The 57671-nt window shown below is 65.7% G+C and carries 1 protein-coding gene (only partly in view); it reads right to left on the bottom strand.

This entire window lies inside a single protein-coding gene on the bottom strand: locus AB0H00_RS15450, encoding an alpha/beta fold hydrolase (RefSeq protein ID WP_357266140.1). The 129225-nt coding sequence extends 13927 nt beyond the window's left edge and 57627 nt beyond its right edge, so the window shows coding positions 57628-115298 (codon 19210, complete, through codon 38433, partial); the first complete codon in reading order (the gene reads right to left) occupies window positions 57669-57671. The start codon and the stop codon both lie outside this window.

Below are 57671 nucleotides of genomic sequence, written 5' to 3'. Positions count from 1 at the left end.
CTCACCTTCGGGTCGTCGTTGAGCGCTCGCGAGACCGTGATCGGGTGCACCCCGAGTTCCCGAGCGACATCGGTGTGGGTCACCCGGCGCACCACGCCACTGTCGTAACGTCGGCGCAGCCGCGCGGGCAGCCGCTCGGCCAGCCGCTCGGCGATGCGATACAACCTCCGCCGAGCGGTCAGCGGAGTACAGCCGAACTGTTTCGCTATGGTCGGGATCCGCTGCTGCTGGACGAAGTACCGGTCGAAGTACTTCCGCTCCTCCTCGGACAGGGCCGCCAGCAGTGGCTTCAGCGCAGACAACTGGTGGGTGTGGACTGCCTCGATCATCTTCAAGGCGGCATTGCCCTCGGGCACATCGGGTCCGAGCATCAGTTCGGCCAACCGGACCGCGGTGCGATTCAACAACGCGGCAACCTCTTCCGGTGAAAGGTCCAGTTCCGCCGCGACATCGGTAAGCGCTGAGTCCTGCGCAATCAGCAGGTCGAAGCACCGCTGATGATCGGCTTCCAGCCTGCCGCGCCAATGCCGCAGCATCTCCGGGAAATCCCGCTGCAACCGCTGCACCAGCACCAGCGCGTCCATCGGATGGGCCACCACATCGGCCGCCGGATCGGTAACCGTGAGCAGTGCTCGGGGATTCGCCTCGGCCGCCAGTTCCTCGGCCAGGTGGCGGACCGCGCGGCGCTCGGCCTCGCGCACCGTGTCCTCGGCGACCTCCCATGCCTCCGCGATGTCGGTGATCGAGCGGTGTTTCTCGAATCGCAGCACGATGGTCAATTGCTCGTGGCGGTCGAGCCGCCCGAACGCCCGCCGCCACGTGTGCTGGCTCACCCCGACCAGCACCCGGGCATCCAGGCCGGACGGGGCAATACGCTCATGCAGCAGGAAGGCGATCAGCACATCCCGGCAGTGCCGCACAAACGTCCGCCGCCGAAATCCCATCCTGTTGGCTGTCGCCAACACCTGCTGCGCCAACGCTGGTCGCACATCCGGACCGCCACTGAGCGCGCGTTTGGCGATGTGCACGCTGGTCCCGGCCTGCTCGGCAACATCGGCTTCCATGATTTTTCGTTCGGCACCGGCATCCAGATAATCTGAAAGCTGTTGTGTAGACAGCTGTCTGGTCAGACTGCGCACCAGCCGATAGACCTGCGACTGGATCCGCCGCGGCGATTCACCGAGGACGGCGGCCGCTTCCGGCCAGGACCGGCCCGCCACCAGCACCAGATCGAAAACTGCCCGATACCGGGGCGACAGCCGCGCACGCCACAATGTCGCCAGATCCGAGTCCTGAAGCAGGATCTGCTGCGCCATCGCCACCGTCTGCTGCTCGGTGAGTGTCGGGTCCTCCATGCCGACGTTGTCCACCACCGGAATCCGCAGGGCCGGATCGGAATCGGCACGCTGCCCTCGTTCGACGACGAGACCGGGTCGATACGGCTGCCGTCGCAGTGGGAATCCGAGGCGATCGGCTGCCATCCGCACCTGACGTCGCGTTTTCCCGCTCACCTGGGCGGCGTCGTCGAGCACCATCGTCACCCTGTGCGGCTGCACCCCGACTGCACGAGCGACATCCGATCGGGTCACCCGCCGCACATCGCTGTCCCGGTAGAGCTGCCGAAGCTCCTCGGGCAGAGCTTCGACCAGCGGGGCGGCGACGCGATACAACCTCCGCGCCACCGCCATCGGATGACTGCCATACAGGTCGGCGATCGCCGACATCCGCCAGTGTTGCACGACGTACAGATCGGCCCACTCCCGATCCACACCGGACAGCGTCGCGATCAGTGGCTCCACCGCCGTCGGATCATGAGTGTGGATCGCCTCGATCATGGTCAATGCCGCCGTGCCGTCGGGGACAGTGGAGGCGAGCGCCAGGTCGGTCAACCGTACCGCCATGCGATTCAGCAGCGCCGCGACCGCTCCCGGCTGGCTGTCGAGTTCCGTCGCGGCATCGGCAAGCGACATGTCCTGGGCGATCAGCAAGTCGAAACACCGCTTCTGGCCGGGGCTGAGCCGGCCACGCCAATGCCGCAGCACCACTGGATAATCCCGCCACAGCCGCCGCACCAGGGCTACCGCAGCAACGGGATGGGCGACCAAGCCAGCAGCCGGATCCGTGACGTTTCGCAGTAGTCGAGGCTTCGTCTCGGCAGTGAGTTCTTCCACCAGCCGACGGATCGCGCACCGCTCCACCTGCCGAACAGCGCTCGCGTCGACGCACCATGCCTGGGTGATCTCGGTGATCGAGCGGTGTTCGGTGAAGCGCAGCGCGAGCACAAGTCGTTCGTCGTCATCGAGTCGAGCCAGCACCTTGTTCAGTGTCTTGTAACGCATATGGACCAAAACTCCTGCGTCCAAGCCGGTCGGGGCGATGCGCTCGTACAGCAGGAAGGTGATCAGCAGATCCCGCCGGTATCGGTCGAAAGGCGACCGCGGATATCCGAGTCGATCGGTTGCTGCCGTCACCCGGTGCGCGGTGTCGAAACCAAAAATGCCACCACGTCGCACAGAATAAACGGTTTGCAGACCCACCCCGGCCGCCTCGGCCACATCCGCCAGCGTGACACCACGGTGGGCGCCAGAATCGACATACTCCCAAAGCTGCGCTACGGAGAGCTTTCCGACCAGATAGTGCGCAATCCTGTTCGTCCGGTATATGATCGCCTTCATCCCGCGGGTCGTGTCGGCCATTTCGCCGACAGACCGCCCTTCGGCGAAATACCGATCGACAATGCCTCGCGCAGGCGGCGATAGCTCTGAAACCCACCGGGTCATCAGGTCCGGATCACGAATCTGAATCTGCCGCACCAATGCCATCTCCTGCAGATGATCCAAGTACGGACGGCCCTGCAACAGATTCGCCAATGACTCGGCGATCTCGTTCTGACGATTGGCGATGCGACTGCTGCTGTACCCCAATCGTTTCGCCGCTGCGGATATCGGAACTTCGTCAAGAAAGAAATATGCGGCGAGTTCCCGGTCTTTCTCGGGAAGACCGGGGATCGCCTCCCGCACATCGTGCTTGCGTGCCGCGCGAACAAATGCCAGCGCATCACCGGTATTCGAGGTCGGGAACAGGGCCTCGGCCGGATCCACCATCGGGATCGGCATGTCCGGTATTATGTCTCGGTTGTCGCTCCGGTCGGCGATAAGGCGGGGCCGAGACGGTTCCTGGTGTCGATAACCAAGACGGTCGGCCGCTTCCCGCACCCGCCGCTGCGTTTCCCGGCCCACTCTGCCATCCCGGTCGGCGAACGTCAGCGCCACGGTCTGCACGTGCACCCCGACTGCTCTGGCAACATCGGCTTGGGTCACTGGACGCAGTCCCACACCGCCCCCGTACCGCTGGTGCAGATCGGCGGGAACTCGCTCGGCCAGGACCACCGCCAGGCGGCGCAGCGTAGTGGTCACCGTGTTCAGCGCCGCGTCATACAGGTCCGCGATCTGCTGCACCCGCCAATGCTGCACGAAGTACAGGTCGACCCACTCGCTATCGCGTCCGGTGAGCAAATCCGTCACCAACGGCTTCAGCACCGTCGACTCGTGATCCTGGATCGCCTCGAGGAACCTCACCGCCACGGTCCCCGCGGTCAGCGCGCCGTCGGCCCGCGAGCGCCTGACGGACGGTTCTGGGAGCTGATCAGCGACCGCGCGGATCGTCTTGTGCAGCTGCAGACGGACGGGGTGCTCATCGGAATCCATCGCGGCCGCGATATCCCGCATTGACTGCCCCATGAACCACCGCACGACAACTTCCCGCGGATAGGATCCGAGCTGCTCGACAATTCCGGCCAAGTCCTGGAGACGAGCCCGCTTGGCGGCGCGGATCTTCGCCACCTCCGCTGCCACCGTGGGCAGTTCCACATACAGCCGACGCTGACCGCCCTCGGACAAGGCCGCGGCCAGTTCCTGACCATGTGCGGTCAGCGCCACCACCAACGCCGACCCCAAGCCACTTTCGCCGAGCACCGTCGCTTGTAACTCTCTGCGCGCCTCGACCGTACGCTCCCGGACCTGCTCAGGCGTGATGCCGAGCACCAGCGCCGACTCCTGCTCGGTCAACCCGTCGATGTCGTTGAGCTGCAGCACCGCACGCAGATTCGCCGGCAACGCACCAAAAGCCCGACCCACCGGTGAGTCGTCCGACAGCTCCTCGTCCGTGGTCTGCCCGGCCGACAGCTCACCCTCGGGCCGAGGATCACGGTGCGCCCGAGCGAGGTCCAGCTTTTCCGCATCGTCGGTGGTGTCCACCCGGTTGGCACGGCCGAGCTCGGTAATGACCGCATTACGCACTGCGACAGCGAGATAGCGGCGAAAGCTCCCGGCCAACAGCAGCTCGCCACGACTGAACTTCGAGTAGAAATCGGTGAAGGTCTCGGCGACGACGTCTTCGGCTACTTCCCGGTTCTTCGAGATTTTCCATGCCACCGTCACCGCGTACCGTTCGTGCCGCCGGTACAGCTCGTCGAATGCCGTGAGGTCGCCGTCGGTGATCCGGGCGAGCAGCTCGGCATCGCGCGCGTCCGCACCGTCACCTTCGCCACCGCCGGTCGTCTCGGTGGACGCGATCGGTTCGGAGCGATCCCCCGAGTCGGACCGAACCCCGACACGGACATTCTCGAAATCCCGGGCATGCTCCGGAAGTTCCGTAACGACCCGGTCCTCGGGACCTTCGGCAACCCGCATCCCCAGCACCGCAATCACCTTCGCAGGCAGCGACCAATCCTCGAACGGGATGTTCTCGCCGAACTCGTGTACCATCACCTCGCCATCGACCAACTTCACATTCACCGCATGGCCCCACTGCGGTCGCCGCCCGTCCACACCCTCGTACACCACCACCGCCACCATCGGCTTCCCGGTGGCCGCGACCCAATCACGCACCTGTTCCAACTCAGTGATCGCCGGATCCCAACCCGCCCCGACCACGTCCGGAACATCCTTCAACAACACACCGGCCGGATCCGCCTCAGCCGACCCCGCGGGCGGCTCCTGCCCCCGCGCCCTCCACATATCCCGCCGCGCCTTCGGCACGCAGTCCAGCTCGGCGTCTGGTACGTGCCCGGCGAGGGCGGCGCCCGGACGCTGGTATCGCCCGGACGCGTCCCCCTGCGCGTCCAGACGCCCTGCGTCCGAACTCTGCTGTGGCACGGTGACCCGTGGGTACACACGGTCTGCCGCGAAACCTGCCGCACCTCGTACCAACTGCCCCAGCCAACCGGCCACACCGCCGACGACAGGCTGCGCGATATCCAGCAGCTTCGTCCCGGATTCTCCGGGAAGAAGACCGGCGATTGCCTCGGTAATGTCTTTTCCGGTACCCAACCCCAGCTCCGCGCCCTCCCGGATGACGGTGCGGAGCAAGTACCTGTCGACGACCTTCATCATGTATTCCTCGGCCGCTCGATGGCCCATCCTCGACCAGATGAAGGCACTGAGATACCGCGCCCGCAGATACTCAGGACTCTGAGGTGTGAGCCCTCGGCAGCCCGGAAAGTGCAGCGCCGACCACAGGTCGTTCTTCGGGTGCCTGGTCCACAACGCGTACTCGTCGTCGGAGAGCAAAGGGGCTGCCACTCCCACTGGGCCGGGCCACAGCCCGCGCATCTTGGTGTGGTCGTCCTCCAGCATCGGCCTGCCCGAGAAATACTGCATCCTGCCGCGCCAAATCGACAACAGCTGCGGCAGCTCGTCGAAGGATGCGTCGCGCATGAAACTCGTCAATCGGGTGAGCAAGGCTTTTAGGTGCGGGCCGCTGGCTTTCTGCGGCGTACCCTCCGGAACGGTCCGGAATTTCCAGACGGTGATCGTCTTTCCGTCACTGGTTATCTTCTCCTGTTTGAAGAACAGTGAGTTCAAGTCGACCTTGCCCTGGTGCACCAGCTGATCGATCGACAAGCCGGCCGTGACGATCAAGCCGAGCGTCATATAGAGGGGAAAGCGCTTGTGAATCCGGCCGAGCTCGAGGAAATCTTTGTCCGTGAGCTCCACGTCGCGCAGTTTCTCGAAGTCGAACGAGCGCAACGCATCGAACCATTCCCCCCGATTGCTGACCCAGTCGGCACCGAACGGCTCCCCAGGCTCGGGCATCGGCAAGTTCCGCATGTACCAGAAGGCCTCGGGGTTGAGTGCGATCAACTCCTCGATGGCAGCCGCCACCGGCGCCCAGTAGTCGGGCTCGCTCAGCGCAAGGCGGTCGGCCCGCGGGTTCGAGAGCATGTTGTCCTCGGGCGGTGTGTCCCGCGTAGGCGCCGGTCCGGGGGGTGACTGTTTGTCGGCGGCTGCATCCTCGTGGACGGTCCATTGTTTGGCTCCGGGGTCGCATCCCGCGCCACCGAGGTCTGCGTCGACTTGCGCAATCCGTTCTATCTGCTTTTGTCCCCGTGCGGGCTCGGGGCCGCGGTCCCAGGGTTCGCCGTCACCGTCCCAGCGCCGTTCGGGGTTGGGGACGCCCATGGTTCCGATCGGGGTTGCCGACCGTGCAGCCTGTCGAGGTGCGGGATCGTTCGGGCGCTGGTAATACTCCCGCACCCCATTCGGCAGCGCGAATCCCTCCTCATCCGCTGCCGCTATCACCTTCATCGCAGTAGCCCTGCTCACCTTCGGGTTGCGGTTGAGCACGCTCGCCACCGTCGAATCGGCGACTCCGGCCGCCCGCGCTACCCCAGCCCACGGCGGTGGCTGCCGCTTCCGATCCATGAGCTCTTGGTAGAACTCCCGCACTCCCGGCGACTCGATCCCCAGCTTCTCGGCAGCCTTCACAATCCGCATTGCCTTGTCGAACCGCACCCGCGGATCACGTTGTAATACGCGGCTCGCTGTTTTCTTGGACACGCCGGCTTCCCGCGCCAACTCGGCTATCGTCCACGGCGAATCGGGAAGACTCGCGTAGAACTGCTTCGCCCCCGGCAGCTCGATCCCCGTTTCCTCGGCGACCGCAACGACCAACAGCGCCGTCTCCTTGCGTACCAGCGGGGAGAGGCCGGCTACGCGATCGACGGTCGTCACGCTCACTCCGGCATCACGCGCCAGCCGTTGATGCTCTTCGGACGTCTCCGTCGAAGGAGGTTGCGGCGGTGGGGCGGGCGCTGGCGTCGCCTTCTCACCTAGGGCATTCCGCATCCGCCGCGTCAACTCCGCGAGCACGTTATCGTCGAGCTCTACCAACGTGTCGGCACTGTAGGCAAACCGCAGTCCACGAGCGGTCGTCCAGTGTGACAGTGCCTGGGCCGCCTCCGACCGGGACCGACCCCGCGCGAACCGTTCCAGCAGCCACCGACGACGCAGCGGCGCCATTTCCCTCAGGCATCGCAGCAGCACATCCTGATCCGCGCCCGCCAACACCCGAAACGGCCGGGACCGCGAGGACAGGCCCATAGCGCGCAGTCCGACCAACAGCCGTGCCCGGAACCCCTCGACATTCAGTTTCCCCTCCGGCACCCCTTTGTCCAGACGTTGTGCCATCGCCGTCACCACGTCGTGCACGATCGACCTGGCCGATGCCCGATCCACCGGTGTTCGATCCGACGGCAGCATTTTCGACACCTCATCCGCCGTCGCCCGCAGGAACTGGTCCCGCACCTCGGCGAACATCACCGTCCGCGGCGGCACAGGAGCGAGAGAGTAGCCGTAGAATTCGGCGACCATCGGCGGCACGGTGATCCCCATCCGCTCGGCCTCGGCCAGCACCCGCAACGCTGTCTGCCTGCTGACCCTCGCCGTATCGCACGAGAAGACCAGCTGCACCGTGGTCGTATTCACTCCGACCTTCTCGGCCAGAGCCACAAGGGTGCCCGCGGAACGAACCGGCAGCACGACCCCGAGTTGATCCGCAACGGCGGATATCCGGTTCCACGTCTCGCGATGCATCCACCCCCGCTGCAGCAGGGCCGCCATCTTCGCCGGTACCACGGAAGCCCGCTTCATCCCGGCCGCCCGCGCAATGTCGGACAGTCGCGCAGGCAGCGCCAGGCCGAGCCCCTCGCCGGCCGGACCGAGGCCATACAGGACTCGACCTCCCCTCTTCTCGGCTGCGGCCACTATCAGCTGTCGGGTGACGGCCGGGATATTCGTGGCATCGACACCGTCGAACACCCGCCATACCGATTCTTTGCCCATCACGGTCGCCCGGGCCACGTCGATGAGCCGCAGCCCCGGCGCGGAGCGGCGCAGCCGAAAACCCAGTCGACGAGCGGCGACCAGCACACGCCACCCGATATCCGGATCGACCGACGGCTCGATCGGAAAACCGTCCACAACCTGGTAGACGGTCTGTTGATCCACCCCCGCCAGATTCGCGACATCCACTGTGGTCGCTCGCCGTACCGAACCCAACGCCGTGTGCACCGGGCCATGAGCATCATCCAGCAACTCCGCCACCACGGCCTCGGCCAGAGCGCCGACCACATTGCACTGCGGGCGCAGCGCATCGTCGGCAGTAAGAAGGTCGACGGCCGCATCACCGCCTGCCAACCAGGCCACCAGCCGATGTCTCTCGTCCGTGGTGAGCCGATCGGCGATGCGTCGCACCGCCTGGGCCAGCCCCGCAGAATCGTGCTGCTTCGCGGCGTCGACGATCGCCACCGCCTCGGCGACCGACCGCATATCGACCCCGACCACGTACTCCGCCAACCGCAACGTCGCCGCCTGCTCGTGCATTTCGACAGTCACCGCGTCGCAACCCAACTCGACAGCAGTTTCGGCGACAGTGTGCCCCTCGACAATTCGCTGCAAGGCCACGGCAATGTCCTCGGTGGAAATCAACCGCTGAGCACGTAGCCGCCGCAGCCCTCCCCGCAGCAACCCCGGATCGTCCCGCTGAGTCGCGTGCACCAGCGCTGTCGCCTTGCCGATCACCTCCGCCGTCACCACCGCGGGCTCGTGCGCCATCCGCAGCACCGCCGGGGGGCTGTCCGCGGGCAGGACATCGTTCGGCGCAAGCAGGTGCGCGCCGTCAATCCCGGTGTGCGCCGCCGACAGATTCTCCGGCGAGGAGTCCGGCGTCGATGTCCCGACACCAAAGTCACTGCCGCGCAACCGGACATCCGCACCGGGAGCGACCTCATGCGGGTCTACCGCGTTGCCCTGGTCGTCGAGGAACAGCGCCGAGACCCGTTGCCCGGCCGACTCCGGCGGCGGCACGAACTCGCGCTGGAAATCACCCATGCCGGGATCGCGCCGTTCGATCCGGACTATCCCGTCCTCGACCCGGCGCACCAGCCAGTACACGTGGCCGAGGTCGCCGTGCGCACCGGTCCCCCGCACCGTCGGGTCGAATACCACCACCGCAACCCCATTGCCACGGCCGGACTCGGGCTCGGCATCGTCGAGTTCCGCCCCCCACGCCTCCAGCCGGGCCACCGCCTCGGCAACATCGGTCAAGTCTTGCGACCGCTGCCCGCCCAACGCCCGCTCGACCTCGCTGACCAACACACCAGCCAACCCCGCCTGCGGCAGATCCCCCACCGGGCGTTGGTACTCGGCGGCAATATCCGCCACCACCATCGGACCACACTGATTCGACAAATGCAGCCACGCCCGGGTCGTCGCGGAATCATCCTCGGCCGGGGATATCCACAACGTCTCCGATGCATTGGGCAAACCGGCGTAACGTCCACGCGGATACCACCAACCGAGATCCGCGATGGCGCGGAGCACCTGGCGGCGGGTTTGCACACCCGCGCCGGCTCCTTTGAGGACATTTCTGAAGGTTGCCCAGGATACCCTGGCGGCCTCTGCCACCTCATTCTGCATGGGTTGCACGACGAACCGGCCTGGGATGAACCGACCAGCAACGAAGTGCCCTGGGGTGAATCGTGTTGCCGCGAAGACCGGATCGACGAGCTTACGAAGATGATCGGCAACCGGATATCCCAACCACAACGCCGCCACCAGAACCCGCTGCTCAGACTCGGTCGACGCCCACGTACGCCCGGACAGTACTTGTCCGGCCATATGGCGTTTCACCCCCGCCAACTTGGCCACATCGTTCACCATCGGGCGCTGAGTCGACGCCCGCTGATCCAAGCCGAGGAAACGCTGCGCCAGTTCAGCCATCCGGGCGTCCTCCGACGAACCCGTCCGGCCACCGATTCGCGCCAACGCGTCCACGACCAGGTGCCTATCCACCTGCTCCGGCACGACCCCCAACCACTGCGCCAACCCCATCCGCAATGCCCGGACCAGCTCTACATCAGCCTTCGGGTACCAGCAGCCCAACTCGTCAGCCGCCGCCAACACCCGACGGCGCGTCTCGTTGGGAATATCCCCAGTTCTCTCGAGCACCGCGCCAACCGTCGGTTCAGGGACACCCGCGCGCCCCGCGATCTGGGCATGAGTGGGCTGGACAACGAAACTGCCTGGAACGAACGCACCGTCGACCAACCGGCCCGCAGTGAACCGCGCTGCCGCGAACTCCGGATCCATCTGCGCCCGCAACTCGTCGGAGACCGGCCACCCCAACCACAACGCCGCCGCCAGAACCCGCTGCGCAGACTCAGTCAATGCCGACCTACGCCCGGACAGCACCTTGACAACCATATGGCGTTTCACCCCGGCCAACTTGGCCACATCGTCGGTTTCCGCACGCCACGCCAACGTCCGCTGGTCCAAACCCAGGAACCACTCAGCCAGTTCGGTGATCCGGACGTCGTCCGGCGAAGCCGCCCGACCCCCGACCCGCACCACCGCCGCCGCGACGAGCGCCCGATCCACCTGCGCCGGCTCCACCCCCAACAACTGCGCCAACTCGACCCGCAACACCTGAATCTGCTCGACACCGAACTTCGGATGCCAGTAACCGAGTTGCTCAGCCACCTCCAACACCCGACGCCGCGTCTCCTCGGGGACATCGGGAATCCCTGCAAGCGCATCACTGACCACGAAAGGAGATACACCCGCCCGGCGCGCAATCTGGGCTTGGGTGGGCTGGACAACGAAGGCGCCGGGAACAAACTCACCGTCGACGAACCGCCCTGCAGCGAACCGCGTCGCCGCGAACTCCGGATCAACCCACTTCCGGAGACGATCCGGAACCGGATACCCCAACCACAACGCCGCCGCCAGAACCCGCTGCGTCGGTTCGGTCAACACGGCTCCCCGGCCTGACCCCAGTTCCTGAACAGTGTTGACACTCACCCCGGCCAACTTGGCCACCTGATTCAATCCAGGCTGCTTGGACAATGCCCACTCGTCGAAGCCGAGGAACCGCTGCGCCAGTTCGGCCATCCGGGCGTCCTCCGGCGAAGCCGCCCGGCCACCGATCCGCAGCAGCGCCGCACCGACCTTCCGCCTGCTCACGTGCTCCGGTGTCACCCCCAGCAAGCGCGCCAACTCGACCCGCAACACCTGAATCTGCTCGACATCGACCTTCGGATACCAGTAACCGAGTCGCTCAGCCACCTCCGACACCCGACGCCGCGTCTCCTCGGAGATATCCCCCGTCTCCTCGAACACTCGGGCGACCGTTGACGGGGACACGCCAGCCCGGCGCGCGATCGCATCGTGGGTGGGTTGAACCCTGAATGTCCCGAGGACATACTCGCCGTCGACGAACCGGCCCACAGTGAGCCTCGTCGCAGCGAACTCTGGATCGACAAGCGGACGAACAGCACCCGCAACCGGATACCCCAACCACAACGCCGCCGCCAGAACCCGCTGCGCAGGCTCCGTCATCATCCGGCCTTCCCCGGACAGGACCCGGCGAACGATATTTTCACTTTCGCCCGACAGCTCGACCACGTCGGCAACCGTGGGAAGTTGGGCCAGTTCGTCCTCGTCCAAATCGAGGAACCATTCGGTGAGCTCGACGAGCCGGGCCAGCTCGGGCGGCGACCCTGCTTTCTCGTCCAGCTCCCGAAGCGCAGTCAACGCCGCACCGGGCCGCCAAATCACCCCCGGCCGATGTAGCTTATCGGCAGCAAGCAACCGCTTCAGTTCCATCATGTCCGGCTCTCCCGTGGAGAGGCCGCCACGCCCGCTCGGAAGCAGCTGACGTCCCAGCCACAGAGCAATCTGCGATCCTGCCCCCGCCTGCAGCGCTTGCTCCCAACGCGACTCATCGAGCCTCCGCAGCTGCGTCTGCACGACGGCGACCGCCCATCGCAGCCGTTTCTGGTGCAGCCGGCCGGGTTCCACCCCGAGCAGGCCCGCCAGCTCCACCCGCAACGCATGGAACTGCTCGAAGGTGTCGTAATTCTGCTGAAACGCCACCCTTTCCGGTATCTCGGGAACGTCCACGTCGGTAGCTTCTGCCACAGCGCGCAGCAACCGGCCGAAGGCAGCCCGGTCCAACTCGGCCAACGTCGCGTCGTCGTAGCCGTTGAACGGCGGAACCTTCGCGGCGTCGGCCTGCACCAGGCCCATCCAGAATCTGCGCCGCAACCACTGGCCGTGCGACGTGCCCGACAGCACCGCCATCGCCTTTTGAGCGGCAGCTGCCGGAATCGGTTCCACCAGAAGGTGATATGCCGGGTTCGACTTCGTCACCCCCCACTGCCGCAGCGCCGCGGCCGCACTCGCGCAGAATTGCCGCAACACCATGCGATCAACCGCGCTGCGCGCCTCCGCACGCAGCCACGCCGCGACATCGCGCACGGTAGGAGCGGGCCGGTCCGGATCGAAGGCACGGTCGAAAACCTCGCGCACAACCTGCTCGACCAGCGCCCGGCGATCGGGTCGGTCACCCATTGCCACCGTCAGCCACCCGCCGATCTCCGGGGCGAACCGCTGCCACAACTGCCTGCGCGCCGATCGGTCACCCGCACGCGCCGCCCGCAACAGCGCCACCGGGTCGTCCGACTCGGGCGTGCCCTTGTCTGCCTGATGTCCGGCGGCGTCCGGGTCGGCGGCGAACCACACCGCAGGGTCGCGTCGTCCGCCCCGGAACGGATCCGCTACCGGGTTGAGCTCCCGCTCCCGCTCCGGGACCCCCAACGCGTCCATCACCTCCGCCACATCCGGTGGCAGCCCAGCCAGCGGCCGGAACGCCCACGCACCCCGGTCAATTCCCGGCGTCACCGCCGCGAACGTCGCCGGATCCGACGGCGGCACGGGCTGCGTGGCCTGGGTATCCCCATACCTTCGCGCGCGGGAATCGTTGTCGCCGTCGTCGTATCGCCCACGTTTGGGATCGATGGGTGGCGAGCCGACGCGCTGCTCTTCGGGTGAGCTGGTTTCGCTTGTCGCCGAAACGTTTTCGACAAAGCGGGCGGGTGCAGCCGCCGCAGCATCGTCTCCCGTGGGATGCACGGGTCCTTCGGGCTTACTGAACCGCACATCGACCTCGGTGAATTCACCGTAGGAGCGAGTACCTTCTACTACGCGCTCACCATCCTGTCCTTTGAGAGTGACGAATCGAACCAGGGTGTAACCGTATTCGGCCGCCATCTTGGCGGTGAAGGTGTTCCGGACCGCCTCTTCGGGGGACAGGAACAGGTCCTGCATGAAGGCATTGAAAGATTCGAGGTCGTCCCCCAGCCATTCGTGCTCGTTCTCGGCGGTCACCTCATGTGGGCGAACCAATTCGTTTCCGCGACCGTAGAAACTCCAATGCCCACGGATCTCGTGCACCGGACGAGGAATGGAATTCATGAGCTCTCGAAACATCACATGCCCTGGCGGCGTTCCGGGACCGACCTTTATACGGACACTAAGGACACCGTCATCGATTTCCGCTATGACTCCGTAATGCTCTGTCTCATACGAGTTCCAGTAATCGGAGGCTTGCTGGTCCGGATAATCCGTCCACATATCATCCGGCGTGAGGGGCGGCATCGGTGCCGGCGGCTCGCCGTACTCCCGCAGGACTTCCAGCAAGAACGGGTGGTCGAGTGAGCCGGGGTCCGGAGCCGATTGGCGCGCCAGCTGGACAGTTTCCTCGAGCGCTTCGCTGAGCTCTGCGCTATATATGAGTCGGGCGGCTGCGGCCTCGCTCATTCGTTGCCCTTGCAGACCGTCCGGCAAAGTGCGATCGATGTCGGCGAGTTCGTCGCGTAGTAGGCGCATCTCGCGTGCGGCAGCGCGCGGTGCCCAGTGGCCGGGTATGCGGCGCTCGAGGTCGTCCAGCACGTCGGTTGCGTCTTCGAAGCACCCAAGCCCGGTTTGATACAAACTCGTTTGGATTGCGTAGTGCATTCCACCGAGAACCAGGCTCGAAAGGTAGGGCGCGGCCAGAGCGCCGGCATGCTCCTCGAACTGGTGCCGCGCAATCTCGTATGCCACCTGTTGGCCGGAGATTTTTCGGCAAAGCTCGACGAGCACTGGGCTGAACTGCGCTGCCGATCTCATTCGTAGATAGTTGTCGGCCGATGCGGACCGGGATTGGTACTGCCTTCGTCCCATATCCTCGAATCGCGACATCGCTTCTTCGATGCTGGCAATCAAGCGCTGTCGGCGCGGGTCATCCATGGTGTGGCCGCGGCCGGAGATGGCTTCTCGCGCCTCATCTGCTGCTTCGGCGACGCGCTCCAGGCTACGATGAATTTCCCAGAACGGCACCGGAAGCCCGTGCAGCGGATGAGGCGCAGCATAGGGGTCGCCGAGGCTGCCGATACTGTCGACCACCATCTGCGCGCTGACCCACATCTCATGGGCAACCGGTCGCCACCCTGCCAGGGTGAACACGATCTCCGACAATGTTTCGTTGTTGAGAATTCCCAAGTCGACCCGAAGTTCCCCGAGATAAAAGAGTAGGCCGTCGAGGTTGTATCCCAAGCGGGCGATCACCGCGTTCAGAATCCGTGCCGCGTCGGTCAGCTCGGTGACCGATCGCGGCTGGCCGCCGTAGAACGCCGCCAGGTTTTCGGCGACTTTGCCTCGCATCTCGGCCATGAGTGGCCGGGCTGCATGGAAGGGCAGGGCAGCGGCCCACTCATCGAGTTCCTGGTAGCCGGCGGTGGCGAGGTCCGGTATCTCGATTTCGTCGCGCACCGGCATGGCGCGATCGATATCCGCCGGCTCCTCGTTGGGGGGCGCCGGAGCACGGTCGCCAGAGCCGGTCCACTGCGCTGGTGGCGGACCCCAGACTCCGAGGGCTCGGAAGATCTGGTTACTGCTCAGATCCGCGCTCTCGCCCCAAGCCGGTCTCGCCGTTGCGAAGGCGCCACGCAATTCCTTGGTTACGAATTGTATCTGTTCCGGAGTAAGCAGTCCGGCATCGGTAGAACGCGCCAGGCGGATGATGTCGTGAACGATTCTCTGAATCTCCAGGAACAGGAAATACAGATCCCACACGTTCGGTGGCACCGACATTTTCTGTCGTAAGTGGTCGGTGGCGGGTCCGGATCCGGTGAGGTGATACATACGGACGAAGTCGAGAATCGGGTCTCCTGGCCTCGCCAGCTCCCAGTCCACTGCGGCTACCCCTGTCCGCGACGGGGCACGAAGGCGGAGCAGGTTCTTGAAATGCGCGTCGAAATGTATGAGGGCGAACGGCGCGCAGAATTCCGACTGCATAATGCCCGAATTGATCAACCGGACAACAGGCGCGAAGGGCTCTGCCGGAATTCCGAGCATGGCGAGACACTCACCGAGTTCGGGGAGAGCCGCCGCGAGGTTGGCCATCTCCTCGGCGACGAGTTCGTCGATGAACCTCCGGCGATCACCAATGCCCATGAACGTCTGCTCATGTAGCTCGGTGAACAGTTCCACCACCTCGTCGATGATGGTCCCCATGGTCTCCTGGTCGGCGGATTCCAGGAGGCCGGCGATCTGATCGCCCTCCAGGAACTCCATGAGGAGCACCTCATCGACCCGGCGGCCATCGGGCATCTCGACGTCGTAGTACACATGGTATATCCGCGGCACACCGCGCTGACCTTGCTCGGCAAGCTGCTTGTACACTCGCCATTCGACGATCTTATTTTTGTCCAGATTGTCGGCCGCAGGCGCTGGAAAGCGCACCAAATACCGCGGTTTCCCGTATACGTAGCCGACCGGAACATTCTGATTCTTACTCCCTGCCAGAGCTCTCGACAGACCGCGCTTACCTTCCTCGAGTAGCGACTCGGCCGCCCAGGCAGGCAAAGACCACCCCTCCGTTCCACCGAAATATTTGATTTGGCCCAACCGAGAGCGACGAGTTACAGGGCTTTCGAATTCCTCTCCGGGATGGTTCTCCGGACGGGAGTCACTGTCGTTGTCAGCGGCGGTAGCGGTAGCGGTAGCGGTAGCGGTAGCGGTAGCGGTAGCGGTAGCGGTAGCGGTAGCGGTAGCGGTAGCGGTAGCGGTAGCGGTAGCGGTAGCGGCCAATGTTGTCGCCAGCCGACGGAGTGCGCGGCGCTCGACCGTCCGTGGCAATTCCTCGAGATGCAGCCTGTGCGCGGCCTCCGGGCGCGTCAGCCCGTCCCAGAACCGCGCCATGAGGTAATCCCGCTCGGCGTCGGGAAGGGCGGCGATGGCGTTGTCCACTTCCTGCCTGGTTCGTCCGGGGGCCAGTGCTCGAGCCAGCGGATCGGACGCGTCGACCTTCACGAATTCGATCAAGGTCACCAGCATCGACTGCCGGAACCGTTCGTGCCTGACGTGTTCGACCGCGCGGTTCCGGGCATCCGCGATGAGTGTTTCCGGGTCGTGATCGCCTTCCTGCCCGAGCACTTCCCTGGTGATGTCGTCGGCAACCTGGGTGGAACCGCCGACTTCGCCTTGCACTATTCGCCGTATCGTCTGCTGCAACGACTCCGAGGATGTCTCACCCGCACCGGTGGCGTCGGCCTGGTCGGTGTCCTCGTCGGCGTCAGGCGAACCGTCCGGCGGCGGCGTATCGGGGCCCGGAGCTTCCAGGGGAGTATCGACAGCAGTGGTGCTGTCCTGCTCTCGTCGTCGGTCGAGGAATTCTGCCAGCTTCTTGGGGGTGAATGTCTCCCGGCTGTCGATCGTCGATGCGGTGGGCGCAGGTTCTCCGGGTGTCGCTTCCACCGGTTGCGAGGCGGGTGTCGCGGGTGTGGTGACGAGGATCTCGGGTATGGGGAAGTGGATCGGCGCGAACGAGTCCATGGCGCGCCATTCGTTATTCGGCCGTGGATTGAACCACCCACGCAAAGCGGGGTCGGTATCGCGCAACCCATCGGCGATCGGCCCCGACTCGGCGAGGAATTCCGCCAATTCGCTCGCCACCTGCCGGAGTCTCTCCGCGTTTCGGGGGTCTGGCGCCGCTGCGGCGAGTGCCTCCAGACGCTCTAGAGCAACGTAGTCCGCGGCAACGCTACGAACAGTTTCCGGATCGGCGCCGAGTGGAGATCCATATCGCCGGTACAGGAGGTACTCGGAGAGTGACAATTCGAATTTCTCCGGATATCCCGCAGTGTTGGTCACCTGCAGCGCTCCCAGTGTTGCCAGTGGCTCACCCCACGGCAGGAAGGTGGCGAATGCGTTCAGGAGCGGGGCAACTGCCGGGTCGGCGGCGATATCGGGAGGCATGAGGGATGCCCATTCCAGGTGAGTTGTCGCAGCACCGCTCGCTTGCGTCGGCCAGAAGAATTGATGGCGACGGTGTTTTTCGAACAACTGGTACATGCACAGCCATTTCACGGCGTGTACGGCGTCCGCATACGCAGCATTGAACTCGGCCGGCGTGATATCGACGGCAGTGGCGCTGTCGGCGGCCGCCTCTACATCTGGAGTGGAGGCGCTGGCTGGCGGCTCGGGAGGCCCGCTCCTGTGCGTGGGTGTCGGCCCCGGCACCGGTTGTGCCCTCGGCCGGATGTATCGGACTACACCGGGCTGGTCACCCAGATCGTCGCGGACTTCGATCACCCTGTTCGGGAAACGTGCGTGCAGAGCGGCATCAATCTTGCTCCGCAGGTTGTCGAGGTGTGGGATGTCGGCGTCCGGATGCTCGAGCACGATCCACGCGAAGGGCTGCCCGTGCGGATCGGCGCCGTACTCGATCCGGCAGTCCACTGGAGGAGCATCGGTGTCGATATCGATCGTGAACGGTGGAGAACCATACGGTTTCAGACTGGTGAGCTCTCCGACCATAGGAACCACAATCCGAGTTTCGTTGGCATGCAGTAACAGACGATCCGCCTGGAACTCCGCGCTGGTTACCACCCCCCAGACAGCAGAACCCTGTCCGTCCTGGCCCTCGACCACGGTCGAGTCGATGACTATCTCGACGGACATCGCGCCGTCGAAGCCGTTATGGGTGTCCAGTTCGTCATCGATCGGGTGATGCAGTTCGAACCATGTGGATTTCCGGGCGCCGTCGTCCAGGACGGTGGTGCCGTAATCATCCGCGAAGACTTTGAGCGCCATTGTCGGGCCCTGTTCCGTTTCGGTGCCGGAGCCGCCGCTCTGCGGGTCGACAGTGGTGTCGTTGATCACCTCGAAACGTGTCTTGCGTATGCCCTGCGTGTCCGTTGCCGTGATGACGGCTTCGATCATCCCGAGAGGTTGCGCCCGCGACTGCGCCACCAACTGCGTGAACAGTAGGTTCGCTTTGCCGATCTGCTCGTCGGCGAGCCAGGTGAACTCGCCCAGCAGCTCCAGCATTCGATCGCGTGCCGGATGGGCGGCAACAACTCGTTTGCCTACGTCTTCGGCTGTGCCATCAGCCTCATCGCCTTCGCGGACGACGAACTGTCTGCGGATATGGGGCGCGGCCGCTTCGGGTGTGTGATCGGCCTCCGGGGCGAGTTCGGTGTTCGTGTGCTCGGCGTCGGGCGCTTCGGCTACAAGGCCGGGACTGTCCGGCGACTCCTCCGGCACGGGACGGGCCGGGAAAGGTATGGAGGGGCCTTCGTCTTGGTTGCGGTCTTCGGGGTGGTGGAAGAAGGCTGCTTCGCCCAGTCCGGCGTATCCAGGCTCGCCGGCGAATCTGCCGCGGTGTACGTGTCGTGTGGGCGCGCTGGACATGTCGTTGTCGAAGGCGGTTGCCGGGCCCGGTGCAGACCCGTCGGCGCCCGGCATGGCCGGTGTTGTCGCGCTACCGCCGGCGGTGGCAGCTGTGCGTGTGGGCGACGAGTCGCTCCGAACATCGGCATCGGGCGCGAGCACAGGGCTCTCGACGGCCCCCTCGACGCGCTGTTCGTCGGCGGAGAGCCCACGCGCATCGTCGTCCAGGGAATCAGAGGCGGGGGCTTCGACTGAACGTTGTTCTGTCGTCGCGCGGCGGGTTTCGCGGTCGAAGTGTGCCTGCCACTCCTCATCGGACTCGCTGTCAGGCACCGGGTATTCCGCCGCCTCCAGGTCGGCGAGCCAGTGTGACAGGCTGTCCAGATACTCTTCGGTCGATCCCGGCCAGGTGCCGCCGAGCTCTTCGGCGCTTACTTGATTCATCTGTGCGCGCAGGTGAAGTGCGTTCAGCCTCTCGAGAGTATCGAGATAGTAATGCATCTCCGAATCGGAATCGTCGGGATACTGCTGTTTCAATTCTTCGATGGCCTGGCGCCAGTTCTGATGCGTCCAGGTATCACGAGGACTGTCGAGGCCGACGATGCCCGCCAGCTCGTCACGGAACTTTTCCAGAGTCCGCACAGCATCGTCCAGGGTCGGTGGCGCGATATTCTCCACCGCGTGTTCTTCGATCCTGGCGAGGATGGCCAGCTCGTCCAGGTACGCGGACTGTCCACCCAAACGGATGAATTCTGCTTCGGAGGCGATCGTTCGTTGCCGAATCGCCTGGATTTCCGCACGCGAGAAACGGTGCCGAACCCACTCCAGCCTACCGTCCCGAACTATTGAGAAGTGCGATGAGTAACCACCTGGCGGCCATGCATTCATGAACCCCCTACGGTTTCCGAAGGGTATCAAATGGAAGCTTCTATGGATCCTGAGGTTGCCATCCGCGTGTCGATCAGGCGTTCGAATAAGATTGTCAGCCAGACCTATACGCTGTGCTGCCGGAGTGTGGAAGTAGAGTGAATACTCAGGCGCGTCGGAGTACATGGCCGCTCCACGCGCGTATTCCATGAGGACGACGCGTTTATTGGCTCGCAGCCAGTCCGGGGTTCGCGTTCCGGCATTTCTGTGGGTCAGTAGAGACAGCTCGAGGGAATTAGCCTCTTCCGCATCCCGACATGTCTTCTCGATTGCCACGAAACCGTTGTTGTAGGTGTTGACATATACGCTTTCGAACGTCGTGTCATACCCCGAGACGCCAGGGATGAGCTCACGTTCGCGGATGCCCGAATCGATCGCCTCGATCAGCTTTTCCCGGAAGGGCCGGTCGTCGGCGAGTCTGTTGACCCATTCGATTTCGTCGCTGTTCGTGCAGAACCCGTACTCGGGCTCCTCCGTTCGCTCTTCGCGAATACCGGATATCGACTCGACGGTCACCTGCCCGTCCTCGCCGACCAGCACCTGCCGGTACCCGATCGGGATACCCGCACCGGCTGCGTGCTCCCGGAGCCCCGGCAACCTTCTGTCCAGCAGATCTTGTTGGCCGTGCAACGGCGATACAACCAGGATGCCCTCGCCCGGCACGACGCCGACTCCCTCGATCACGCGCCCGCGGTTGTCGAGAATCGGGTGCGCGCCCTTCCCCGCGAGCATTCGGCGGGCCATCACCATCGCCAATGCCGTGCGCACGTCGTGCACATATCGGCGGGCACTGTCGATGTGCGGTTTCAACCGCTGGAAATGTTCGAGGACCCCGGGAATCGCTTCCAGGTCGGCCAGCGTGCGGACCGCCTCATCATCGACCACCAGCCGGCGCAGCACGGCAGAGAACCGACTTCGTTGCCAATCCTGTAGACCTTGGATCGCCTCTTCGATGTCCGCGGCGGCCTTGTGGTGCAGACGCTCGGTTCCCAAGCCGAGATCCCGAATCGGCCGCAGTGCTTCGGCTGCCACCTCTTCGGCTTCACTCTCGGCGATCGCGAGTATGCGGCGCAGATTCGAGGGCAACTCACCGGCTACGCCGGTCGCTGTCTCCGGTTGGTTCGGCACCGGGGGATGCGCGGCGAAGGCGGCGACCACATCGGATATCGGATCGCTTGACGTGCCTGGTTCGGCAACGGATCCGTCCCGGGTACTCGCCTGCCCTGTGGACGCGCCTTCGGGCACTTCGGATCCGTCTGGTGTGGGGCCAATCGGCGATTCAGGCGGACCACTCGGGACGGGAGCACCGCTGGACCCAAGATTTTCCCGGGCGCCCCGCTGCTCGAAAGTCTGCGTACTCGCATCGTCCGCTGGCTCGTAAGCCTCGGTTACCCCAGATTCCCGCTGTTCGGGAGCATCCCCGTCCGGAAGACTCTCCGGGGCGGCCTCCGGCTGCGGCGCTCCGGGGGGCACGCGCCCGCGACTGGACTGTCCAGGGGGTGTGTCGTCCGGGTCGGACGCGCCGACACGGAAGTCGCGGTCGCTGGTCCGCACGACACCGTCGGCGTCGGCGACTTCCACCCGCTCACCGTCACTGTCGAGGAACATGCCGAACACCGGACGACCGGCCGACTCCGGGGACGGCACGAAATTGGGTTGGAACACCCCCTTACCGGGATCACGCACCTCGATTCGCACGGTTCCGTCCGCGTCCACCCGACGGACCAGCCAGTACGCGTGACCGAGATCTCCGTGCGCCCCGTCCTTTCCGGTGTGCGTCGGGTCGAACACGAGCAAGCCCACGTCACGGCCGCTGCCCAGGTTCTCCTTATCCAGCCGGGCGCCCCATTCCTTCAGCCTGGCCACGGCCTCACCGATACTCGTGAAAGCTTGTTTGCGCCCGCCCATCACGTTTTCGATGCGGCTGACCAGCAGACCGTCGAGACCGGCAGTGAAACCGCCGAGACCGTCCCTGCCCGTCACCGCGCCGATGTCCTGCATCGTCAACGGACCACACTGGTTGTACGCGTGCGGCCACGGCACATCCGGGCGCAGGGTCGATCCGTCGCCCTCGGCGGGGGGCGCCGTGTCGGGCAGTTCCGCCGACGACCGCAGCAGCCCAGCCAAGCTCTCCCGGTTGACCGTGTGCGCCTGCGTCCAGTCCGCCAGGGTCGTCGCGCACTGTTCCGCGTCCAAGCCATGCGACAACCCGTGCACTATCCGCGCCGGGTCGGTCAACGGCAACGACGTGTCCAGCGCCCCGGCCTTGCTACCCTCCGCCAGTGTCTCCTTGTCCTGCAACCCCTTTGCCGGGTCGCCGTCGATGAAGGCATAGCGCGGAAGCAGCTCCAACCAGGCGGCGAATTCGGTCTCCGCCGCCAGCAACCCACGACTGCGATAAACATCGAAGGCTTTGTGCAGGCTCTCTCGAATACCGCCACCGGACCTGGTGATTCCGCGAGACTGATCCACCACATGGCCGAACTCATGGCGCAGGACAGCGGAGACGAGGTCACCCGACGACCTGCCCCACCAGGAGGTCGCCTGTGAATTCTGCAATGTATCCGCAGACCATGCCGGGTCGGCTATCACTCTTCGATCGATCGCGATGCCCGCGTAGTAATTCCCGTGCGTCGCGGTGTAACTAGTCCCGCAGTAATACGTCACTGCCGCAGAATCCTCTGACAGCGTGTCGATGGCTCTCAACGCATACTTATCGAGAAAGCGCACTTCTCGAAGGTTGTGCTTGCCCCCATATTCCGCGATCAGTTCGCGCAACGTGCGGTCGGCGGACACCAAGGCGTCGATCAGGACATCCTCGTCCTTCCATCCGAGCAACCGGACATGGTGATCGTCGTACAGCTTCTCGACGACCCGTCGCTTGGCCTCGAAATCCCGCGCTGTCTGGTCCGGCGACTCAGCCACCTCGTCGCCGTCGACCGGCCCTCGGGTCGGCGCTTCCACAACACGCTGCTCGTCGAAACGCGCCCACACTTCACCATGCGTCTCAACCCCCGACCGAGTGGCAGCCTCGAGCGACCGGTACACCTCCGCACCTACCGCGTCTGCACTGTGGTGCGGAACGAGCTCTGCCAGGCCCCGACGGAGGTCTTCGTCCAACGGGCCCACCGGCCTGGGTTGATCGCATTCGACGGAGATGTGCAGCGATCGGACATCGGCTTCCGTCGACAATCTCATCGTCAATTGCACACGCGGTCGCAGCATCTTCCAGGTGAAGAGATGATCCAGATCCCCTCGGGGGCGAAAAACTGGCAACGCTTCGGGAAGCCCATTGATGTTTCCGAACTCATTCAGCTCCTCCAGCGCAGGGAAGTCCGCTACGAATCGCATCACGCCGAGCCCGGCGTGATGCACCACGTCCATCGCCCCGGTGATCTGATCCGGGTCGCCCCAACCCCATTCCCGCAGTTTGTCCCCCAACGCGGACGCGGCAGCTTCCACCGCCCCCGCTTCACCCCAGCCGAACCCGACGGTCACTTCTCGCTGCTCTGCTGAAAAGGCCCGAATGTCTCGCACCGCGAGAGACTTATCGGGATCGGTGGTGGCAACACGACTTTCCACAACGGCGTCATGTGCCGCGATAGCCCGCTCCAGCCGGCGAACCGATTCCGTGATGTCGAAATAGCTGCTCAGCAGCGAGGACAGCTGCCGATATGCCTCATCGGGAATCCGACCGCGCAACGTGTCCATCTCAGTCCTGACGCGCGCCGCCGACCGCAACGCCGCCAGGTCAGCACCCGCAAGGGCGGCAGCCTGCCGCAGTTCATGCAGCACTGCCCGCCGGGCCAGCACCGCAGCAGCATGCTTCGTCAACAGTCGGTACCGCGAGGGCGTCGCATCCTTCGACACGCCACCGAGTTCCTCGAGCCGACGAACCATGGTCGCGACCTCGCGGTAACGAACTGTCGCCGCCCGCAGGTCGGTGTCGTAGCGGTCCGCGGCGAGGACCCCCTGTTCATCCAGGCGTCGCCGGGAGGCCTCCAGCTCCTGTTCGAACCGATCCGACTGCACAATCTCCAGATCGGCGCCCGTCCTGGCAGCCGCCTTCGCCAGTTCCGCCGTTGCCTCTGCCCGTTCGGCGATCAAATCCTCGTGGGCCTGCTGAATTACTTCAGGATCCGCATTCGGCCCGCCGAATTCCCCGGACGGCCGTGTGCGCACCGATCCCAAGGCGCCGTCGTGGACCCACGGAGCCTCCTGCCCGCCCTGGAGCAACGTACTATCGCGCTGTGTCCGGCTGATTGGGGTCGCCCGCGTGTTCCGGCCCGCGATGCCGAACTCCGGCACAGCGCTGCCTTCGCCGAGTGGTGGAGTGCGTCCGTAGTCCGCGAGGCCGCGGCGCGACGAAAACCCCGCCGCGCCGGTGCCGGGCCACGGCACCGGCGGCTCCGCCGCACCGCGCCTGCTCCGCAGAGTCGGCGTCCGCCACCGCGCTCGCGGCTTTTTCGGCGGCGCGGCGGCATCGGGCTGTGGGGCCTCGCCGTCGGCCGACGGATGCCGGACGGCCACGATGGTGATGTCGTCGACTTCTCCTTCGGCATTCGCGCGGTCGACAACCGCGGCCGCGGTCGCGCCCAGGTCATCGGCGTTTCTGCCGACAGCATCGCCGAGCGCCTCGGCACCGGACATCGTCTTCACCGCACCGTCGGTAACCGTGAACACGACACCGCCCCGCGGCACCGTGATCGTGCCGTCCTCGGCTGTCACGGGCGCGTCGATGTCATCCGATACCAGAACGGTTTTGACGTATTCCCCCGGTACGACGTGGTCGTCCGGGCCCGCCGGGATCCGGCCCTCCCGGCCGAGGGCGTATTCGATGGCGTGCTGGTAATCCCGCAGCCACGGATTATTTTCGAGCGCCTCGCGCTCGGTTATTCCGCGCTCCGCCGCGAACATCCGGATGGAAGAGTGGTCGTCGGTCAACCAGATCGCATGCCGGCCGTCGGCAGACACCCAACCCACTCGGCTGTCCCCAACCCACCCGATGACCAGCCGATCCTGTTCCACGACCGCGGCCGCGACCGTGCACTGGGGAGGCCCGTCCGGGTGGTCGGCGTACTCGGGCCGCTGCCCCAATGCCTGCACCTTCAGCTGAACGTGGTGCAGCGCGTCCCGCAGTATCGCCTCCAGGGTGAGCCTGCGCCCGAACCGAGCCCGCGACCACTTCTCTTCCAGGTAGGTGCCGAGCTCTGCCGCCGCCTCCTGAGCTGCGCGGTGCCCATCCGGCGCCCCGCTCACCCCGTCGAATGCCGCGGCGGCCACAACCGGCTTCCCGGCGCGGGTGAACTCGACGACCACCATCGCGTCTTCGTTGCGGTGGTGGGTCGCGCCCTTCTGGCTGACCCCGGCGGCCGACCGTGTCTTCCCAGCCAGACGCTCGGCCAGCTCGGGTTCGCCGAGTTCCTCGACCGGCCGACCATCCTGGTCACGCAGCCCGTGTTTCGGCCCGAAGGCGGAGCCGGCGGAAATTCCGCCCCCATTGGGTGGCGGCGAAACCGCGGTCTCCATATTTTCCCGGGCACCCCGCTGCTCGAAAGTCTGCGTACTCGAATCGTCCGCTGGCTCGTAAGCCTCGGTTCCCCCAGATTCCCGCTGTTCGAGAGCATCCCCGTCCGGAACCGCACCGGCTCCACCTGTAGGACCGCTCGTGATCGGTCCCGGTTGTGGTACGACAGTACCGCCACTGCCGTCCTCGTCCTCGCCATCGTCGCGGTTCTCGTGATATCGCTCGAGCAACTCATCGATATCGGTGCGAACGGCCTCGGGCTCCGGTGTTCCAGCCGCGCCGTCACCGGCCGACGGCGAGTCGTCCGCAACGGTTTGGGGCGGCCATGGCGTCGATGTCGTGCTCGTGTGCTCGAGCCGGGTCAGGTACCTACCACCCGGACGATTGGTGCGATAGAACTCGTAACTCGAACCGTACATTCTTCCGACGAGTTCGCTTACCTCATTCCTGGTCACATTGAGAATGCCGTGTTTGGAATCCACATAGATACCGTCTGGAGTAACCAGAGAGACGACTGCCGAATGCGTTATGGCACCATCGCTTCGATATATCACAACATCTCCAGGCGCGATATCGCCCGTGTCATTCACTCGATAGAATTTGTTTTCCACCAAGATCAGCTCGACTGTAGCCGGGCTCAGGAACCCCGCTCCGCCATTGAGCGAGAATGTGTAGCCGTGACAGTTGAAATGCGGATTGATCGGCCCGAGCGACTCATATCGGTCCAGTCGGACGCCCCAATCGATATCTAATCTGAACCATTTCTCGATCCCGGCCCGACTCCGGTAAAAGGTTGAAAACGGCGGTGGAGCCGAGGCTTCGGAATCCACCCAGGTACGCGGCCTGATTTCTGTTCCTGCGTCGGTGACGTGTGTGTATAGGGTTATGGATTCGGTCGCGACTGCGTCCATGTGCGCCGCTATGACATCGGATCCCTGGTCGCCGTCGCTGTCGGCCGCGGTAGTACCGCCACTGCTGTCGTCACCATCGTCATCCACACCGTCGCGGTCCGTCTGATCGACAGCAGACCGCGCCGCGATCCACGAACGGAGCAATTCCTCGTCGGTAATCCACAGGTCGGCCAACACCGGATAGTGGTCGGTGTCGGTGACTTCGATGGTGCTGTCGATCGTCTGGAATTCAGCGGAGGCCAGCACCTGGTCCGGCGCACCGTCCCAACCGGGAACGGTCCAGGTCCCCCGATCGAGCGCGACACGCAGACCCAATTCGTCGATGGCCTGCTGGTACACCAGGCGCACATCATCGGTGTTGAAGTCGGCGCCGAACACGACCGGACCATTCGGAAGGGAGCGCAGCAGATGCTCGATGATCTCCCTGCCATGCGCCCCGCCTTCGGCATCTTCGTGCTCTTCGTAGCTGCGGCCGAAGAAACCCAGCGGCGTCGGGTGCAGAGTCACGAACCAGATGCCGCCGATCTTGACGGCCAGTGCGTACCGGTCGTACCGATCCTCCGGGGGCACCACCTCGCCCCAGAGTCTCAGCTCGAGCGTCGGAGTCGGCAGCAGTATCTCGCGGAATTCCTCGATCGGCCGTCTGCTGAGCACCGCAATGGCCAGATCCTTGGTGGTGTCCATATGCGACGGACACATCACGGTCTCACGTACGTACGGGTAGCCGGCCATGGCTGCTAATCGCCGCGCGGTCGAACCGTCCGGGCCCACCTCCGACTCCTGCACGAAGACGACATCCACGGGTGACTCGTCATCGAACCACCGCAGCTTATCGACGAAAGCCGGCAGATCGACGGCGCTGTAGTCGAGCGCCTCGAACGACCGCGAGTGGCGAGCGCCCGCCATATTCCAGGTGGCCGTTCGCACCAGCCGACTCGAATCGATCGCGTCACTGTCCGGCCGGTCATCGGGGGCGTTGCGCACGATCGCGGCAAGGTGATCGACCACAGCGACGCACCACTCCAGGTGGCGGCGCCGCCGGAATTCCTTTTCGTGGTCGATGACTCGCCTGCGGATCGCACGAACCTGTGACTTCGGCGCCTCGGGGTCGATCCAGGCTCGGGCTCGGGCGCGCTCCTGCTCGAGCCGCTGCTGCTCTTCATCGGATTCGGCCTGCTCCGGGTCCTCGCGCAGCGGCGTCGCCCGGATCTGGACGTCGCGCGGCGCCGGGGCAGGTTGCTGGAGCTCGGTGCGCACGTGATGTGTCCGGCCATCCGGTTCCGGCCGCACCTCCACCAAGAAGATCTGGTACGGCGGAGTCGGCGCCAACACGTCCTGGAAGCCCGGTCTGTTCGCCAGCTGTTCCAGGGCCGCACGATGCCTGCCGGCCATGGCGACGACATGCAGCTCACCAGGTCCGCCATCCGGGTCCGGGGAGTGCTTGACATGCACGGTCTCCCACTCGCCCGCCGACCGCAGCTGCGGCTGGTAACGCCGCGCCACCTCGTCGTCGAGCACCTCGGCAGCCTGGTCGAGTTCGGCGACCACATCGATGAGCCGGACGATATCCGCGGCGCGAGACATGATCTCGGCCCGTTTCTCGTCCACGCCCCAGAAGAATTGCGCGAGCGGCACCAGCGGATCACCGGTCGGAAGGTCGGCGGGATCGCCGAAGATATCCAGCGGCAGGTCGGCGAGGTCCGCCGGATCGACGTGCAGTGTCTCGGCCAACGCCGTCCAGTCGGCCTCGGCCGCCCGACGCCGTTGCACCAGCTGCGTCGACGTCGGCGCCAACTGGTCTTGGTCGGCGATTTCCAGCCGCTCGGCCAGGGCTTTCCGCTCCCGCTCCAGACCCGTCACCCGATGTTCGGCGGCCTCGAAGTCGAGCGTCGCGTCTTCATGGCGGTCTCGGTGCGGGATCGGCACCATCAACTCGGCGTTACTGCCGAGTTGATCGAGCCCATCCAGCACCTCCGACAACCGCGCCAGCAACGCACCCTCGCGCCGGATGCCGTCGCGGAAACCGTTCAATCGGTGCAACGAGTCGTAGTCCAAGGTGACCCGATCCGGTGCGGCGCCGAGCCACGCTGTCAATGCCGCGAGATCGCCGGCCAGCCGGTCGGTCATGGTCGCGATCGCGTCCCGAATCGGGAATGTAGGCAGCGAAAGACCGGCCGTGCTGTGCATCCCCAGCCGGTTGATCAGCTCGTCGCGTTCGCGTTCCAGCTTCGAAATCTGTTCAGCAGCACCATGATCCGACATTGCAGCCATCGAACCGGAATCTTCGCCGACCGGATCGGCGTCGACCTCGGCCCACCCGGAGTCGGTCCAGCGCACAACCCGCGGCACAGGGATTTCGTTTCGGAACAGCGGCGCGAACCGAGCCTTGGAGTTCAGCTGCGGCGAGTCCGGTGCCCCACCCCCGTGATCGGGTGCATTCGACAACTCATCGCCGTTGTTTTCAGCGGGGCGACCTTGGACTTTCCCTCTCTTGCGTGGGGTTCGTTGGTTGGGTTGAGTGGGGTGGAGGTTGGTGAGGTTGTTGTGGTCGTCTGTAGTGAGGTAGGCGACGTAGGCTTCGGACTTTTTGGTGACGCGGGTGAAGGACTGTTGCCATTCGTCGCGGGTGCGGACGCGGGGGATGCGGCCGGAGTCCTCGGGGTCGAGGGAGGGGTTGTCGGGATCGATGATGTTGGTGTCGAAGATGACGATGTGGCCGTTGGCTTTGGTGACGGTGTAGGAGTGCATCTTCTTGCCGTCGTCGATAAGGATGACGGCGGTGTCGATGTCCTTGTCCCGCTCGACGGTATCGATGATGTGGGCGAGGGGGTCGTCGGTGTCAGGGTCGAGGTGTGTTTCGACGAGTTGGGTAGCGATGGCGTCTCTGAGGTGGGTCCATTTGTTTTGTCCTGGCTTGGGTTTGATTCCTTTGTCGAGGCCGAGCGCCCACGTTGCTTCGGCTGTTTGGTTGATGCAGTCCAGAAGCTTCCGGGCAGCCGGATCATTCGACTTCTTGAGGCGTCGAAGGGCTTTCCGGACGACGGAGCCGGCCGCGATGGTGCTGAATGCCGCGGCGATAGACCAGGTCGCCGGTTCCATTCCCCATTGATCGAGCAGGACACCACCGGCCAAAGCGCCCACCGCGAACATACCCCTGTTCGTCATGGTCGAGATGGAGCCCGTTCGCCCGTACACTTCCGCCGGGATCACCTTGTCCCGGTAGGCACTGATAGCGACACCACCCGCCCCCAGAACTGCCCAGCCACCGGCAAGCCCTGCGGCGGCAACCCAGGGGTTGGTGGTGGTTGCCATCACCACACCGGCCCCGGCCAAGCCGACCAATCTGACGGTGAGCAGGCTTTCAATGCCGAGTTTGTCCAACCACTTACTGGGCATCGCGGTTCCGATCAAGCCCCCGGCAGATGGGATCACGACGGCTGCTCCCGCCTGCCACGACGTGATATCGGAGCCTGCGATTATTGACGCAAAGGAGAGCGACTCCATCCCGAGAAAGAGATTGGTGAGCGCAAGGTTAATGGTCGCACTTTGGATCAAGGGGTTTTCACGGGTTACACGGATGCCTTCGCCGAGCGACTTGCGCAGTTCCTTCAAAGCATTCGAGTCATCGGGTATGGGCGCGGTGGAGAACTTTCGCAACGGCGACAATGCCACCTGGTTCCAGCCGTATGATGCCGCATTTGCCAGGGCGGGCAGCCATGGGGCTGTGCCCAGCAGAATGGGTCCCAACCCATTTCCTGCCACTCGGACGATACTCTGATAAGAGGAATTGAAGCGGGCCAGTCCTTCTCGCATCGGTTTTGCGGGGCCGACCATTTCCTTGAGCGCCCGGGTGATACTGCTGGAGTAGAAGACGAAGGCGCCTGCCTCCAGGAATGTTGTACCGACGAGTATAGGGACGAGATTCGGAGTTCCCGTCGCCAGGGCGACGCTCGCTGTGCCCGCTGCTGCCAACCCCACGGCCTGACTGATCCGCAGGATCCGCCTGATGTCGTAGAAGTCGGTGAAATATCCCGCGATCGGCGCGCCGATGAGATGTGGCAGGTTGCCAGCCATGACAACGGCACCTGCCACCCCCGGTCCGGCGTTTTCCAGCAAGATCAGAGGCAGCGCCGATCCCCAGATCGTGTCTCCGATTCCTGAGCCGACCTTGCCGCTGAGCGCCAGGCGGAACTCGGTGTCGGTGCGAATCAGGCGCAGCAGCGGTCGCCTCTCATTGCCGCCTTCGGTGCCGTCTGGCTGTTCCGTTTTGTCGGGGTCCGCGGATCCGGTCGGCTCGACACTGGATTCGTTCTCCTCGGCCGACAGTTGGGCGGGCGGTGCCTCGATAGGCTCGGCGGGTCCGTTCGCTGTTCCCCGCGCCCACCGCCCACGGCGCCGCCAGAACGCCCGGCCCGCCAGCCGTGAACCGAACCCCTGCCCGGATTCCGTCGACTCGGAGCGCCCCGGACCCGGTGCGGTGCCATCGGGGTCCCCGTTCCGATCCGGTTCGGCGGCGAACCACACACCCGGATTACGGCGCTCCCGCGGCACTCCGATCGGACTCAGCACCCCCTCGACCCGGCCACCCATCATCCCCACCACGTCGGCTACATCCGCATCTGCCCGCGACGCACCCGCCAACGTCGGCCCACCGAACGCCCACGCCTCATGACCGGGATCGCCATAGCTCGTCGGCCGCGGCCGACGACTGTCCGGTCGGTGGTAAGCGACCGCGTCATCGACGGTGCCACGCTTGGATGCCATGATGCGGCGGACAACTTGCCCGACAGCAGGTTCCGGCGCCGACGGAGGTGGCAGCTCGTCCGGCACGAGCAGGTCGTCACCGAAGTAGTCGGCGATGACCGCGGCGGTCATTCTGTCCACCTGGGCGCGGATTGCGCCGTCGGCGGCGGGCGGTTGGTAACCGAGCCTGGCGAACACCCGATTGGTCAATCGGATCGCGATCGTTCGGGTTCCCCACACTCCGCTCCGAATTCGCTCGTAGACGCGCTGTTCATGCTCGGGTCGGACCGTCGCGACCCAGGTCGTGCGGTAGCCGAATTCATCGAGGGCTTCGCGGACTCGACCGTCGGCTTCCTCGTCGTCCAGGCGACCACCGTGCACGACTTTGTGGACGCTGGTCCGCCCCACCTCGGCGGCCTCGGCGATATCGGTCAGGTCGACCGCATCCAACAGGCCGCGCCGATCGTAACTATCCCGCAAATCGGCGGGAATGACGTCACAGAGCAGGTGCGCGACCCGATGCATCCGGGAATACAGGGCGCGCTCCTTGCCACCGATCTCGGCCACCGCCGCAGAAACGGACATACCTTGGCCGAAAACCTTTTCGTAGCAGACCTGTTGGTCCTCGTCGAAGCCGGCGACGGCCTTGCGCAGCAGCGCCGAGTCGTGGTCGACGGCGACTTTGGCCAGGATCATCGCGGCAGCGACGCTGCGCGGCGCACCCGTCTCGAGTACCTGCGCCAATCCTTTCGCGATTCGGGTGCGATGGATATTGACCGCATTGACCGAGCGGCCTTGCCTGCCCGCCACCTTCTCGGGCTCGATCTCGTCGACGAACAGCAACCACGCGGTTGGCCGATCGGTCTCCGGAAGGTATGGGATCGCGTCCTTTATCTGGTCTTTCGAGGCTGTTTCGATCGCCTGCAATGCCGCACGCCGCACACGACGCACCGGTGTACCCGCGGCCTCGTCGGTGGGTGTCGGTTCCGCGCCGAGCAGGACAGCCACCTGGTGCACGGCCTCCTGGAGCAGGGCGCCGAATGCGGCCTGTCGGTAGCCCAATGCCGCGGCGGCCTGCGCCGGGGTATACCGGTCGCGGTAGCACAAGATCAATGCCGTGCACTGGGTTCGCCTGGTCTGCTCCATCTCCACGAGCGCGGCCCGGAATTCCCGCTCGCCCGACACGGCAATGGCCTGTCGGTCCTGTTCTCGTGCCGCGGCTTCCGCGAGGGGGCCGCGGAATGGCAGCAGCACTTCCGAATCGGCGTCGCCTGCCCATGCCTGGAAAAGCCTTCGGTGCTTGCGCGGCCGCCGCCTCGTTACCGACACGGTGACCGAGCCCGGGTAATCGCTACGTCCGTCGGCCGGTAGACGGTAGTCGGCGCTGACGGCGAGTTGTCGCATATCGGTGACGACCGCGGTGGCGCCCGCGCGTGTGAGTTTCTCGCTGCCTTCGGGGTTTTCGGCGTATCCGATGGATGGCATGCCGAGGGCGTTCGCGGCCGTGATGTCGGTGGCCGCATCACCGATCATGACGCCGCGCGCCGGGACCCGGTCGCCCAGCATATGCCGCGCCCGATGCAGCGGATCCGGGTTCGGTTTCATCCGGGTCGGGTCGGTCGGATACCGACCTGCGATTTCAGTCACCAGGCCGGTCAGACCGTGGATTCGCAGCAGTTCCCGCACCGCTTCCGGCGAGTTGTTGGTCACCAGGACAACCGGAGTTCCCCTGCGCTGCAGCGCCTCCAGGAACTCACGTACACCCGGTGTCAGCGTCGCCGAGCGTGCCGCGACGATCTCCCACTGCACTAGGTTCGCTTCCAGCTGCACCCCCAGCGACCGGTCGACAGTGAACGCCGCGCGCAGCACCACCAACGGGTCCGAGGCTGCGGTGACCGCAGGCGGAAGCTCGAAACCCATGGTCCGCCAGATCCGCCGAAGGTCATCGGCGACCGCAGGCGCGGGCTGTCGCGCGAACAGGTCGCAAACCGGACCGTCGACATCCAGCAGCACATACTCGGCGTCAGCCAGCACAGCCTGGGCCGCCGCACCCGGTCCCATCGGCCGCGGTGCGGCGGGTCGCCGCCGTCTGCCCGGCTCAAATCCCGGTCGGGCACCGATGCGTACCTTTTTGCCGTTTTCGTCCCAGGTCGGACCCGGTGCGGTGCCATCGGGGTCCCCGTCCCGATCCGGTTCGGCGGCGAACCACACACTCCTACGGCGCCCCCGCGGCACTCCGATCGGACCAAGCACCCCCTCGGCCCGGCCACCCATCATCCCCACCACGTCGGCTACATCCGCATCTGCCCGCAACGCACCCGCCAACGTCGGCCCACCGAACGCCCACGCCTCATGACCGGAATCGCCCCCGGAAACCGACTGTGCACCACCGAGGTAGCTGTCTCGGTCACCCCAGGCATGCCCACGTTGGTCACCGTCGGACACCACTCCCGACGGGGATGGATCGGGCGCACCATCGGGCCCGGTCGTGGCTTCCTCCTCCGGCATCCCGGTGATGAGTCCCTCTGGACCTGCCAGGCAATAGGCGGCTCGAGTTCCTTCGCGGAACGCCATTTTCGGGGTGGCATAGCGGTCGAAGCGGATGGCCAGGACAGTCCGGATATCGTCCTCGGCGGAACTCGCCAGCCAGTCGGCGATCTTCTCACCGGTGTCCTCACCGGCCATTCCCTCGGCATCGGTGTACTCGCGGACCACTCCCTCGGCATCGACTTCGCGGACCACCACCACGTCTTTGCCGTCGAGGCGGATGCGCTTGACGCCGAAGGCGCGGTGGCCCCCATAGCGGAAGCTCTTCACCGCGGCGATGGCACCGCCGTTGTCTCGCACATCGGCGATCGCCTCGTCCAGGTCGTCGTACTCGGTGGACCAGTGGCCGCCCACGGCCCGGGCGTAGTCCTCCGCACGCACGTTTCGCGCCAGCTCCCAGACCTGCATCAGCGTCGAGGCAGAGACCATCGGCCCGTAGGGTGACACCTCGTCGACCCACTCATTGATGAAGTCGGCTACCGGCGGGACAGAGATGTCGATCCCCACCCGCTGGCCCTTGCGGGCGTATGCGAAGGTGCCATCGGTATCCGCGACCGGCGGCGCAGCCATGTCCGCGAAGGTTGCCGCCTGCGGCTCTTCGGTTTCGGGCTGCGCCTGCGGCAGGGTGGGGTTCAGCTCGAACGGCGAGCGCCACACCTGCGCGACCTGCTCGTAGGCGTAGCCGTAGGCCATCAGGGAGGCATCGCTGTGCGGAGCACCTACCAGGGTCATGCCATACGGCTGTGTGGTCTCCGGGTCGTATCCGATGGGCAGGGCCAGACGGGGGAAGCCGGCCTTGTTGCTGATCACCCAGTCGGGACCGTCGAGGAACACCATCGCGTCCAGGGTGTGCTCGGTCAACTGACCTTCCAGCGCCTTCCGGGAAACGGCTATGCGCCCGGCAAGGTTGGCCTCGGACTCTCCCTTCGTCACCGGGTCGTCCAAGTCCAAGGCATTGGCATCTGCCAGGTCGGCGTATCCATATTTCGGCGGATGCTGATCGTAGTAGCGCTCGAGGTCGTCCATCGACTTCACCGGAGCATCAGCGGGCAGTCCGGCCAGGTAGCGGTTGGTGAAACGCTTGAAGTCCCACCAGCCGGTGGGCAACGACTTTTCGACGGCGAACGGAGCCAACTCCACAATCACCGCCCCCTGTTGCCGCAGCACCTCCAGGGCTCGGTCGAACGCTTCGCGCTTGGGCCCGGTCACGGTGTTCGCCACCGCACCGATCCGCTTGCCACGCAGGGCGTCTGTGGACAACCCAGCCAGATAGTCCGGGCCGCCCGGACCAACCATGGCGGTCAACAGCGCCGCTACATCGGTGACCGACCGGGCCATCGGACCGGCAGTGTCGTGCGAAGCCGACGTCATCATTCCCGCTGTGCTCACCAACCCTTGCGTCGGCTTCAGCCCGACCAGGGAGTTCAGGAGCGCGGGGAAGATGATGGAACCACTGATCTCGGTGCCGACCGCTAGGGTGGCCAACCCGGCGGCCACCGCCACCGCCGAGCCGGAACTGGAACCGGACGGGGTCAGCTTCAGGTTGTACGGGTTGCGCGTCTGCTTGCCGTGCTCGCTCCAACCTGGCTTGATCTTGTCCATAGCTATGCAATGGGCGAACTCGGTCATATTCGCCTTGCCCAGGATCACCGCCCCAGCCGCACGCAAGTTCGCCACCAATTCGGCATCACCGGCCGGGAAGGATTCCGCCAGCGCCTTGGAGCCGGCCGTTGTGGGCATGCCTGCCACATCGATATTGTCCTTGATCAGCACCGGAATGCCGTGCAGCGGACCGCGGATCATGCCCGCGCGACGCTCGGCGTCCAACAGGGCGGCCTCGCGCCGGGCATTCGGGTTCAGCGCCAGCACGGCGTTGAGCTGCGGGCCCTCCATGCTCAATGCCTGGATCCGGCGTTCGTACTCGGCGACCAGGCCGAATGAGGTGATCCGACCGTCGGTCATGGCCTGCTGCAGAGCGGCACGGTCGGCGATGTTCAGGTCGACGGGGAATGTTTCCCGGGGATCACTGGCATCGTACTCGGCCGGAGCTTCACTTTCCGGCGACGAAGTCGGGCTGGCTGCCCGGCCCCCATTCTTGTGGTCAGCTTCACGTGGCTCGGAACCGATGAGGCCATGGGCTTTCAAGAACGCGCGCACGCTGGGATTCAGGCCGACCAGGTTATCCATGGCCTGGCGCAGGTCGAATTCTTCGTGGACATAGACATTCTCGCGCAGCCAGTCGCCGATCTCCCGGGTGAGCCGGCCGCCGTTGTCGGCGATCATCTGTTCGACCTGTTCGGCGACATTGCGGCTGACCACTTCGGTCACCAGATAGGACCAGTACAGACCCGAGTAGGACCCGAAGCTGCCCAATTCGGAGAAGATATGCGAGAACCACTGCGAGGTGAAGGAGTCCCGCAGTAGTGGCTGGTCCAGTCCGGCAGCAGCCATGGCCTCGCGCTCGAACTGCTTCACCGCCGCGGGCAGGTCTTCGCCGTCGGGTATGTCGGTAACGGCCAGTTTGCTCCACGCCAGGTCGAGGTGGGCGGAATACAGTCGCTCCAGAGTGCGCATCCCCTGGTTCGCCTTCGTCCACTCTTCCAGCCGGTCGAGTTTCGCGCGCGGCAAGGGCAAAGGCTCGCCGGTTTCGGGGTCGACCTCCTTGTAGTGGACCGCATAATGCTTCAGCACATCGGGGTGCAACCGGAAGATCTCGAACAGCTGGCCGGGGAATTCGCCCCATCCGAACGACATCTGGCGATCGGCGCGCGCCAGGGTCCCGGTGCCGAGCAGGAAATTGACGACATGGCCGAACTCGTGGAACAGGCCCTTGACATTGAGCCACGACAACAGCATCGGTCCCGAGTCCGGCTTCTTCAGGTTGAGATTGCAGGCGATGATCGGGGTCTGGTCGCCCGGAGCAAACTTGGCGCGCACCACATCGGTCCACTCGCCGCCGTTCTTCACGTCCCGTACGTACGGGTCGAACAACACAATGCCGATCGAGGTTCCCTTTGCATCGAAAACCTCATACACCGTGGCATCTTTGTGGTACCGGGGCAGGTCTGGTCGTTCCTCGAACTTCAGTCCGAACAATTTGTCCATGGCCAGGAACGCACCGCCGCGCACATTGTTCAATTCGAGGTACGGTCGCAGTTCCTCGGAATCGATGTCGAGATCACGATCATTGACCAGTTCCCGGGCGTATCGCCAATCCCACGCCTCCAGCCGGTCCACTCCGATCTCGTCGGCCAGGCGTGTTTCCTCTTCCCGAACTTTGGCTTCGGCGACGGGAAGAATGTCGGCCAAGATGTTCTCGATCGTTTCCGGACCGAACGGCTGCACCGCTGTCGCGTAATCCAAATGGTGCCGGTACCCCAAAAGCTCGGCCCGCTCCGCGCGCAATCGGGCCATCTGCACCAGCAGTCGGGTATTGTCGCGTTGCCCGCCGACAGCCCGAGCCGTTGCCGCCTGGTGCAACTTACGGCGCATCTCCCGATCGGTCAGGTTGAGCATCACGGGCTGCAGGTGACCGCTGGAGATACCCTCGAATGTCAACAGGTACCCGCCGAGGTCGCCGGCCGCAACGGCAGCTGCGTCGATCTGTTCGGGCGACAGGCCGTCCAGCTCGGCGACATCGGCGGTCCATACCCCGCCGGTCTTGCTCACCGCGATCTGGTTGTTCTTGTACTCGGAATACAGCTTCGACAATTCGGCATCGATCTCGACCAGACGCTCGCGCTCCTCGACGGTCCGTGTCATGCCGGCACGGACGAAATCGGTCAACAGCCGCTCCAGATACGCCGAATCCTCCTTGCCAAACTCCAAATCCGCTTGTGCCATGCGCAAGCTCAGGTCGACGACCCGGTCGAACAGCTTCTGATCGGTGCGGACTTCGCTGCGGTGCCGGGACTGGAGTTCGGCCATCCGCGGCGCGATCGCCTCGATATCGGGTCTGTTGTGCGAAGAGGCCAGCACCGCGAACACTTGGTACACCTTGCCGAGCAACTCGCCGGAACGGGCCAACGGCGCAAGGGTGTTCTGCGCCGTCGCCGCATCCGGGTTCGCCGCGATCGCCTCGATCTCCTTGCGACGCAAGAAAATCGCATACTCCATGGCGTCGAGAAGATCCGCGCCGACGATCCGGTCCAGCCTGGGCACCGAATGCGGCTGCCGTGTTCCGTCCCCCTGGAACAGCGCCATGGCCGCAGGTGGGTCGGTCACCGTCAGTTCCAGCGGCTCGAGCCGGGCCCTGCCTGCCGTATCCGAACCAACCGCGTCGCCGCGGTGGAAGACGGTCGCGGTGTCGGCCCACGGGTCGCCTCCGCGCAAGTAATCCTTGACCTTGCTTGGCGGCAAAGCCCGCACCACTCGGGTGGCGTAGAAGACCATCGCATACTGCATCCCCCCCGGAGTCCACGCTCCTGGAGTCCGCTTCTTCTCCTCGACGAGCCCTTCGGCCATCCCCTCGTCCAGATAGTGGGTGAACCGATCGCGTTGTTCCGGGTCCAACCACACCGACATGGCTGCGCGCACCTCGTCGGGATCGCGATCCCACAGCATGCGCACCAACTCCAGCGCCTCGGGTCCGGACATCCGTCCCGGGCCGAGCTCGAAAGCAGGCGAGTCGTCCGGCAGCGCGGCGTCGGCCCACCGCTGTATCAGGTGACTGTCGACGCCGTCCGGCAGCGGAGCGAGCGGCGCCCCGAGCACGACAGCCATTGCACGGACCCCGGACCGCTGGATCCGGCGCACTTCCAACGCGGTCAGGCCGAGCTCGGCGGCCAGCGCCTCGATCGACCGAGCCCCGACACCGTGCAGCCTGGTCAGCACGGCCCGCGGGATCTCGTCGAGCAGACCGACCGCGGCATGGAATTCCGGGGCGGTCGCCGCCGACAATGCCGCCCGTTCCTGCTCGTCGAAGACGTCTGCGAGGAGCGAATTCCGGAACCGCGCTTCCCGATGCGGCTGAAGGCGCTCGGCCAGGGTGTCCCAGTACATCAAGCGGAACCAGTCTCCGCCCCTGGGCCCATCCGGCGCTGTCGAGACGACAGCGCGTATCCATTCACGAATCTCGGCATGGATTTCCACCGCCACCCCGGTATCCGGTGTGACCTCCTCGACACGGCCGGTCAGCTCGGGGAGCAGGTGATGCCACAGCGCGTCGACCGCCGCCGGGTCGCGCTGCGCCGCTCGCACCAACGCATCGAGCTCGTCTTCGTTCGGCGCCTGCGGTGCGGCCGCCCCGCTACTGGTGTCGGCCCTGCCTCGCTCCGGTCGTGTCGGCGGGACATGCCCACCGTCATTTCCGAGTCCGACGTCGGATTGTGGTTGTGCGGTAGCGCCAGGTTCATTCGCCCAGGCATCCGGGGTGAGCCGCTCATCCTGACCGAATATCACCCACGGATCGGTCATCCCACGCCGACCACCACCCCGCGGCCGCAACGCCCACGAGTCGGCTCCTTCCGGACCACCCGTGAATTCGACCTCCGGCCTCGGTGTCGCGCCACCTCCACCACTCGGTCGAGGCCGCACAGGTGATCCCGCTCCTTCCGGTCCAACGTTCGGGTCCGGGTCGTGGGCGAACCATACCCCCGGGTCACGACGCACCCGTCCGCCGAGAGAATCCGCGATCGGGCTGTGCTCCCGCTCCCGCTGCGGCACCCCCAGCCCGTCCATCACATCGGCGACATCCCGCGGTGTCCCGAAATCCGGGCCGAATTCCGGTGTTTCATGGCCGATTCCGGGCCCGGTTTTGCGCCCGGCCCGGCCCACTCCGGGCACCGGAGGCCGTGGCGAAGTCGGTGCATCGGGCTCCTGCGCGATGGCGGATCGCTCTGCCGCAGACGAGATGTTCGGCGCCGCAGCCTGGACCCGCTCGTGCGGTCCGGCCACATCGTCGGCACGCACCACATCCGGCCGATCGGCCGTGGGGGGTGAGGTCTGCGGCGGGGTGGGCTCAGGAGCAGATCCACCGGGCCCGTCGTCCGGAGTGAGGATGGCGACGAACTCGTCCCAGGTGAGGTCGCCGGTTACCTGCCACATCTCGCGACAGACCTGCAGACTTTCCCACAGGCCGGTCAGGATGGCGTTGCGCTGGTCCGGGTCCAGGTCGTGGGTGAGCAGCTTGATGACGTCGTGCACGACTCGCTGAATGTGCCCGAACTGCAGGAACTTACGAGCATTGGCGGTGCTGATATCCCCCAGGAACCCGTTGCTGCGGAGATAGGCGATCGCCTCGTCCTGTGACCGGAACCCCCACCTGGCCAGTTCCATATCGAAGATCCCGGTCACGTGTTCCTCGAAGACATGCATGTTCTGCAACGTGCGGTCACCGTGGATCAGCTGCGGGCGTTCCGGGTCGAACGATTCCGGATCGAGCGGCGCGAAAGGCAGCTCCGGCACTCCCAGCGCGGCGAACTTCTCCCCCAGCGCTCCGAGATGTTTGCGCAGCACCCGCATCTCGAACTCGATGTCGAACCGAACGTGATCGGCGATGTCGTCGCTCGTCGGCACCGGCGGCAACTCGGGCGAGATCCGCTGCGGCGCAGGAAGTGCCTCGAACGGCACCCGGGCCAGTTGATCCTGAAACTCGGCCATCTCGGCCCGAATGGTCTCCCTCATCCGGTGCGCTTCCAGCTCCGATGCCGGGTGCCCGTTGATGTACCGGGAGATCTCCACCCGCCCTTCGGCGGTCTGGACTATCGCCAACAGTCTCGGCGCGAGCCGGACCCCGGAACGCACCATGGCCTCGATTACCTGAGGAATCTGTTCCGGCGCCCAATATCGGAAATCCACGCCGCCGCCGACGACGGGTTTCTGCTTACGCGCCCAGAAGCTGTCTTTGACCTCGGCACCGGTATTGTGCAGGCCCCCGTGGTGTTCCGGCGCACGTTCGGCCGTTTCCGCCAGCCGTCGCGCATCCTCGTCGGGCAGCAGATCGCCGGTGTCTTCGCCGAGCGCGCGGTAGTCGTGGGAGCCGCGGATGTGGCCCAGGTCGGTTTCCCAAGGTTCGGCGTGGATTTCGGCGGCCACCGCGGAATCCCGCAATACCAGGGTGAACCCGAGCTCGCGGACCACCCCGTATGGGTTGGGCTCCGCCTCGGTGACCTCCATCGAGGGGGCACCGGTGCCGGAATCGGCCATAAGATAGTCGGGCGGCGCCACGGTTCCGTCGTAACCGACCCAGACCCGCGCGATCCGGTCCAGCCAGGGGCCACGGGTCTCCTGTATCCGCAGCCACACTGGCCCGTCAGTATCTTCCAGCACGATCGGCATCATCTCCATGACTGCCATCTCGGCCTGATCGACCTTTTCGATGGGCCAATCGCTCAGGATGCCGGCGACCTGGCGACGGCCCCAGTGCGCCATCGCCATCTTGTCTTCCAGAGACATCGACTGCCCGCCCAGTCGGTAGAGTTTATGGATTGCAACCGGCGGAAGGGGAAGCGCGACCGACGCATCGTGCCCCGCGTCCGCGGCGCCGGCGAAGACATCTCGAACTCGATGCACCGACCGCCGAGCCGACAGTCCCCACAACCCCAATACCGCGGCATAGTCGGTCAGATAGTCCACATCGTGCGCAACCTGTGCACCGCCAGTCCGGGCATGGTCGGCGGTGCGGTCGAGCACCGCGCTGATCAGCAGAAAGTCCCGCCATACAGCAACATTGGCGCTGATGGGGAGGACAATCTGTTTCTTCTCTTCGAACCGCACGAAGCTCGCCAGGTCGAGAGCCGGGTCTCCCAACAGCGCGGAATGCCAGTTCTGTATCACCGCACCGTTGACAAAGCCCGCATTCCCGATTCGCAGGCTGTGCGGAATACGCCCGTGCACAATTGCGAACCGATCCCCGGTCAGCGAATCCGCCCGATCGAGAACCGACTCGTACGGATTGGCTGGAATAGCCAAACCCTCGGCGATATACCCTGATTCCGAACGCCACGTGTCGAGCTCGCGCAGTTTCTCGGCCACTTTGTCGCGCAGGGAGCCCGCCATATCGCCGGACGCCGGAGATCCGGGTGGCATCGTCAGCGTCCGGGTAGGAACCAAGGGCAATCGGTTTAGAGACGCAAGGAGCAGAGAAGAGTAGATGCGGCGGTTCTGCCGGAACTGCTTCAGCGAGAGATCCTGTCCGGGCGGACGCTGAAGAATCAGCACATCATCGACGACCCGACCATCGGGTGTCTGCACCCCGTTACGAGTCCGGATCACGGACGGACGTAACAAAATATGGTGTTCCGTCAAGAGCCGCAAAAGCTCCGGCTGCGAAAGCACTGCAGGCTGGGTGGGAACCTGCACCTCGAAACCACCGACAAAATACCGGTCGACACCGAAATCCCGTTGCGGCGGCCCAGCCAGGAATGCCGTCTCTATCAGCGCATCGGCTTGATCGTCGCTCATCCGTAGTCCGTGATCCCCACTCCAGGACTGGTATCGATGCGCCGAGTGCACCCGCAGCCTCCTGCGGGAGATTTCCGTTCCGGCCGGAGACAGTTCAGCGCGCAACCGCCGGAGCACGCGCAGTTCCAGCCGGCCCTGCAGATCCGATGCGGTCGGCAGGTCGAGTTCCAGGGTCACCGCGGTCTCGGCCAAGGTCCGGCCGCGGAAGAACCGGTGTTCGGCGAACTCTCGTTCCCGCCCACGCAACGCCGCCAGGCAGCGTTGCCGCCCTTGCTGGGTGAGGCGCGGGCTGTTCACCAAGGCGGGCAACCGGGCATCCACCGCCGGGTCATAGCCGCGCAGCTGCATGTTCAGCCAATACTGCGCTCGCTCCAGCAGGGCGCCGGTATCCGCGGCGTCCGGGAGTGCGCCTGCCAGCTCCGACTTCGTCATCCCCTGCAGGTACCGCAGCCGCGCCGCCCGCTGCATATCCGGCGGCAGCAGCGCTATCGCAGCATGTAGCGCGTTTGACTCAGACCGCACCGCTACATAAATCGATTGCTCGTAAGTCTCGGCATCGGTGGGAATCGACTGCGGCCCTAAGACATCACGGTCGGCCGAGTCCTCGGGGACATTCGGCATCAGCCTGTCCACGTCCGGGCCACGACGAGCCTGGGGTCGCGGTGTGCCGGCAGCGTTCGCCGCGCGCGCTGCCGCCTCTTCCGGCCCCGGGTCCCGGCCGAAGGCGCGGTCGTCGGGCAACGGCCGTCGAGTCTCCTCGCCCACCTCGCGGACAATCCGGCCGTTCTCGACCACAACGGCCCAGACCTCGGTCGGTTCCCGGCGACCAGATTCCGCAGCCCAGGCGTCGAAGTCGACGGACTTCTGGCCTTCACGGATCACCATGACCCGACCGTCGCCGACGTGCTGCAGCAACACCGCATGGCCCATGCCCGACTCGTCGTATACCTCGAACATCGCTGCGGCCGCACCGGCTTCGCGGCCGGCCAGTTCGGCCTTCACGGCGGCTCGATCGGTGAAGCCCGGCGGGGTGAAATTCAACGCGTCTTTGATCGCACCACCCGATATTCCCGCCGCACCGGCAACACCGAGTGCCACCCAGTCCACCAGTTGGGTGTGGGTCAGGTCTTCCAAACCGGCCAGGGTCACCGGGACACAGTCGTTGCGGTGACCGGGGTCATCGTGGGCGATCCAGCCTCGGTTCAGCGGGACGGCTGGGATCTGGTCGGGTCCGGGGGTCCGGCCGTGCACCAGGAACGGCAGCGGGCCACTGTTCGACCGGGGCACCGTGGCCTTCACCTCAATGCCCTCGGAGAGCTGATAGGGACGGCCCACGACCTCCGGCAGCTCGACCTGTTTCAGCGGGAGCAGATGATCCACGGCCAATCGAGAGGCGTAACGGTCTTTTTCGCGTTCCTCTTCGGTGAGCGCGCCGTCGCCGCGGTCGCTGTCGATACCCAGGCCGCTGTTGACGTAAGGCAGGAACTGCGCATCCCGTTCGTTTTGCTCGTCCTCGCGCCCTCGGGTCCCTTCCGCCGAATACATCGGGCGGTCGGTGTTGCGCTCCATCCAAGACTGGTGCACCTCGTCGCTGATGTGCTCCAGGATCTCGGCCATCTTGTCCGGTGGGGTCCGGTAGTCGAGTTCACCATTGGCGATCAGTTCCGCGGTGACGCGCAGCGCTATTTCCGCGGTGGCCAGGTTCTGCCACTGGAAATCCGCGGGTAGACCCTCGAATTCGGTGTTGGCGATGTCCAGGGTGTCGGTGCCGTGCGCGGCGATCCAAGTTCGGTCCGTGGTCGACCGAATGCGTTCGGTGAAGCGCAGCAGCTTCCCGGTCTCCGGGTCTATCTCCTGTTCCGATCTGGGCACCCGGTATCCGGCCCGCCACGTTTCGTGCATCCGCCGCGCGACCTGGGCGATATCGGCCGGGGTGATCCGCTTCCAGGCCCGCAGATCCGCTTCGAGTTCAGCGAAATCCTCGATGCGGTCCTGGTTCTGCCGAACCGGCTCTTCGCTCTCCCGGGCCTGACTCCACAAGATCTGCGCGCGCCGCCGGTAGGCAGGTGAGATCCGATACAGCCGCAGGTCCAAGTCGGCCAGCGTCCGTGCCGTCCCTTTCCAGTGATACGCCGCGGACCCGTCCCCACCGGGGTCTGGCTGCGCCGACCGACCGAAAGCCCGCCCCAGCCGCGGGCTCTCCGGTGGCCCTTCGGTGCCGCCCGGTGGATTCGTCTCGCCGCGGGTGTCGTCCTGGCGCGCCAATGGCGCGGCGGGTGTGCCGATGCGGAAGTCCATCAGGCCCGGTGATGTCGGGCGGACGACGGCAGCCGGGAAAGGAACCGGTTGGTGATCGGCGTTCCAAACCACGGCCAGCACCCGATCCACCTGCCGCGGATCCTCAGGCGGGAGCTCGCCGTGGTTCAGCGCGACCAGATGTCCTTCCCGGCGCGGCGTCGTCCTGCCCGGCAGCGGCTTCCCGTTCGACCCCAGCACGGGATCCTGCTCGACGTAGACGGTCAACACCGCCGCATGCCCGCCTGCCTCCAGCGCCGCTGCCACCGCGGCATACGGATCCTCGGGATCCACCTGCAACTCGGTGAACAGGACCCCTACACACTCTTCGGTTTCGGGGTATGCCAGCTTCCGGTCATGCGGTATCGCCGCCACCGGCACTCCGGCGGCCGCGAGTTTCCGCAGCGCCACCGGCACGCAATGCTCCGGCTCCACACCGATGTCTGGTGTCGAATACGCTGCCACGTCGTCGCCCGGTCCGAATTCCACCAGCGGCGGCTCCGGGTTGCCGTCCGAATCGTGGGTCACCGAGACGTGCAGTTCAGACTTGCCGCGTGTGAATGAGGTGGTGACATTCCCGGATGGGCTGTAGCCGTATCCGGACAACGCACCGGAGTCGCGCAGATAGTGGAAGAAGGTGTAGGCCGCCGTCTTGCCATCGTGTGCGGTGCCACACGCCGTCATCACCGTGGGATCGGTGGGCGCTCCGAGCTCGGGCAGATACCGGTTGCCCACGGCCGCAAAGGTACGGGGGCCGACATAGATCTTCCGAATATCCTTGTTCCCCGAGGTGCCGACATCGATTGCCAGCGCGATGCTTTCCCCGGCATAGGATTGTGCCCGCAGGATCCGCGGTCTGCCTTTGCCGCGCCACGGCACGTCCACCGCCCGAGGCAGGTGTTCCTGCTTCTGTTTCTGATACACCTCTCGGTCGAAGGTGAAATTCCGAGCGCCTGCCCATTCCGCCGCATCGGCCACAAAGTTGACGCCCGAATCGAACACCAAAGGGCCCGGCGTGCCATCGGCACGCGGCACCAGCGTGGCCTGGACATCCTCGGGTGCGAAATAGTGCGCCGTGCCATCCACTTCCCGGCCGAACAGCCGTCGGTCCCGTTGCGCGGCAGTGGATCCGCCCTCGTCCACACCCTCGACCGGGTTCTGATCGCGGGATATGTCGGCTCCCGCGGAAGGCCCCCCCTCGGGCGGTGCGGGATTCGGCGACACGGGTGTGTCCCCACCGGGTCCGTCCGGGAAGTTTCGAGCGCGGACCAACCCGTCCAGGATGCTGAGGGCACGGTATTGGGTACTTGTCGCGGTCGTGCCGCTGATGTCCAACACATCTGCCACGTCCGCAAGCGAAAGTTGCAGACGGAAGCGCATAAAGAGGCACAGGCGCTGCTCGCGGTCGAGTTGATCGATGCAGTTGGCCAGTTCCACCGGATGGCTGCGCTGGGCGTCAGCTATCGCCCTGGACAGTAGCCAGGTGGGGTCGATACCCATTGCCGCGACGATCTCCGCGGACGGCGCTGAATCGAACTGCCGCAAGATGATTGCCCGCTCCGATCGGCGGGCCCCGCCTGCTACCGCGTCGCCGGATTCGGCCAGCACAGCCTCAACCAGCTCACCCAGCCGGTCCCCAGCATGCTCGGTCACTTCCAGGGTGCCGGCGACGATCCGCGCGAACACCTCCTCGGCCCGGTACTGCGCCGCGGCCAAGTCACCGAGCTCCTCGAACATCCGCTGTTCGAGCCCATTCCAGAAGAAGGCACGCAACTGCAGCAATGCCGCCATCTCACCGGCCTGCGCCTCCCGTATCAACCCGGCGATGCGTCCCCCGGTGCGTGGGGTGTTCACGACCGGCGGACGCGGTCCGGCCTCCGGTGGGCGCACCGACCAGGGCATACTGTCGTCGTCGAAGTCGCCTGGGAAGAACCGCTTCGGTGAATCCGCCTCCGGCGATGGCGCAGACGGGCTCGCTGCGGCAGACCCGTCGACGAGCGGCCAGTGATCAGGATCGAGGATCACGGTTCCGAGATCGTCCCCAATAGCTACGTATCCTTCGGCAGCGAGCACCTGACACGCCCGCTGCAGGCTCCGACGATTCGGGTCGTTCCCCGGGAGCTTCGCAGCCACCCACTCGATCCACGGCAGTCGATAGCCCCGTGGCAGTGCGCCGGACCGGATTGCCGACCGTATCGCGTCGGCCATGGCCCGATAATCAGCGCAGCCTGCCAATACCGGCAGCAGATCGTCTATGTCGATTACACCGCGCACAGTGAGCTGAGGCTCGAGCAGCTGTGCGAGCGCAGGCCGGTCGGCCGGGGTCGATTCCGCGGCGCGGGCGGGGTGCTGGTCTACTCTCGCGTGATCCGACAACACCCGCTCGGTGAGCGACAGGATCCACCGACCCAGTTGCCGCCCCTCGGGAAGCGAGCCGCTACGGGCGGCCGCACGGCGGAAGACTTCGTCGACCAGGGCGGCGACAACGCTCGAGTCCGGCAGGGACGCCATTCGCCGCGCCACCTGATCCGCGAATCGTTCGCGCAGCGAGTCGATCTCCGCGTCGTCGCCGGAGTGCCCGATGTGCACATCCCCCAGACCGGTGACCCGCTCCCGCGCGCCAGCGATCTCCATGGCGCGCTCCTCGTGCCGCGCGTCGAACACCAACGCCAGCAACCGCACCGGCTTCGCCCCATCCCGGCCCGGCGTCGTCTCCACCTCCCCGCCGACATTCTCGAGCAGGCGGGCGTGACCGCCGACCCGAAGCAGATCACCTCCCCTGGTCTCGACGAACACATGCTCGTCCTCGTCGAACACCTCGACGACGACCGCTCGCGCACCCGCCCCCAACGCACCGACCATCTCCCGGATCAGCCGGAGCGGATCATCCGACTCCGAATCAACCGGAATCTCCACCATCCGCCGATCAAGCCAATCCTCCAGCCCCGGAACCTGCGTCCCGCCGAACTCCTTGGCTTCCAACAACACCCCGGCAAGCCCCACCCGCTGCGGCACCCGCACACCCGGCACACCCGCCGCCGCCAAACCCCCCAACACCACCAACCCACACTGGAACCGATCACCCACCTCCGCTTCCGCAATCACCCTTTCCGGACGCGGCACAGCACCGTCCCCGGCCGACGGCACCGGCTGCGACACAACAGCCCGATCCGCACCAACCTGCTGCTCCGGCAGCCGGGTAGCCGGCCCGTAGGCCTTCTCCTCCGCGAAGCGGGGCGCATCCGGACGCGGCGCGGCGCCGTCGCCGACCGAGGGCACCGGCCGCGAGGCCGACGCCAGCGGTAGTGGACCGGCGGGGTCGCTACGCTGCATTTCTGCGGCCAGGCTGCGCGCGGCACGGTACTGCAGCTGCTCGAATGACCAGGCAGTGCGGCGCATTACGGTCGCGGCCTCGGCAGGAGAGAAGCCATCCTCGGTCACCAGCAACAGGGCCCGCTGATGAGCGAGAACGGGGAGCCGTTCGACGGCGGCACGGAAATTCTGCCTGTTCGCAGCGGCGGCCGCGTGAGCCTGCGCCAGCGCCTGATGTCCATCCAGCAACTCAGCCAACCGGCGCAACGTGCCGTACTCCATGGTCCGAGTCGACACGATGGCGCGACCGCGCTGATACGCCGTCTCAGCGAGCGACAGTTCCGACACGAACCGCCGATACAGAAGCTGCCATCGCTCGCGGGTGAGACGAGAAACGAAGTATTGCAACAGATCACGGTTGCCGATCAACGCCTGTCGGATTGCGGGCGGCAGTGTCGGGACAACCTCGCTCTTGCCCAATCCGGCAACGATCTCGGCGGCAGGTATCTCGGCGGCAGTGTCAGCGATCTCGTCATCGCCGACCGGATAATTACCACCGCTTTCGAGCAACAGATCGAGTGCGGTGAACCGCTCGATCTGCTCGATCAGACGGGTGATCTCGACCGGCCGACCCAATTCGGTGTTCAGTCGGCGCAATTCGGTCAACTGGTCGCCGCCGTCCCATGCCGGACCCGGTGCGCCCAGCACGGTCACCCCGAGCAATGTGGCGAGTTCCTGCTCCAGCTCCACCTCGATATCGTGCAACGACGTCTGCATGGCCGAGATCGCCCGATCGTCCCGGGGCCGCCGCTGGTCCAGACGGTGAAGGTTGGCCTCCAACACCAGTTGCCTGCCGATCCACAGCCCGATTCGGGTCAGGTCCTGCGCCTGGTCATCAAGTGGCCTGCCCTGCTCGAACCGCCATGCCAACTGGATCTCCAGCAGATCCAACACCTGCCACAGTCGCATTCGAGTCACATCGGTTGTCGCCGTCACGCCGATCAGGTCCGCCACCATATTTCGCGCATGATCGCGATCGCGGCGCAATCGCCGCAGCTCACTCGGTATGGCATGCGCAGCAGTCGACCCGTGCCGTGTGGCCTCGGCGTTTCGGCGGACCTCGTCGGGAAGCCGATGCCGCAGAGTTGTCAGCGCGGATGCCCGGTAGCCGTCGATCTGCCCGGGAGACTTGCCCATCGCCCGACTTATCTCGAGTCTGTCCATGTCCTCGAGGTACGCCCGCGCGCAAAACTCCCGCTGACGATCCGGCAGCCCGTCGATCACCCGAAGCAGCGCAACAAGGTCACCGGCCATCACACCCTGGATCAGCTCAGGCAGCCTCCACTGCACCGATCTGGCCAGTGCCTGGTACTCCGTGGAATCCGGCTGCGGAAGATCCGCCACCCCGAGTCGAGCCACCAGGTCATCCGGCACCGCCACCGCAACAGCCGCGACATCGTCCGCTCCGCGCCGTGCGGCCTCGGCGTTCCGGCGGACCTCGTCCGGAAGCCGATACTGCAGGGTTATCAGCGCGGATGTCCGATAACTGCTGATACTGCCGGGGGACTTGCCCATCGCCCGACTTATCTCGAGTCTGTCCATGTCCTCGAGGTACGCCCGCGCGCAATACTCCCGCTGACGATCCGGCAGCCCGTGGATCACCCAAAGCAACGCAACAAGGTCACCGGCCATCACACCCTGGATCCGCTTGGGCAGCCTCCCCTGCACCAACCCAGCCAGTGCCTGGTACTCCGAGGAACCCGGCCGCGGGAAATCCGCCACCCCGAGTCGAGCCACCAGGTCATCCGGCACCGCCACCACAGCAGCCGCGACATCGTCCGCTTCCGCGACAACCTCGTTCGCTTCAACCGCCTCATCCGCCCCTATCACGACGGACGGAAAATCACCTTCCAACTCGGCAAGTCGGCCGGCAAGCCCGGCAAGGAACCGACGCCGAGCTTCCGTTACGAGCGGACCCAGAATGGACCGCTTGTGGCTGGGGAACATGGCGGCAATATCACGCCGACTCCGCCCCTGTCCCAGCGCCACCACCACGGTGTGGTGATCGGCGGCGAGCCCGGCCAGTACCTCGTCTACCAGCGGTGGGGATGCCGCCACCGGCCGAGGACCCCATCCCCCCTTGGGCCCGAATTCCGGGGCTTTCCACACCCGATAGCAGAACGCGACGACGTTCCAGTGTTCGACCACCAGTCTCCGGGCGACATCCACCAGCCAATTGCCCGGATCGACGGCGATCCGGGCGACATCCGCGAGCCAATCGTCCGGATCGGCAGCGGCGTGCAGCGCGTCGAGATGATCACCGGCATAGGCGAATACCCGGTCGACAATCTCGAACACAACCCGAGGCTCGGCAACCTCGGCGAACACCACCCGAAACACCATGTCCTGGTATCGCTCCCGCAACCGAGCGACCTCGGCGCGCATACCGTCGGGCTGCTCGTCACCAGGTTCGTCGTCATCCAAGTGCCCGATGTGCACATCCCCCAGACCGGTGACCCGCTCCCGTGCGCCAGCGATCTCCATGGCGCGCTCCTCGTGCCGCGCGTCGAACACCAACGCCAGCAACCGCACCGGCTTCGCCCCATCCCGGCCCGGCGTCGTCTCCACCTCCCCGCCGACATTCTCGAGCAGGCGGGCGTGACCGCCGACCCGAAGCAGATCACCTCCCCTGGTCTCGACGAACACATGCTCGTCCTCGTCGAACACCTCGACGACGACCGCTCGCGCACCCGCCCCCAACGCACCGACCATCTCCCGGATCAGCCGGAGCGGATCATCCGACTCCGAATCAACCGGAATCTCCACCATCCGCCGATCAAGCCAATCCTCCAGCCCCGGAACCTGCGTCCCGCCGAACTCCTTGGCTTCCAACAACACCCCGGCAAGCCCCACCCGCTGCGGCACCCGCACACCCGGCACACCCGCCGCCGCCAAACCCCCCAACACCACCAACCCACACTGGAACCGATCACCCACCTCCGCTTCCGCAATCACCCTTTCCGGACGCGGCACAGCACCGTCCCCGGCCGACGGCACCGGCTGCGACATAGTCGGCTCATGCGGCCGTGCTTCGAGCGCGGGTTTCGCGATGGCTCCCTCGGACGGCTGCTCTTCGCCGGACAGCCACCGTGCCAACGTGTCCAGAGTGGCGGACAGCAGTTCCTGGGTCGCCTGCTCGCTGCTCTTCAGGGCGAGGGTGATGTCCTTGATGGACTGGCCGCGGACCCACCAGCGCACGAAGCATTCCCACTGCGTCCTGCGCAGTCGGTCGACCAGGTCCCGGAGCCGCTCGGGATGTTTCCGCCCGGCCCGTCGGATCGTCACGACCGCGACGGGGTCCACGACGCTGAGATCGGACAGCTTGCCGGCTTCGACCCACAATTCGGTGCCGAGCTCGATAACCAACTGCTGCAGAGCCTTACGTACCAGTTTGGTGGCCGTTGGCGCATCCAGACCACGCACCTGCGCACCGGCAGGGACCGATCCGGCATCGACGCCGTGGATCCTGGGGGCCTTCGTGGTCGACATGCCGGCCGAGCTGAACAGCAGCAGGAGCGCTTGGCGCTGGTCGTCGGGGAGGGTGGCGACCGCACGGTGGAAGTCCTCGTCACTCGCCTGGATGAGTGCGCCGCGGTCCTCCAGTCCGCGCGCCGCGACCTCGATCGCCAGGCGGATGCGGGGATTCCGCTCGAAGAGCACCTCCTCGGCCACCCTCAGGATCCACGCGTCGGCGTCCTGGGCGGTAGCGAGCTCGGCGACGCGCGTTACTGCGCGGCGGAACACCTCGGTGACCAGGTCGGCGGCCGCCTCCGGATCCCGGACGACTGCCATCCGCTGTGTCACCAGCTGCTCGAACTGGAAACGCAGTTCGTGGGCGGTGGAGCTGACCTGTGACGGCGGGCGGCGCAGCTGGGTGGCCTGTTCGTAGGCGTAGCCGTAGCCGATCAGGGTCGGCTCGCTCCAGGATCGGCCGAGGAAGGTGATGTTGAACGGCTGTCCGTCGCTGCCCCGGTAGCCGGCGGGCACGGTGATGGAGGGATATTCGGCCCTGGCGCCGGTTACGGCGCCGGCCTCGCCGACAAACAGCAGGGCGGTGAGGTTGTGTTCCGCCATCGGCGGGTCGAGCTTGCCGCGGGCATCGGCGCGGATCGCGGCGATTTCCGCCTGTGCGGCGGCGGTGTCGGCGCTGTTCGGGTCGAGGTCTTTCGCGACCGCGAGCGGCAGCACCATACGGCCGTATTTCCGTGCGTCCGCGTGTGTCTTGTAGTAGTCGTCGATATCGGACAACGACTTCATCGGGGCGTTCGCCGGCAGCCTGCCCAGGTAGCGGTTCATGTCCCGGTGGAATTCCCAGAGCCCGGATGTCGAGCCGCTGAGCCACGTCTCGCTTTTGGGGATAGCGGTGTCCACGTCGATGATCACCAAGGTGGCGCCCTGGGCCTGGAGCGCGGCGATCGCCGCATCCCACAGCCTGCGGTTCTCGTCGCCTTCCGGCGGAATCTGGCTGGCGACAATGCCGATCCGCGCACCTGCTAGCGCCTGCGGGTCGAGGTCGGCGGTGAAGTCATGGCCCGCGAGCGGATTGCCCTCGGTGTTGGCCAGCACCGTCAGCAGCACTGCCGCGTCGGCGACGGTGCGGGCGATCGGACCGGGGGTGTCCCGGCGGGCCGAACGCGGCAGCACCCCGGTCCCGTCGATCAGGCCAAGGGTCGGTTTGATGCCGACCACCGAGTTGAAGGCGGCCGGTTCGATGATCGAACCGCTGGTTTCGGTGCCGACGGCAAGCGGGCCCCACCCATCCGCGGGCGCGACCGCCGATCCGGCACTGGAGCCGCCCGGCGACAGCCAGCGGCCGTAGGCGTTGCGGACCGGGCCGCCGTGTGAGCTGTTCCCGGCCGGCTGATGCTCGGTCAGGTAGTTGGCGAACTCGGTCATATTGGTCTTGCCCAGGATGACCGCGCCAGCCGCGCGCAGCCGGACGACCACTTCGGCGTCCCGGTCCGGCACCGACTCGGCGAGCGCCGCCGAGCCCGCGGTGGTCGGCATCCCCGCGATGTCGATATTGTCCTTGACCCACACCGGAATACCCAGCAGCCGCAGCCCGTGCGGGGCCCCGGTGGCGAGGATCGCATCGGCGGCGCGGGCCTCGTCCAGGGCCGCCGGGTTGCGGGCGAGCACTGCGTTCAACTCCCCGCGCGCGACGGCACGGTCCAGGCACATCTGCGTCAACTGGACACTGGTGATGCGACGGGTGTCCAACAGCTCCCGAAGCTCCGCCACGGTGACGGTTTCCAAGTCGACAGCCGGAGTGTCGTTGCGTACCGACTCGTCGGAGACCCCCCGCTGCGCCGATCGAGCCTGGCTATCGGGGGAGTCCGGCGGTTGGGAGCCGCCGCCGTTACCGCCACCCGCACCGCCGGGCACCGCCGCAGGGGGCGCGGCCTCGTCCAGTTCGACCCAGAGCGTCTCGTATCCGCCAGTGGCGTGTCCGCCGGACCGCTGGGACATGGCGCTCAGCAATTCGAGCGCCCACCTACGCTGCACCGGCTCGCCTGCGCGGAGCACCGATTCGGACTCCACGACGTGGCCGACCGTTTCGACCCGCAGCACCCGAGCGCCCCCGCGGCCGGTCACGTGGGCCATCAGCATGCCCCTGCCGCCGTTGTCCAGTACGTGGGAGCTCAGCTCCGATACCAGCAGCTCGGCGGCGTCGACCTGGTCGGACCGCCAATCCCGCACCAGCTCTCGCACATGTCGACGCGCATGGGTTACCCCCTCCGGGCCCATCAGCTCCAGCTGCAAGGGCGGCGCGAGCCGCCCGGGTGTCTCGCCATCGGCCGTCAGGGCAGGTAGGTCCGGACCGCCGTCGTGCGGCCGATACCCCGGATTGGGCTTCCAGTACTGCGGCAGTACGTCGGCAATGGCCGCGAAGTCGCCTCGCCAGACTTCGTGGGGAATCTCGAAGCAGCCCAGATCGAACTCGGCGCGCAAACCTCCCGGCCAGTGCACCGAGACGACATCGCCGTTCTCTACCACCACGCCGAACCCGCCGGGCGCGTCGATGACGTGGATCCGGTGCACGACGGTCGGATCCGACACCCCGTCGTACACCACCGATTCGCCGTGATCGGCGGCACGCTTCGCCCGCACCGTGGTGTAGACGACCATTCCGTCGGCCTGCAGCTTCGGGAGGAAACCTTCCTCCCACGGGATGGTGGCGGCACGCGTGTCGCCACGCAACAGCAAACCGCCACCGACACGCCAACCCGATTGCGGATAGTCGGCCTCGCGTTCGTTCCACCGATCACGGATCTCGTCGAGATCGATATCCGGGTCGGCAGCCGAGGCGAGCAGTACCTCATCCGGCAGCTCCGAGGCCGCCGGACGCCACCGCACCGGCACCGTCGGGCTGTCCAGAATCCACTGCACCACTTGGGCACCGTCGGTCGGGTCCGGGGGACCCGGTGAGCCTTCGATGGGGGCTTTCGCGTCCCGGGGCCCGTCGCCCGGGAAGAATCGTTCGCCGCGGGGGACGCCGAACAGTTTCACCTCGGCCAGCCAGGCCGGGATGTCGGGTGCTTTGCCTGCGGGCAACGAGTGCGTGGCCTGACCATCGCGGTATTCGAACCAGACGACCCGGCGGTCCTCGAATTGCCGTGCCCAGCGGCGCACCGCCGCATCGCCTTCGATGGTCCGCGCCCGCTTGTTGACCATCTCGTGCACAATCAGTTCCTGCCCCGGGGGCCGGAGCATGGTGAATGCGTGTCCGGTGCCGTCGCCGTGCAGCACCGCGCCCTGCACGATCAGGTTGTTATCCGACACCCGCCGCACCAGTGCGCGCACCGTACGGAGCCGGTTGTGTCCGGGGTGGATATTCGACCGCAGCGTGGCGCCCAGCGCAGCCAGGGTGTCGCCGCTCAACCGATCTCCCGCCGCGGGCCGGACCGGCCGACGACCGACCTTGCCGTTGGCTTTCCACAACTCCAGCTGGGTCTGATATGCCGAATACTTCGCGCACTCACCCACCAACAGCGACTGCGGCTCTTCCGGCAGCGGTGCTTGTGCGGGTTTCGCGGCGGCGCCCTCGGCCTCCGGGCGGGCGGGTTCCGGGGCCCTATCGGACAAGGAAGGGTAGTAATCCGACGGCGACACCGCCGCCAACACCGCGCGTCGTTGCGCATCGGACGCCCTGGGATCCCCACTTACCACCCACGATGCGACCGGTACGTCGACCCCGGCCGCATGGGCCAGCGCACTCAGTGGGGACTGGCGGGCGAACTCGGCCCGAATGAACCGACCGTCGTCGGTGTAGTGCGGCGGAGTGAATCTGTCGCGGACGAACTTCCGATTGATCCGTGCGGCGAGATCAGCACGCAGCCCGCCGTATCCCAACCACTGCGCAGCAACCAAAACCCTTTGGCCCAGCTCCGTGTCCGCTGATTTGCGGCCGGACAGCACCGCCTTGACGTCTTCCTTGTGCGCCCCGGAAAGCCTGGCCACACTCGCCACTGTGGGCGGTTGCATCTCCCGATGACCGAGCCCGGAATACAGACCGGCCAGCCGCCGCAGCACCGGATCGTCACCCTGCTCCGCGTCCCGCAACCGCTCGGGTTCCAGCCCACCCAGTCGTTCGGTCAACGCCAGCTGCAATGCCCGCACTCGGATGGCATCCATCGGTGCCCGGGGCCGGTCGTCGTCCCCTTCGGGGGGCTCAGTCCGGCGCGGCGGGCCCGCGACCCGCTGCACCCGCGGGCCGCGGGTGGCCTGTTCGGCGGCGTCGAACCGAACCTCGGCGTCCCCGTTCGGCTTTCGTCTAGCGACGTGGATCTCCCCGGCGGCCGCTCCCATCCGGTCGGCCCACTCGTACACCTTGCCGTGGCGCAGCAGCATGCCGGTGAGCGGGTCGAAGACCACGACCTCATCGGGTCGGACGTCTCCGTCGCCGGGCTCGATCAGCTCCGGGTGCTCCTCGTTGATCCACTGGGCGAATGCCTCATCCACGTTCACGATCACGACGGCGTGCCCGAACGGACCATCCTCGGGCCTGCCATCGGTCGGCCGATGCCGCTGGATGATGTTTTCGTCGTCAACCCAGTCCCAGCCCACCAAGAAATGGCCGCCGTGCTCGCGGGCTTCGTCGATCACCAACCGCAGCCCGGCCGCCCCGACACCGACCCGACCGTCCCGCCACCCGAGGTCGACACCCTGCACGAGGTCGAGCTTGTACATCCCCTGGGTATCGATCACCGGATCATCCCGCAAATCGGGAGCGTCGATATCGGCCCCGGCTCGCAAGAACCACTGCGCCCAAGGCCCGCAGTTCTTCGCGTCCTCCCCACGCCGGTGAGCCGCCAAATCCGGCCACACCGCAGTGCCGTCCAGCGCGGGCTGCTCGGGTGCGCCACGTTCCGGCAACTCCAGCTTGCCGTCGCTGAACCTCTTCTGGAGGAGCTTGCGCAGCTTGCGTTCCGACGGCGCCTGCAGGCCATAGAACCAGTCCGAGATCACATGGCCTGCGGTACTGCCCGCCTTCGGCGCCTGCGCGACCCAGAGTCCGCCCTGCCCGTCCGAGCGCACCCACACCCAGGCCGGGAAACCGTACTCGCCGTTGCCGATCCAAATCTTGATCTGGTGGGTTCCGGCCATCCGATCCGGCTGCGGCTCACGCCAGGCGTCCCTACCGGTGATTTCCCGGGTGACGATCTTGCAGTAGATCTCGGCGGAACCGAACGGCTCGGTTTCCTCTCCCCGCTGGACAAACCCTTCAGCCCTCTGGAGGGCGTATCTGAGGTGCGAGCCGGGAGATCTCAGCAGGTCCTGCTCGAGATGGAAATCCTGGACAACCGCGAACTGGTCCAACCAGGTACGGAAGTCGATGGCACCCTTCGACTTCCGCTCGGGATCCCGGTACAGGTGTTTTCCGCTGCGATAGGTGAGATACCGATCGGTGAGCACAGCGTAGATCTCGTGCGCGGTCGCGTCCCGGAATCCGTGGTAGAGCGCATGCGCCCGGTTATAACGGAGATAATCTCCCCGCATTGTGCCGTCCGGGTCGAGAGTCACCTCGTAGAAGTCGACGTCGTAGCGATCTTCCTTGTGCACCGTCGGTTTCCGCAGATCCGCGAACTGTGGGTGGTTGCGGACAAAGTCGGCCAGGACAGCTTCGTGGCGGCCCGGCATCGCCGAGATAACCAACCGTCCGGGCCCCCTCGCTGCTGGACAGTAGGCGACATGCGCGTTCACTTGCACATACGGGTGGGACGGATTGTTCGCTATCACACGCAGAGTGGCCCGATTCGACACGCCATCGTCGAGTTCGGCGACCGCCCGATCGTGTAGCGCGACCAGGTTGAGCAGCCAGGCGATATCGGTGTCGCGCCGGGCGTCCGCGAAGGTCAGCGCGGTCGGGTCCGCGATGCCGAGCCTGTTGGCAAGTTCATCGCGCTGAACTGCCAGTTCCTTGATCCGGGCAACGACGACCAGAACTTCCTGCTGTTCGAGGACATCCTGCTGGAGCGGCACCACGGCGGCCATGATCGCCTTCGAGGCAGGCGAGAGTACCCGCTCGCGGACGAAATCAGGGGCGTGCTCCGCGATCTCCCACAAGCGGAACATGGACGTGGCCCGCTGAGGGTCGTGGCCTATCGCCTCGAGTGTCGGCGCCAATGCCCACAGCCGCTCCCGCATCTCCTGGATCTCCGCGCTCGGAACATCGTGCGGCTGCCAGCGTTTCCGGCCGTCCTTGTCGTGGAGCACGAAATGGTCGGCGGGCAGCGGATGCTCCGGATCGCTTGCCGTCGCCTGCGGTGGGCTCTCCGGGAATGCCTCATGCAGCCTGCCGGTGTGCAGTTCCCAACTGGTGGGCACCCACCACCAGGCAGGCCAACGCCATGGCATCCCGACCGCCGCCTCGAACAGGCCGTAGCGCCTGCCACCTGCGGAATCCAGCAGTGCCCCCCACAGCGGGCTATCGCGGAGCGTGGTTTCCGGCTTGATCCCGTCCGGCACCACTTCGTAGTAGCTGTTGGGTGAGTCGCGGTAGAACGCCTTCGGTCCGACACCCGTCGATTCGGGCAGCATAGCCTCGGCGATCAACGCTGCCTTCTGTGCTGCGTCGACTCGGCGGGCGTCGGCGAACCAGTGCCGGAT

This window comes from Nocardia sp. NPDC023852 (assembly GCF_040639505.1).
In the GTDB taxonomy this organism is placed as follows: Bacteria; Actinomycetota; Actinomycetes; order Mycobacteriales; family Mycobacteriaceae; genus Nocardia.
The sequence above is the reverse complement of the archived record's forward strand: the minus strand, read 5'-3'. Positions and strand labels throughout refer to the sequence as shown.